At 58.3% G+C, this 48,941-nt stretch carries 41 protein-coding genes (1 of these 41 cut by a window edge); 22 read left to right on the top strand and 19 right to left on the bottom strand.

The window, feature by feature from the left end; all coding sequences use genetic code 11:
* Positions 1-1,152: the 5' portion of a DUF5801 repeats-in-toxin domain-containing protein gene (locus AC3WP4_RS03185; protein ID WP_492575654.1), read on the bottom strand. 5,265 nt of this gene lie to the left of the window's left edge; only the first 1,152 of its 6,417 coding nucleotides appear in the window; it begins with the start codon at positions 1,150-1,152; its stop codon lies beyond the left edge, outside the window.
* A 468-nt stretch (positions 1,153-1,620) separates the two neighbouring features.
* Between AC3WP4_RS03185 and AC3WP4_RS03190 the strand changes: the two genes are divergently transcribed.
* From AC3WP4_RS03190 to AC3WP4_RS03200, 3 genes are read left to right on the top strand one after another with little or no spacing between them, the layout of a single operon-like run.
* Positions 1,621-3,342, top strand: coding sequence for a type I secretion system permease/ATPase (locus tag AC3WP4_RS03190; protein ID WP_074876638.1), 1,722 nt, complete (start codon positions 1,621-1,623; stop codon positions 3,340-3,342).
* Positions 3,335-4,687 (top strand): HlyD family type I secretion periplasmic adaptor subunit, encoded by a 1,353-nt coding sequence (locus AC3WP4_RS03195; RefSeq protein WP_074876640.1) that lies wholly within the window; start codon positions 3,335-3,337, stop codon positions 4,685-4,687. Before AC3WP4_RS03190 ends, AC3WP4_RS03195 begins: the two co-directional genes overlap by 8 nt.
* A gap of 2 nt (positions 4,688-4,689) precedes the next feature.
* Positions 4,690-6,039 carry a TolC family outer membrane protein gene (locus AC3WP4_RS03200; protein WP_102615500.1) on the top strand — a complete coding sequence of 450 codons (1,350 nt, stop codon included), beginning with the start codon at positions 4,690-4,692 and terminating at the stop codon, positions 6,037-6,039.
* A gap of 421 nt (positions 6,040-6,460) precedes the next feature.
* Here the strand turns inward: AC3WP4_RS03200 and AC3WP4_RS03205 are convergent, their stop codons facing one another.
* The gene (locus tag AC3WP4_RS03205; protein ID WP_074876644.1) at positions 6,461-11,293 is read right to left on the bottom strand and encodes a M10 family metallopeptidase C-terminal domain-containing protein; all 4,833 of its coding nucleotides are present in this window, start codon (positions 11,291-11,293) and stop codon (positions 6,461-6,463) included.
* A gap of 566 nt (positions 11,294-11,859) precedes the next feature.
* Positions 11,860-12,129 carry a DUF1652 domain-containing protein gene (locus AC3WP4_RS03210; RefSeq protein WP_074876648.1) on the bottom strand — a complete coding sequence of 90 codons (270 nt, stop codon included), beginning with the start codon at positions 12,127-12,129 and terminating at the stop codon, positions 11,860-11,862.
* 405 nt (positions 12,130-12,534) lie between these two features.
* On the opposite strand from AC3WP4_RS03210, the gene AC3WP4_RS03215 reads away from it, so the two are divergent.
* The gene (locus tag AC3WP4_RS03215) at positions 12,535-12,957 is read left to right on the top strand and encodes a hypothetical protein (RefSeq protein WP_102615499.1); all 423 of its coding nucleotides are present in this window, start codon (positions 12,535-12,537) and stop codon (positions 12,955-12,957) included.
* A gap of 43 nt (positions 12,958-13,000) precedes the next feature.
* Here AC3WP4_RS03215 and AC3WP4_RS03220 read toward each other — a convergent pair whose 3' ends face one another.
* Both AC3WP4_RS03220 and AC3WP4_RS03225 read right to left on the bottom strand, forming a co-directional pair.
* Positions 13,001-14,035: an AAA family ATPase gene (locus AC3WP4_RS03220; RefSeq protein WP_256581272.1), complete on the bottom strand. Its 1,035-nt coding sequence runs from the start codon at positions 14,033-14,035 to the stop codon at positions 13,001-13,003.
* Positions 14,036-14,262: 227 nt separating this feature from the next.
* Positions 14,263-14,505 carry a hypothetical protein gene (locus AC3WP4_RS03225; protein WP_102615498.1) on the bottom strand — a complete coding sequence of 81 codons (243 nt, stop codon included), beginning with the start codon at positions 14,503-14,505 and terminating at the stop codon, positions 14,263-14,265.
* 386 nt (positions 14,506-14,891) lie between these two features.
* Between AC3WP4_RS03225 and groL the strand changes: the two genes are divergently transcribed.
* Entirely contained in the window at positions 14,892-16,508 is a 1,617-nt protein-coding gene (gene groL, locus AC3WP4_RS03230) for a chaperonin GroEL (protein ID WP_102615497.1), read from the top strand.
* Positions 16,509-16,529: 21 nt separating this feature from the next.
* Here the strand turns inward: groL and AC3WP4_RS03235 are convergent, their stop codons facing one another.
* A complete protein-coding gene (locus AC3WP4_RS03235) occupies positions 16,530-17,582 on the bottom strand; it encodes a phosphotransferase (protein WP_102615496.1) in 1,053 nt (350 codons plus the stop codon).
* A 263-nt stretch (positions 17,583-17,845) separates the two neighbouring features.
* Here AC3WP4_RS03235 and AC3WP4_RS03240 point away from each other — a divergent pair, with 263 nt between their 5' ends.
* Positions 17,846-18,733, top strand: coding sequence for a universal stress protein (locus AC3WP4_RS03240; RefSeq protein ID WP_102615495.1), 888 nt, complete (start codon positions 17,846-17,848; stop codon positions 18,731-18,733).
* Between the two features lie 269 nt (positions 18,734-19,002).
* Here the strand turns inward: AC3WP4_RS03240 and AC3WP4_RS03245 are convergent, their stop codons facing one another.
* A complete protein-coding gene (locus AC3WP4_RS03245) occupies positions 19,003-19,968 on the bottom strand; it encodes a ribose-phosphate diphosphokinase (RefSeq protein WP_102615494.1) in 966 nt (321 codons plus the stop codon).
* Between the two features lie 38 nt (positions 19,969-20,006).
* Positions 20,007-20,573, bottom strand: coding sequence for a phosphoribosyltransferase family protein (locus AC3WP4_RS03250; protein WP_102615493.1), 567 nt, complete (start codon positions 20,571-20,573; stop codon positions 20,007-20,009).
* A 133-nt stretch (positions 20,574-20,706) separates the two neighbouring features.
* On the opposite strand from AC3WP4_RS03250, the gene AC3WP4_RS03255 reads away from it, so the two are divergent.
* From AC3WP4_RS03255 to AC3WP4_RS03270, 4 genes are all read left to right on the top strand, one after another.
* The gene (locus AC3WP4_RS03255) at positions 20,707-20,874 is read left to right on the top strand and encodes a hypothetical protein (protein ID WP_158242636.1); all 168 of its coding nucleotides are present in this window, start codon (positions 20,707-20,709) and stop codon (positions 20,872-20,874) included.
* Positions 20,875-20,969: 95 nt separating this feature from the next.
* Complete coding sequence (locus AC3WP4_RS03260) at positions 20,970-21,851, top strand: universal stress protein (RefSeq protein ID WP_102615492.1); 882 nt, start codon at positions 20,970-20,972, stop codon at positions 21,849-21,851.
* A 105-nt stretch (positions 21,852-21,956) separates the two neighbouring features.
* On the top strand, positions 21,957-22,613 hold the full coding sequence (locus tag AC3WP4_RS03265; protein WP_102615491.1) for a dienelactone hydrolase family protein: 657 nt from the start codon (positions 21,957-21,959) through the stop codon (positions 22,611-22,613).
* Between the two features lie 242 nt (positions 22,614-22,855).
* Positions 22,856-23,515: a c-type cytochrome gene (locus AC3WP4_RS03270; RefSeq protein WP_102615490.1), complete on the top strand. Its 660-nt coding sequence runs from the start codon at positions 22,856-22,858 to the stop codon at positions 23,513-23,515.
* Positions 23,516-23,553: 38 nt separating this feature from the next.
* Here the strand turns inward: AC3WP4_RS03270 and AC3WP4_RS03275 are convergent, their stop codons facing one another.
* Positions 23,554-24,480, bottom strand: coding sequence for a universal stress protein (locus AC3WP4_RS03275; RefSeq protein WP_102615489.1), 927 nt, complete (start codon positions 24,478-24,480; stop codon positions 23,554-23,556).
* A gap of 164 nt (positions 24,481-24,644) precedes the next feature.
* Between AC3WP4_RS03275 and AC3WP4_RS03280 the strand changes: the two genes are divergently transcribed.
* Positions 24,645-24,773 (top strand): hypothetical protein, encoded by a 129-nt coding sequence (locus tag AC3WP4_RS03280; RefSeq protein WP_256581264.1) that lies wholly within the window; start codon positions 24,645-24,647, stop codon positions 24,771-24,773.
* Positions 24,770-26,008 (top strand): MgtC/SapB family protein, encoded by a 1,239-nt coding sequence (locus AC3WP4_RS03285; RefSeq protein ID WP_102615488.1) that lies wholly within the window; start codon positions 24,770-24,772, stop codon positions 26,006-26,008. The genes AC3WP4_RS03280 and AC3WP4_RS03285 overlap by 4 nt, the downstream gene beginning before the upstream one ends.
* A gap of 17 nt (positions 26,009-26,025) precedes the next feature.
* On the opposite strand, the gene AC3WP4_RS03290 is transcribed toward AC3WP4_RS03285, so the two are convergent.
* Positions 26,026-26,928 (bottom strand): GGDEF domain-containing protein, encoded by a 903-nt coding sequence (locus tag AC3WP4_RS03290; RefSeq protein ID WP_102615487.1) that lies wholly within the window; start codon positions 26,926-26,928, stop codon positions 26,026-26,028.
* A gap of 209 nt (positions 26,929-27,137) precedes the next feature.
* Between AC3WP4_RS03290 and AC3WP4_RS03295 the strand changes: the two genes are divergently transcribed.
* Positions 27,138-28,061, top strand: coding sequence for a universal stress protein (locus AC3WP4_RS03295; protein ID WP_102615486.1), 924 nt, complete (start codon positions 27,138-27,140; stop codon positions 28,059-28,061).
* Positions 28,062-28,176: 115 nt separating this feature from the next.
* Here AC3WP4_RS03295 and AC3WP4_RS03300 read toward each other — a convergent pair whose 3' ends face one another.
* Positions 28,177-29,160 (bottom strand): zinc-dependent alcohol dehydrogenase family protein, encoded by a 984-nt coding sequence (locus AC3WP4_RS03300; RefSeq protein WP_102615485.1) that lies wholly within the window; start codon positions 29,158-29,160, stop codon positions 28,177-28,179.
* A gap of 24 nt (positions 29,161-29,184) precedes the next feature.
* Positions 29,185-29,928, bottom strand: coding sequence for a fumarate/nitrate reduction transcriptional regulator Fnr (gene fnr / locus AC3WP4_RS03305; protein ID WP_102615484.1), 744 nt, complete (start codon positions 29,926-29,928; stop codon positions 29,185-29,187).
* A 222-nt stretch (positions 29,929-30,150) separates the two neighbouring features.
* On the opposite strand from fnr, the gene AC3WP4_RS03310 reads away from it, so the two are divergent.
* A complete protein-coding gene (locus tag AC3WP4_RS03310; RefSeq protein WP_102615483.1) occupies positions 30,151-32,526 on the top strand; it encodes a phosphoketolase family protein in 2,376 nt (791 codons plus the stop codon).
* A gap of 53 nt (positions 32,527-32,579) precedes the next feature.
* On the opposite strand, the gene AC3WP4_RS03315 is transcribed toward AC3WP4_RS03310, so the two are convergent.
* From AC3WP4_RS03315 to AC3WP4_RS03325, 3 genes are all read right to left on the bottom strand, one after another.
* Positions 32,580-33,005: a potassium channel family protein gene (locus AC3WP4_RS03315; protein WP_102615482.1), complete on the bottom strand. Its 426-nt coding sequence runs from the start codon at positions 33,003-33,005 to the stop codon at positions 32,580-32,582.
* 39 nt (positions 33,006-33,044) lie between these two features.
* The gene (gene ftsH, locus AC3WP4_RS03320) at positions 33,045-34,913 is read right to left on the bottom strand and encodes an ATP-dependent zinc metalloprotease FtsH (protein ID WP_102615481.1); all 1,869 of its coding nucleotides are present in this window, start codon (positions 34,911-34,913) and stop codon (positions 33,045-33,047) included.
* Positions 34,914-34,976: 63 nt separating this feature from the next.
* A complete protein-coding gene (locus AC3WP4_RS03325; protein WP_076031102.1) occupies positions 34,977-35,624 on the bottom strand; it encodes a BON domain-containing protein in 648 nt (215 codons plus the stop codon).
* Between the two features lie 233 nt (positions 35,625-35,857).
* Here AC3WP4_RS03325 and AC3WP4_RS03330 point away from each other — a divergent pair, with 233 nt between their 5' ends.
* From AC3WP4_RS03330 to AC3WP4_RS03340, 3 genes are all read left to right on the top strand, one after another.
* Positions 35,858-36,112: an Lpp/OprI family alanine-zipper lipoprotein gene (locus AC3WP4_RS03330; RefSeq protein WP_102615480.1), complete on the top strand. Its 255-nt coding sequence runs from the start codon at positions 35,858-35,860 to the stop codon at positions 36,110-36,112.
* A gap of 73 nt (positions 36,113-36,185) precedes the next feature.
* Positions 36,186-37,106 carry a universal stress protein gene (locus AC3WP4_RS03335; RefSeq protein ID WP_102615479.1) on the top strand — a complete coding sequence of 307 codons (921 nt, stop codon included), beginning with the start codon at positions 36,186-36,188 and terminating at the stop codon, positions 37,104-37,106.
* A gap of 99 nt (positions 37,107-37,205) precedes the next feature.
* Positions 37,206-38,594 (top strand): MBL fold metallo-hydrolase RNA specificity domain-containing protein, encoded by a 1,389-nt coding sequence (locus AC3WP4_RS03340; RefSeq protein ID WP_256581266.1) that lies wholly within the window; start codon positions 37,206-37,208, stop codon positions 38,592-38,594.
* Positions 38,595-38,712: 118 nt separating this feature from the next.
* On the opposite strand, the gene AC3WP4_RS03345 is transcribed toward AC3WP4_RS03340, so the two are convergent.
* On the bottom strand, positions 38,713-39,255 hold the full coding sequence (locus tag AC3WP4_RS03345; protein WP_102615477.1) for an Hsp20/alpha crystallin family protein: 543 nt from the start codon (positions 39,253-39,255) through the stop codon (positions 38,713-38,715).
* Between the two features lie 86 nt (positions 39,256-39,341).
* Positions 39,342-40,835, bottom strand: a complete 1,494-nt coding sequence (gene arcD / locus AC3WP4_RS03350) for an arginine-ornithine antiporter (protein WP_102615476.1) — start codon at positions 40,833-40,835, stop codon at positions 39,342-39,344.
* A 281-nt stretch (positions 40,836-41,116) separates the two neighbouring features.
* On the opposite strand from arcD, the gene AC3WP4_RS03355 reads away from it, so the two are divergent.
* Both AC3WP4_RS03355 and AC3WP4_RS03360 read left to right on the top strand, forming a co-directional pair.
* The gene (locus AC3WP4_RS03355; RefSeq protein ID WP_102615475.1) at positions 41,117-43,399 is read left to right on the top strand and encodes a heavy metal translocating P-type ATPase; all 2,283 of its coding nucleotides are present in this window, start codon (positions 41,117-41,119) and stop codon (positions 43,397-43,399) included.
* Between the two features lie 262 nt (positions 43,400-43,661).
* Positions 43,662-44,291 carry a dTMP kinase gene (locus AC3WP4_RS03360; protein ID WP_102615474.1) on the top strand — a complete coding sequence of 210 codons (630 nt, stop codon included), beginning with the start codon at positions 43,662-43,664 and terminating at the stop codon, positions 44,289-44,291.
* 208 nt (positions 44,292-44,499) lie between these two features.
* Here AC3WP4_RS03360 and AC3WP4_RS03365 read toward each other — a convergent pair whose 3' ends face one another.
* On the bottom strand, positions 44,500-44,676 hold the full coding sequence (locus AC3WP4_RS03365; protein WP_371916906.1) for a hypothetical protein: 177 nt from the start codon (positions 44,674-44,676) through the stop codon (positions 44,500-44,502).
* Between the two features lie 434 nt (positions 44,677-45,110).
* Positions 45,111-45,635 (bottom strand): transporter suffix domain-containing protein, encoded by a 525-nt coding sequence (locus tag AC3WP4_RS03370; protein ID WP_074876668.1) that lies wholly within the window; start codon positions 45,633-45,635, stop codon positions 45,111-45,113.
* A gap of 119 nt (positions 45,636-45,754) precedes the next feature.
* Between AC3WP4_RS03370 and AC3WP4_RS03375 the strand changes: the two genes are divergently transcribed.
* The 3 genes from AC3WP4_RS03375 to AC3WP4_RS03385 all read left to right on the top strand — a co-directional run.
* Positions 45,755-47,308, top strand: a complete 1,554-nt coding sequence (locus AC3WP4_RS03375; RefSeq protein ID WP_074876670.1) for an efflux transporter outer membrane subunit — start codon at positions 45,755-45,757, stop codon at positions 47,306-47,308.
* A complete protein-coding gene (locus tag AC3WP4_RS03380; RefSeq protein ID WP_074876672.1) occupies positions 47,305-48,444 on the top strand; it encodes an HlyD family secretion protein in 1,140 nt (379 codons plus the stop codon). The genes AC3WP4_RS03375 and AC3WP4_RS03380 overlap by 4 nt, the downstream gene beginning before the upstream one ends.
* A gap of 4 nt (positions 48,445-48,448) precedes the next feature.
* Positions 48,449-48,941, top strand: a 493-nt coding sequence (locus AC3WP4_RS03385) for a DUF2955 domain-containing protein (protein ID WP_371917832.1), incomplete at its 3' end; no start/stop codon positions are given.

Genomic DNA, 48,941 nt, shown 5'->3' on the forward strand with positions numbered 1-48,941 from the left:
GTTCTTGCCGGTGGCGATGATGGTGGGATCCGTGATCCGCACGACACCATCGACCGTTTCAGTTGTAGGGTTCGCTTTCGTGAACATCAGGAACAGGTTCGCACCGGAGGGCACACCGGCCAAACTGAACTCCAGGTCCTGACTGGCTCCAATGAACACCTTATTCAGCAGATTGAGCGAATCATCGGGATTCGCCGTATCTGTATGCTTGATCGGTTGGTACTCCACGGTCCAGATCTTGCCACCCGAGACCGGCGATCCGGTTTCTTCGATATAGGCCGCGAACACGATCGCTCCGGTCGAGCCACCGGCCCGGCCCAGAACGATGTTGTCGTTGTTCGCATCCGTATAGAGAAGGATGCTGGTGCCATTGAGGGTATCCAGTCCGCTGTCCAGGCCATTAAGCGGTGCGCCATTGGAGTCGACGAAGCTGATATTGGTAATGGTGGCTCCGGGGTCAGCGGTGACGGTGAATGCATTACTCCCTGTGTTGCCCACGGCACCGGTATAGCCACTCAACGCTGCCCCCGTTGCAGTACCGGCACCCAGTGCAGTCAAGCGGGCAGAGAAGATCGAGGGCAGAGACGCCACCAGAATGTCGTTGTCGTTAGCGTCTTCCGCAGGGCTTGGAGTGGCGGCGGCGTTCTGCAACCCGGCCGTTTCGTCCAGCGTCACGTTCGCGCCGGTCGCCACGACGCTCAGAGCGCTGTCTGTAAACGACGTTGTCGCCACTGCGTCGTCACTGGTACCGAACACACGATCGTCGCCCGCAGAGGCCGCGGTGAGCAGAAACGTCGCACCAGCGGAGTCGTCCGGGTTCACGTACCACGAGGTTGTGACGCTGCCGTTGACTTGGCCGTCGAGATCGCCGGCACCGCCGTCGGTCACGTACCAGGGCTCGTGTCCCTCGCCGGTGTCGGTATCGAGCACGTCGTCGGGCGTGCCCCATACGTTATCCGCGCCGGCGCCGGTGGCGTGTTCCACTTCGAGCTTCACTGTGCTGCCCGGTGCGAACCCACCAGCCGTGATGGTGGCGGTGCTGCCGGGCGCGTAGTCGCTCAGGTCGGTGGTGACGGTCGGAGCATATAGGGGGGCACCGGTGTTACCGGCCTGGTTGCTTGTTAGCGATGAGTTTTTTTTGTGATTAGCCATGATTTTCTCCAGAGCAACACGGGCCATCGAGGCCGGACCGTAGACTTTGTACTGCTATGGCTTGCAACTATGTGTAAGCGCCGGGGATTGCGCATCGGCCGATACTCCCAAGCGGGGTGGGAGTTTCAGACTACTCGGGAGGGGAAAAGCGGGATAAGGGCGCGCAGGAACGGTGCCGCATATTCCGCTTGCAAATCAGGACATGGTACGAGGGTTCAAAATCGGTGGGGTTTTATCCGCCATCGTCGCGCTGTGCAACATCTCCGCCCGTCACCCACATGGAAACCCAGACCAGCGAACCGGCACTAACCCGAGGTTGCGCGGTCAGTAATTGGCGCCTGTAGCGACGGGGATCGTCTCTGATAGCGGCACATCAGGCTACGTTTAGCGTTTTCTCCACTGCCTTAGGGCAAAAACCAGCGATGGATTGCGTCCTGGACCGACTATTTCTTTTGCGGGCGACACTTTATGGGTTTGCTTCTCGATCCGCGTCATGACATTGATGCCGCTTTATTAAGCTATCGCCGGGTGTTCTGGTCGCTGGCGCTGTTCAGTGGGGTGATCAACCTGCTGGTGCTGGTGCCGTCGCTCTACATGATGCAGGTGTACGACCGGGTTCTCACCAGCCGCAACGAAACCACCTTGTTCATGCTCACCTTGATCGCCCTGGGCCTGTTCATGTTCAGCGCCCTGATCGAGTGGGTACGCGGTGAGGTGATGATTCGCATGAGCGCGGGGCTGGACGATGCCTTGGGCGAGCGGATTTTCGATGCCGCCTTCGCCCGCAGCCTGCGCGAGCACAACGCCAACCCGGCGCAGGTACTCACCGATCTGGCGACGCTGCGGCAGTTGATCACCGGTCAGGGCCTGATCGCCTTGCTCGATGCGCCGTGGTTGCCAATCTTCCTGCTGGTGGCGTTCATCTTTCACCCCTGGTTCGGCGTGCTGACGCTGGTTCTGGCCCTGGTGCTGATCGGTCTGGCGCTGTGGGGCGAGTTGGCGACTCGCACGCGTTTGGGCGAAGCCAATCGCCTGGGCGTGCAGTCGTCGATCTATGTAAACAGCACGTTACACAATGCCGAAGTCATCCAGGCCCTGGGCATGCTCGGGCCGTTGCGTCAGCGCTGGAGTCTGTTGCAGCAACGCATTGTTGCCGCCCAGGCCCATGCCAGCGACCGCGGCGCGCGTATCACTTCGATGACCCGTTTCGTGCGCATCTCCGGACAGTCTCTGGCCCTGGGCCTGGGGGCGTTGCTGGTGCTTGAAGGCGAATTGTCGGCGGGCATGATGATTGCGATGTCGCTGCTGCTGGGGCGTGCCCTGGCGCCGGTGGAAATTGCCATTGGCTCGTGGAAGCAGTTCAACTCCGGCCGCCAGAGCTACCAGCGCCTGAGCCAGCTGCTGGCCCAGCATCCGCGCGAGCGCCTGCGCATGCCTTTGCCACCGCCCACCGGCGCAGTGCGTTTGGAGCAGTTGTATGTCGGCCCGCCCGGTGCCTCGCAACCGATCCTGCGGGGCATCAATTTCAGCCTGGCCAAAGGTGATGTGCTCGCCGTTGTCGGCCCCAGCGCCAGTGGTAAGTCAACGCTGGCCAGGGCGATGGTCGGAGTATGGCCGGCCATGGGCGGGTCGGTGCGCCTGGACGACGCCGAGATCAGTCAATGGTCCCACGATGCCCTTGGCCCGCACCTTGGATACCTGCCGCAGGACATCGAACTGTTCGATGGCAGTGTGGCCGACAACATTGCCCGCTTCGGCGAGCAGGACGCCGACAAGATCATCGCCGCCGGGCGTCACGCTGGCATTCACGAAATGATCCTCAGGTTCCCCAAGGGTTACGACACACCGCTGGGCCCCGGCGGGCTTGGCTTGTCCGGTGGACAAAAGCAACGCCTCGGCCTGGCTCGCGCGCTCTATGGGCACCCGTCGCTGATTGTGCTCGATGAACCCAATTCCAACCTCGATGAAGCCGGAGATCTGGCACTGGTGCAAGCCATCAGTGTGCTCAAGGCTGCTGGCAGCACCGTGGTGCTGATTACCCACCGGCCTAATGTGCTGGCGGTGGTCGATTCCATCCTGGTGCTCAAGGACGGCACTCAACAAGCATTCGGTCCAAGGGACCAGGTGCTCAAGGCATTGATGCCGGGGCCAAGACCGGCCGCGGTAAAGGAGACTGGCGAAGATGCATGATTTGACCCGTGAGCAGGGGCTGAGCGTGCGCAGCGCCAACACGTTGCCCAGCGCCAGTACCGACGCCGGCGGAGCGGCACGCTATGGCGTGGGTTTCCTGATCCTGACGCTGGGCGGCTTCCTGCTCTGGGCTTGCCTGGCGCCGCTCGACCAGGGTGTCGTGGGCAGCGGCACCGTGGTGGTGGCGGGCGAGCGCAAGGCTGTGCAGTCGTTGGTCGGTGGGGTGGTGGAAAAGCTGCTGGTCAGCGATGGCGATCGCGTCACCCAGGGGCAGTTGCTGGTGCAGTTCAATACAGTGCAGGCGCAGTCGCAACTGGACGTGACCCTGGGCAAGTTGCTCAACGATCGCAGCATTGAAGCGCGATTGATTGCCGAGCGCCTGGGCTCAGCCGAGATCCAATGGCCCGCTGAGCTGCTGGAGCGCGCCGACGAACCGCGGGTCAAGGCCGCCATGGCTTTGCAGAGCCAGTTGTTTCTGACTCGCCGCGCAGAACTGGGCAGCCGCTTGCAGATCATCGAACACGAAGCCGCGGCGTTGCAGCAGCAATTGCACGGCTACGAAGGCGTCAAGCGCAACTACGACGCGCAGATGCGCTTTCAACAGCAGGAGCTGGAAGGTTTGCGTGATTTGGCCCGTGAAGGCTACGTTCCGCGCAACAAACTCTTCGAGTCCGAGCGCAACGCCGCTCAATTGGCCGGGCAGATAGCCTCCGGAGTGGGCGATGTCGGCAGGACCCGCCAGGCGATCAATGAAAGCCGGCTCAAGGCCTTGCAGGCGCAGCAGGAATTTCGCCGCGATGCCGAAACCCAGCTCAGCGAAGTCTCTGCCGAGGCGGCAGGGTATGCCGATCAGATTCGTGCCTTGCAGTTTGAAGTCGACAACGGTGCGATCCGTGCGCCGGTGTCCGGACAGGTCATGGACGTGAGTATTCATACGGTCGGGGGCGTTGCGCAGGCTGGGCAAACCCTGATGCAGGTGGTGCCGCTGGATGCGCCGATGGCGATCACCGCGCGTTTCGAGCCGCTGATGGCCAACAAGTTGCGTCCGGGTCTGCCGGTGCATGTGCATTTCACCGCGCTGCAACGGGTGGATACGCCAACGGTCACCGGCACGGTGACTACGGTGTCGGCGGACCAGTTGATCGATGAGCAGACGCACCAGCCGTACTTTTCCGCCAAGGTCGAAATTCCCGCCGGCACCGTCGCTTCGCTCCAGGCCGCCGGTCTGCTGGTGCGCCCCGGCATGCTCGCCGATGTCACGGTGGTGACGGGGGAACGCACCTTGATGAACTACCTGATGAAACCTTTGCGTGAGCGCTTGCTTGCGGCCTTCAAAGAGGAATGAGCATGACCGACCGTTGTCGCTATCGCTCCCGTGTGCTGCTGGGTTTGTATATCAGCTGGGCCGTGATCAATCCCGTATCGGCCGCCGAAGGAGGCCTGAGCCTGACCGCTGCCTATGACGCCTCGCGCGCTAATGACCCAACCGTGCAATCGGCGGCGCATGCCTTTGATGCTTCGAAGCAGGAGGAGGCGATTGGCCGCGGGGGCCTCTATCCGCAAGTGTCGTTGACGTCGCGCTACGGCTACGGCGGGCGTATCGATGGCGGCGACGACAGCACCTACGTCAACAGTAATGACTACCAGGCAAACAACGTCACTCTGGCGGCGCAACAACCGCTCTATGACAAGGGGCGCTGGGCGGCGTATCAGGAAGGCAAGGCGCGAGGGCAGTTGGGTAACCAGCTATTCGACGTTGCCGGCCAGACCCTGTACGACCGGGTCGCCAAAGGCTACTTCGACGTCGCCCGGGCTGAAAACGAGATCAAGTTGATCGCCCAGCAAAAGGCCGCCATCAGTGGCTTGGTGACACAGAGCAAAAAGCTTTATCAGGGCGGGCAGGGCGCGATCACCGACATTGATGAGGCCCAGGCGCGGCTCGATCTCGTCGAAGCCCAGGAGGCTGAAGCCCAGGCCCGTCGCGTGGCTGCGTTGCGGGCATTGTCCGGTCGCGCCAGCCTGCCTATCGATGACATCCAGCCGATGCGCGAAGAACTCGCCGCCGGTAGCCCGATCCCGCCGGAGCAGGATTTGCCTTACTGGACAGCGATTGCCCGTGAAGCGAGCCCCGAGCTGGCAGCCCGCCTGGCAGCGGTGAAAGTCGCCGAGGCGCAGGCCGACAGCCAGCGCGCCGGGCATCATCCGACCTTGTCGCTGACCACCCAGTTAACCCGTCGGGAAACCCGTCAATACGAGGATCTCGATCCGCGCCAGGACACCTATTACGTGGGGGTGCAGTTGGATATTCCGTTGTATCGCGGCGGGGCGGTACGCGCCTCGGTGGCGAAGGCCGAAGCACAATTGGCCGGTGCCCAGTCTGACTACGATGTGCAGCGTCAACAGTTGGCCGAGGACATCGAAGCCGATTACCTGGGCGTGGTGGCCGGGTTCAGCAAGAGCAAGGCGATGCAGCGGGCGGTGGAGTCCAATCAGCGAGCCCTGACTTCCACGGAAAAAGGCTTTCAGGGGGGCGTGCGTTCCACGGTGGATATTCTTGATGCACAGCAGCGGGTATTCCAGGCCCGCCGAGACCTGCTCAACACCAAACTCGACATGCTGCAAAGCTATGTGAGCCTGCACACCCACACCGGCCAGATGAACCGCGGCGTCCTGGAGCAGGTGCAAAGCCTGTTCTGAAAAAGCCTCGGTTCTAACCAAAGCTCAAGATCTCAGCCTAACCCTGTGGGAGTGAGCCTGCTCTCGATAGCGGTGGGTCAGCTGGCAGCAATGCTGAATGTACCGCCGCCATCGCGAGCAGGCTGACTCCTACATTTTGATCTGCGGTTGTCCTCGATTTTTGTGGCACTGCCAATCCCCTGTAGGAGTGAGCCTGCTCGCGATAACAGTGGGTCAGCTTGCATCAGTGCTGAATGTACCGCCGCCATCGCGAGCAGGCTCACTCCCACATTTTGATCTGCGGCTGTCCTCGATATTTGTAGCGCAGCCAATCTCCTGTAGGAGTGAGCCTGCTCGCGATAGCGGTGGGTCAGCTTGCATCAGTGCTGAATGTACCGCCGCCTTCGCGAGCAAGCCCGCCCCCACAGGTTTGGGGCTTGACTCAGGCTGTAAAGTCGCTGGCGTGCAGCTCCTTGACGCCCACCAGTTCGAACTCGAACTCGGGGGTGGCATCGGCGTTGACACTGCCGTAGAGAATGCCATCGGCAAAGCGCAGTTGGCCGGTGGCGTTGGCAGGGTCGAAGGCATTGCTGCCGATGAATGTGAAGGCGTCGACAGTGGCGGTCAGCGGGTTGGCGTCCAGGCCGGTGAAGTCCAGATGATCACCCTCGGTGGTCTTGAAACCGTTGATCACATCGCGCAACGCCCCGACGCCCATGTCCGACAGCGCACCAAATGCGTAGGTATCCGCGCCTGTGCCACCGGAGAGGTTGTCGGTTCCGGCTCCGCCGATCAGCCGGTCATCGCCCGAACCGCCCACCAGCGTGTCGTTACCCGCGCCCCCGTTCAGAACGTTCGCGGCGCTGTTGCCGGACAAACTGTCGGCGTAGGCGCTTCCCGTCAGGTTTTCGAAGTATTTCAAGGTGTCGAGCCCCGAACTCACAGTGTTTTGTTGCGCTGACGTCGAGAGGTTTACGGTAACGCCAGACAGGGCGCTTTCATAAGACACCGTGTCAATGCCATCGCGCCCGTCCAGCACGTTGTTGCCGGCTCCGGCGAACAATGTGTTGTCCAGCGCGTTGCCCGTGCCATTGGCGGCACCAGTTCTATCGACATACAGATGCTCGACATTGTTGCTGAGGGTATAAGCCGTCAGGCTGCTATGTACACGGTCGATCCCCCCAGACACGGCATTGCTGCTGATCTCGACCACGCTGTCGCCGGCGTTGTCGACATAGTAGGTGTCGTTGCCATCGCCGCCGGTCATGGTATCGGCCCCTGTCGCACCATTGAGCACGTTATTGGCGGCATTGCCGGTGATGAAGTTTTCCCGCTCATTGCCGGTACCGTTGATGTCCGACACACCGGTGAGCACCAGGTTCTCGAGATTGGCGCCCAGGGCCCAACTGACCGAGGCCTGTACCGTATCGATCTGCGAGGTCGAGGTGTTGCTTTCCACCACGCGGTCGGACGCGCTATCGACTACATAGATGTCGTTGCCATCGCCACCGGTCATAGTGTCGGCGCCCAGGCGTCCATCGAGTGTGTCGTTGCCCGAAGTGCCCACCAGGGTATCTGCCTGGTCGGTACCGGAAATCATGTTCTGAGCGTTGTCGAAAATGTCCTGCACGCTGTTGTTGTCATTAGGGTTGCCCTGGAAGCCAAGGTCGCTGGCGATGTAGTCAGCCAGACGCTGGCCGACGATTTCCGCCGATTCTTCGTGCAGGTGCCAGACGTCGTCGGGATACGCCTGCGGGTCGACTTCGTGGCGCAATGGGAGGTCGGTGTAGTCCACCGCCAGCTTGACATCGCTGCGCTCGGCGGCGATGGCTTCCTGGGCGGCGCGAACATAGCCAACCCCCTCGACGATGGAGGCAATCTTCTCTTCCGAATAACCGCGGGTACGCGCAGCGCCCTGATCGTAGTGACCGGTTTCCATCATGTACACGCTGAAGTTGCCGAGCTGGGCATGCAGGTAATCAAACACCTTCAGGGTCGCGGCCTTGTAGGCCGCCGCTGCCGCTGCTTTGTCCGTGGCGCGGCCGATCTCCTGGGCGGCTTCCTCGCCCTGGCCCCAAATGATGCCCATGGTGACGTTATCGATGGATTGCAGTTCGGTGAGCTGTTCGCGCAGCAGCGTCTCGGCGCGCAACAGCGCAGGCCCGGGTTGGTTGGTGTCGGTCAGCCACCAGCACAACTTGAGTTCCTCGGCGCTGAGGGTCGACAGGCCGGTGACCGTGCTGCCGCCTACCGCGAGGTCGATGCCGTTGCCATCGGCGTCGTTGAACTGGCTGCGCACGTCATAGGTGGTGTAGCGGTCCAGGTCGTTGACCAGCATCGAGGTGCCGGACTGATTGTCGTCTTCCGTCATGCGCAGCAGGCGTGCATTGGATTGGCCGAGGACAGGCAGGTAGAGGATGTCCTGCTGAGCACGTTCGCCGAACACGAAATCACTGGCGGTCAGGGTGTTGAGGTAGTTGCCGTTGAGGGCGATTTCGAAGCGATTGCCATTGGCGTCGACTTCGGCGGATTTGATGTAGGTCTTGTCGCCGGCCGCGTTGAGGGTCATGTACAACGTGCCATTGCTGCCATCGCCGAGGCCGAGAATGCCCAGGGCCGACACATCGATCTTGTCGACGCCCACGGTGAAGTCATAAATGGTGTCGGTGGCCGTGACACCGCCAGTGCCGTAATTGCGGTAGCTGTCGAGTAAGTTGGTGTAGCGGAAGGTGTCGGCACCGTCGCCGCCGTACAGCGAATCGCGTCCGGCGCCACCGTCGACAATGTCCGCGCCAGTGCCGGCCTTGATTGTGTCGTTGCCACCGAGGCCGAGGATCAGGTCTTCGCCCACCGTGCCGTTGAGGCTTTCAGCGTTGTTGGTGCCGGTGATGGTGTTAACGGGGGCGGGGGCATCGGCCACCGCCAGGGCGAAGCTATCGCTGACCGATGCACCGGCTGGGTCCGTGGCTTTGACCAGCACGTTGTAATTGCCGGAGGCGGTGCTGGTCGGCGTACCGGTGAAGGTCAGGTTGGTGGCATTGAAGCTCAGCCAGGCGGGCAGGGCGCTACCATCGGCCAGGGTCGCGGTGTAGCTGAGGCTGTCGTTATCCGGATCGGTAAAACTGGTGGCCGGCACCGCGTAGTTGAACGGGGTGTTTTCGGTCGCGCTCTGATCCAGCAACGCCGTTGCCACCACCGGCGCATGGTTGACCGTTGGCGAAGTGGCAAAGACAAAGTTGGCGCTGGTCAGCGTGTTGAGGTAGTTGCCGTCCAGTGTCACTTCGAAGCGGTTGCCATTGGCGTCGGCGGTCAGGGACTTGATGTAAGTCTTGGTGCCGGCACTGTTGAGCACCGCGTACACGGTGTTGTTCTTGCCATCCCCCAGGCCGGTGAATCCAGTGGCCGAGAGGTCAATCTTGTCGGCGGCGATATCGAAATCGGTGATCACGTCGCTAAGATTGGCACCGCCGGTGTTGTAGTTGCGGTAACTGTCCAGGCGATTGGAGAACGCAAAGATGTCCGCGCCAGTGCCGCCGGTGAGGGAGTCCATACCGGCACCGCCGTCGAGCTTGTCGTCGCCCGCGCCACCACTGAGGCTGTCGTTGCCCGCCAGGCCGAGCAGGGTGTCGGCCGAGTCGGTACCCAACAGCGAGTCGCTGCCGCTGGTGCCGGTGATCACTCGGTTGAAGATGAAATTGCTGGCGGTCAGGGTGCTGGCCAGGTTGCCCGAGAGAATCAACTCGAAGCGATTGCCGCTGGCGTCGGCATCGTAGTCCTTGATGTAGGTGCGGTCGTTGCTGGCGCTGTAGCTGACCTGCAAGGTGCCGCCACGGCCATTGCCCAGGCCGGTGAAACCGAGGCCTGCGAGGTCGATCTTGTCCTGGGTGACGTCGAAGTCGGTGATGGTGTCATCGAAGCTTGTGGTTGCGTTGCGATAACTGTCGGACTGAGCGACGTAACGGAACGTATCGGCGCCGGCACCGCCGGTGAGTTTGTCGAGACCGGCACCGCCCACCAGAATGTCGCCACCGGCCCCACCATTGATGGTGTCGTTGCCGGCAACGCCATAGAAAATCTCGCTGGCGGCACTGCCCAGCAGGGTGTCGTTGCCAGCCGTGCCTTGCACGGTGGTCATCGGCACCGTGGCGCTGACGTAGCTGCCGTCACCATAGACCAGCGTGGCACCGTTGCTGGTGTGGCTGATGGTGTTGCCGATGATGGCGTTGCGATCCGTGCCGTCTTCATTGCGCTCCGCAACGCCGTAGGTCGACAGGTTGCTGCCGGTGATGATGTTGCCCTGGATCGTGTTATCGCTGCCGTTGAAGTACTTGCCGGACACGCCCAGGGTGTCGTTGTAGGACTGGATGATGATTTCCGGTACGGGGTTGCCCAGGGAGTTGTTGGTGAGCGTGTTGTCGATGACCTCGACGTGGTTACTGCCGTAAATGCGAATCCCGGCGCTGGCGTTGTCGTGAATATCAACGCCGCTGACGGTCACCTCGCTGGACATTTTGATCAGCACCCCTTCGGCGCCGTTGCCGTACACCTCGCCACCGGTGATGGTGATATTGCTGGGGGAGGGGATGTCTTCGCTGCCGCGCTGCACCACGATGCCATTGCCGCCATTGTTGTAGGCAATGTTGTTGGTGAGGGTGAAGTCGTGGGTACTGGTGACAACGTTGAAACCGTGGCGGTCGTTGTCGTAGGCGACGTTGTTTTCGAAGGTGCTGTCGCTGAGGAAGTCAGCCACGAAACCGTCCAGGCCATTGCCGTGGGACACGCTGTTCTTGATGACCATGTTGACGGTCTGCTCGTGCGGGTCGAAACCGTACCCGGAGCAATCCTTGATTTCGACGCTGTCGAGGGTGACGTTGGAGTCGTAGCCTTCTTCGCCGGGAATGTAGCCATTGAACCAGCCGTCGATCTTGCCCGTAGTGCTGTCACGGTTGCCATCAATGGTGAGATTGCTGACGCCGAAGTCGTGGGTTTCCTCGCCATAGGCAGAGCGGATGACCCCCGTGATCTTGGTGTCGGAGCCGTCAGCCACTTTGACCGTAGTTGCGCCCATGCCGTCGCCGTACAGGTAGACGTTGCTCTTGAGCATCAGGCAACCGTCGGAGGGTTCTTCGCCTCCCGAAACGATATAAGTTCCGGTCGGCATATACACCTGCCCACCCCCTGCGGCGGCCGCTGCATCAATTGCACTTTGTATAGCCGCGGTGTCGTCAGTGATGCCATCTCCTTTGGCGCCAAAATTTTGTACGTTAAAAATCATATGCTTATCTCCATATCAGGCCGAAACTACGATAAATGCCAATATTCCATCGGCGGCTACCGTGTTATGACCCGGTGGAGCGCAAAAGTTGTGACCACATATCGGGGAAGTGTCAAAAAACCGAACTAACTGATCAGCGGTTATGCGGTCTTTCGAAAAAACAACGTTCTATTGACGCTGGGTCAGGTAGCGCGAGATGCCGTATGTCGTCCCCGGTGAACGTCTCGCCAGTTGGCAGTCTCTACCGCATACAGCCCTTGGAAACGGGTGCCATGTACGAAGACCGGAAATCACAAGCGCTAGCCACGTGGCATAACTTGCTGGATTGCTCTGATATCCGCATGACTGCGCAGGAGCAATATGAAGAATTGCTCCGACTGGTAGAGGTGTACCTGAGACAAGGTTTCATCGACCGAGAGGAGCGAAAGCGCCTGGTGACTGAGGCGACCAAACGTTATGCCCAGGCAGTGGAAGGCGTGAGAATTGGAAGATAGGGAATAAGCGGCAAGCTGATAGCTCTCGGCCCGGGCCTGATGCCCGGCTTGCTATTGCTTTCGTGTTCGCTGCTACCTTTTCTCAAAATGATTGGCCGAGTAGCGGGGAGCAACAGGGCTGACACGATCGAGGTCGTTGCGCAGATCCGAGATAAGGGTCTCGATGGCAAAACCGTTGTTGAGCGGGGCAATCGGGATCCCGGTGACCGTCAGGATTTCCTGATTCGAGGTGCCCTGATAAAAACGAACGGTCAGCGTTGCCGGTGGATCTACCGTACAGTCGCAGCGTGTCGGCAGAAAGCTTTGCTCTACGAGATGGCGCAGTTCCAGAGTCGATAACATGGCGACATACCTTGACGGGAGTCAGCCAAATGACTTTTGTCAGACGTGGATGGGGAAGCTCCTGGAAAGTAGATGCTTGGTGGGCTCCCTAAACACATTTGGCCAGGAGCCCCTCATCAAGTGTATTCCTCAAGCTCCCGGAGGGATTAGACCGTTTTTCTCTGGCAGCCTTGAAAGGTGGCGCATTCGTCGCGGTCGTTCAGAGAGGTTTTTTTGTTTATCTCGCCAGCTGCCGCCCAGACGTGTACTCGGATCCCTTCAAACATCCAAACATCCGGCTACCACCCCTTTCACGCTGCACAGGGCACGATGAAGGGGAACCGCTCGCGCGCAAGTTGATCCAGGTCAAACGGCATCTGTCTATCGGCGCCATGATTTTGGTAAACATGGGCGAGAGGTCCGGTCATGACAACCAACAAGCTTGTCAGCAGGATTCACGCGGTACACGACTGGTGCTCGGGCAAAGGCTTGGCACTCGGGCACCTGCATCGGTCGGGCACCAGGCCCTGGAAACGCAAGGCAATCATCCTGCTGTCGATCCTGCTGGCGCTGGCGATGGCTTATCTTGCAACGTTTCAATTCGCCTCTCGCGCCATGCAGGATTTGATAAGTACGTGCACCGCGAGATTCGAGATAGAGCTTGAGAATGCCGGCATAGAGTCCCTTACAAATACCTTGCTTCGATCTTTGTGTGAATGCCTGGCACACAAGCTCCTCGACAAAAACGGTATGGTGCGCCTGGCGTTGGTCGATAGGCACAGGCTTGATCCTCTAGCCCTTGAACCTGTGACGGAGGAGGACGGTTCGGACTGTATCAATGCCCTGTGAGCGCCTGACGGTGGGCTGGCCCATGTAGTTCAGCCGTGATTTCCTAGAGGTGATAGCGCGATTGCACAAGGCGCGTGATCTGTTCCAATGCATTCTTGGGCGCCAGTGTTCTGTCTGTTTCAATAAGGTGTGTCTTATTGGCAAGCACATCGTCCCGAATCACCTTGCGGAACCAATTGGAAAAATCCCCCGCATCCATATGTTCGCGAAGGGGGAGGTCCGCAAGCTGCGATGACGAGGACAAAAACTCAGTCAGGTTCGAGGCACTTTGGCCAAGAGTAGGAAAGTGGAATGAATGCCATGCGCCGACATCCCCAGCGACGTACTTGCCGCTGTGGCGATGGTGCTTTTGATTGGGCTGAACCTGATTGAGCAGGGTCACCTCATCGCCTTCATGAAGGTTCCAGAGACAGGCATGTTCGAGGCCTGGAGAGCGTTCCGGAAACTCGGGACTCCGGCGCCGCATGCGTTTGGCGAACTGTTCGGCCAACTCCCTGGCGGTGCTGCCTAGTGGCACCAGCACGTCTACCCCCTCAAGGAGGGCTGGGCATACCTGATCGAAGTCGAGGGCAACGATGATTGCACCGATGTTTCCGAGAAAACCGGGCGGCCAATCGGCACAGTGGGGAAGCATGTAATGAGCTTCGTCCACTATCAGCCAGTACGGCCGACCTGAAGCGCTGCGAAGATGCTGGATAAAGGGCAGTAGTTCGCCGAACAGTTGCACTCGTGCTGCCGGATCCAGAGCAAGGGCGCTGACCACTACATTGAGCTGCGCCTGTAAAAGGTGGTGGACCGACTCTTCTGTCGTCGGAGGGACGGTCAGGCCACCAACCGTTACCGCATTGTCCAGGGTCAGATAGTCACCCTCGGGATCAATGATGCAAAATCCCTGGTGAGCCTCGACCATACGTTCGGTCAGCCAAGTGATGTAGCTGGATTTGCCAGAGCCCGAATTTCCAATGACCAGCATCACCGATTCTGGAGCAAGCCATACCAAGCGTGCATTGGTGGTCTGGCCCAACTGGATCCCGGTGCGCTCGACGGGAACCAGCCTGGCGTCTTTTTCCAGCAGCATGTCCACCAATTCACAGACCCCTTGATCGGGGCATCAGGATGGAATCATTAAATCCCTATGTGTTAGTAAAACGTTGAGCTTTGTCAGTATTTGAGGAAACAGCGGGGCGCTGAAGGCGGACTCGGCATCCAACCACCAGGCTTCGATAACGCTTGATGTCCTGAGCAAAGTGCAACAGAACACCACTGAAATCCGCAAACAGACCGTTTTACCAAAGCGCCCCTCATTCACGTTCTGTCATCGGTTGTTTTCGCCCTGGTATGCAACCACTCCTGCCAGGCTTCTTGGTATTTTTCATCCGCCCGTTTTTTTGCGTCAGAAAACTTATGGATGATCTGAGTCGAAACGGGCTCGCTCAACAGTGCGTAGGCTTGATCGTTCAGACGGTCGGCTTCAAAAAACAACGCCTTGCTGCGGCTGATCGATTCAAGGTTGGCTGCATGCTGCATGGCTGATTCATTGATGGCCATGGTCGTACTCCTTCTGGAAGCACAAAAAGGTGAGCTGGGTGTCCTGATCCCCCTCAACTTTCCATATTGAGACAACCGCGCCCGGTTCTATTCGTCACGTGTCCAGTTGACGCTCCAGGGCATGCTCGGCTGTGACCGAATAGCAGCTTCCTTCGACGTTCACCCCGCTGAACACACCTTGTTTTCTACATTTTCATTTGGACTCGGTTTCTTGCTGCGCGAATTGATCTTTGTCAATTCCGGGGCGTGAGCTGACAGTCGGTTATCCGGGCGGCTTGGGGCTTGGAGGCGTTGTCAATTTGTTGATAAAAGTCAACGTCGCTCGGGCCATTTCATAGAAGCTGCCAAAACACACTTGTTGTAAACCCGGCCTGGAGAGCACCCTGATGGCTCACACTAAAATCGTGTTTCGTGCTGCAGCTCGCGAGAAAATCCTGAGTGGCGCCACACAGTTGGCGGACGCCGTGCGCGTGACGTTGGGGCCGAAATCAAAATCGGTATTGATCCAGAACAAGTGGGGCAATCCGACGGTCTGCAATGATGGCGTCACGATCGCCAAACGCATTGACCTGCTCGACCCCGAGGAAAACCTGGGCGCGCAAATGCTGCGTCAGGCAGCCGAGCGCACAGGCGATGCGGTAGGGGACGGAACCAGTACGTCAACGGTGCTGGCCCATGCAATCCTGGCCGATGGCATCCGCAACGTCGTTGCCGGGGCCAGTGCGATCGACCTCAAGCGCGGCCTGGATCGTGGGCTGTTGCTGGTCGTGGAATCCCTCGCAACCCAGTCGCGCCCAGTCAGCACTCCCAAGGAAAAGGCCCAGGTCGCCACGCTGTCGGCGCATAACGATGCCGTCATCGGTCAGCTGGTGGCAGACGCCCTGGAAAAGGTCGGCGTTGAAGGCGTCGTCAGTGTCGAGGAGTCCAAGACCACCGAAACTGTGGTCGAGGTCATGGAAGGCATGCGGTTTGACCGGGGTTATGTCTCACCTTATTTCGTCACCGATGCCGAGAAGATGCAGGTCGAACTCGATGATGCCTACTTGCTGCTCTGCGACCATAAAATCGGTGCACTCAAAGACTTACTCCCATTGCTTGAGCTCGTTGCCAAAAGCGGGCAACCGCTGGTGTTGATCGCAGACGACATCGAAGGTGAGGCGTTGACCACACTGGTCGTCAACCAGATAAGAGGTGTTTTGCGAGCGGTGGCAATCAAGGCGCCAGGCTTTGGTGATCGGCGCAAGGAAATGCTTCAGGACATGGCCGTTCTGACGGGTGCAACGGTGGTTTCCAACGAACTGGGCGTCACCCTCGAACAGGTGGAACTGAACCAGTTGGGACGTGCTCATCGAGTCGTGGTGCAAAAAGACAGCACTGCGCTGATAGGGGGCGCCGGTACACACGAGGCCATCGAGGCGCGTTTGCAGCAGATCCGCGCACAAATGGACACCACCACCAGCGAATACGACCGTGAAAAGCTTCAGGAACGACTGGCCAGGCTGTCTGGAGGTGTCGCGGTGATCCGGGTCGGGGCGCCTTCCGAAGCCGAAATGAAGGCGCGCAAGGATGCACTGGATGATGCTATCTCAGCGACCCGGGCGGCAATCGCCGAGGGCATTGTCCCGGGGGGTGGTCTTGCGCTGCTCAAGGCCGTCCCGATTATCGCAGCCGAAGAGGCCCGCTATGAGGGGGATGCCAGGACCGGCTTGCAGATTCTTCGCCGAGCGCTGGAAGCCCCGGCCAGACTCATCGCTGAAAATTCGGCAGTGGATGCCGGCGTCGTGGTTGCGCGCATGCTTGCGGAACCTGGGAACATTGGCTTCGATGCGTCCGCCAATTGCTATGTCGACATGTACGAAGCCGGCATCATTGACCCGACGAAGGTGGTGCGTGTTGCCCTCGAAAATGCTGTTTCAGTCGCCAGTATCTTGTTGCTGACAGAGGCGACCATGACTGATATCCCGGAAAAGGAATCACCTGCCCAGCCACCGTTCCCTGAGTGATGGCTGTGAAAGGGGTAACGCTCACGTATACGAAGACGTCTCGATTAACGCCAGGTGACTGAGCAGCGGATTTTCGCCGTGCAGGTAATTCAGTGCCTGGTGCATCAACTGCACAGCTTTTTCTTTTTTCTCGTAACGCTTGGCCGGATCGGCATGACGTAGCGCTGCACTCGCAAGGGAGAAGCAGCGCGTGGCAGCCCGCAAAGAAAGGAAAAACGCCAAGGGTTTGCAATCTTCCTCCCAAACACAGTGGTTGATGTAACTGGACAACAGACGCGCACCTAACCTGTTCAGGCCATGGTGTTGCAGGTCCATCAGCACAAACGCCAGGTCGTAGAGCACATCGATGCAGGCAAGCCGCTCACTGAATTCGATGCCATCGAAGAGTGTCGGCTGACCATCGAGCAGGCAGATATTGGCCAGGCGCATATCACCATGGCAGCGGCGAACAAGCCCCGCGCGGCGACGAGCCTCAAGGCCCGCGCTCAACGATTGCAACTGGGTCCGGGAGCTGTGTGCAATCGCCGTGACGGTCGCGATGTCGAGGATAGATGGGTAGCGAGACATTTCCCGATGGTTTTTCTCTATTTCTTCATGCAGGTTCTTGGTGCGGCCGAAAGCCGGAGTGATTTGTGCGCTCGCATGAAAGCGAGCGATCTCAGCCCCCAACTGTTCGATTATCGGTTCGGTCAGATGTCCTTCAACGGCCATGCGGTCAAATAGCCGATCCTGAGCGAAACGACGCATCACCACGAGCCAGTCAACCGCCTGTCCGCAACCGTTGAGCGCCAGCTGGCCATTCGCCTGGCGATTGATCGAACACAGGCTCAAATACAGCGTCGGCGCTGTTCGTCGATTGAGTAGTAACTCGGCCTGACAGGCGTTTTTGCGGTTTTGCAGACTGAGAAAATCCAGCTCGGCAAACGCCACGGCGCGTTTGAGTTTGTAGGCACGGTCGGCATGCAGAAAGATCACCGAACCATGGGTCTCGATACGCTCCACTGGCTGGTTTGACGTGCCATAGCTGGACGGTCTGGAGAGAAAGGCTATGACCTCGTCTTGCAGGTTGTTCATTCTTGCCTCCACGCCGTGTGCGGGCTTTTTGGCAGTGTGAAGAAGGAGGCCCCGCTCCAATTGATATTGATCAAGTACGGTGCAATGAAAGGCTGCGCATCTTACGGCGGGCCTCACGCCGGTATTTGATATTTATCAACGTCAGGCACAGTCCAGGGGAGCAACCTGAATCAACGCTGGTGCCAGGTCCGGCGTGGACGCAACGGCTGAGTCCTTCGAGGCCAGCGGCAGACGTTGAAGCCCTCTCTGCGTGGAGTCAGATCATGAGCCAGTATCAACAGTTGTTACTCATCACCCACCTGGCCCTGCGCCATTCTCCGGCAATCGACCATGGCGCAGCGCTCGCCAAGGCCAGCGGTGCACGTTTGCATATTGCGACGTTGATTCCTGCGTTGAAACTGTTGTCGCTGCTCGAAGAAGGCGACCGGGAAAAGGCTCGGGCGCGTTACCTGCAGGACCATCGCGATTGGCTTAAGGACCAGGCCAAACGACTGCGTGGAAGAGGGATCGAGGTGACCACCGAGGTGGCTTGGACTGATGACATGGAGCAAGACATCCTGGATCACGTCAAGGAATTGCAGCCTGACCTGTTGATCAAGGAAATCCAGCATGAATCTGCGCTCAAGCGCACGTTTTTCACCCCGCTGGACTGGCACTTGCTGCGCCACTGTCCGATACCGGTTTATCTGGTGGGTGGAGCTCACCATGCCCTGGCGCGCAAGATCGTGGCGGCGGTTGATGCGGCGGCGGATGGGCCTGAGAACAGCGAATTGAATGACCGCATAATCCAACAGGCTTCCAGCCTCGCCATACAGTGTGATGCCGAGTTGCACCTGCTGTATGCCTATGACATTCCGCAAGACTACCTAGAGGAATTGGGTGGTGGTTTAAAACTGTCTGAGCTGACCAAGGGGCTGCGTAAAGAGCTGGAAAAATCGTTCCTGAAATTCGCCGGTCGGTACGGTGTGCCTGCAAACCGTCGGCATTTTACTCTGGGACATCCCGTCTCGGCGCTGAGCGAGTTCGTCAACACGCACAACGTGGATGTGATCGTGATGGGCAGAGTTCAGTACCACGGGAGGGAGAAACTGCTGGGCAGCACGACCGAACATATTCTGTATCAGGTGCCTTGCAGCGTACTGGCGGTTTAAAGACGGACCGATGACGACTATCGACAACGGCGGGTCAGCGCTGCGCAAGGAATGGCCAGGAAGGGCAGTTGGCTCCGTTAAACAGTGCGCTCTCAAGGGGGCAACCATGCATCCGGCGGTCATCAAGAAAACCCTGGCCAACTTGCCGTTAGCGCCGAATTGGCTCGATAGCGTGCAAGCTCGGCAGGCCTTTTCCTGGGAGGTGGAAGCGCAGAACATCCATCTGATGCAGGTCAGATTAGCTGATCAGGACGAGCAGCTTCACCTGCTCAGACGGTACCCCATGCTCCATTTTCAGCCAGCAACGTGGCTATCAGGCCGGTGGTGTCGAGTATGTGCAAGTGCTGCGTCACGCACTCGGGGGGCAGGCGAAAGGGAGGCACGCTGTCAGAGATCGCAATCTGTTCGAAAAGCGGCTTGTCGAACTGATGACTGCCAGCAGTGAACAGGCCATGGGTCGCCGCTGCGAACAATCGGGTGGCTCCAGCCTTTTGACAGGCAAGGCCCGCATGCTTCAGCGTTTCACCGGTGCTGATCAGGTCGTCGAAAACGATGGCTGTCTTACCCGATACTTCGCCAACCAAGAGGGTGCCCGTCAGCGTCGAGTGAGCACGGTGCTTTTCCATCAGTGCGCTGCCCACTGAGCGTCCCAGATGTCGTTCGAGGGCCCGGCGAAACTGTTCGGCGCGCTTGGCTCCACCGGAATCAGGCGACACCGCCACTACGTCGGCGTCGCCGACGAACCTGGCGAAATGCTGGGCGAATAATTCTGTGCACTGCAAGTTCCACGTTGGAATGCGAAAGGCATTGTCGAACGCTGCCGGATTATGCACCTCCAGGGCAACCAGACGATCTACGTGGCAGGCTTCAATCATGGTCGCCAGGTAGCGGGTGATCGTTGGGTCTTGAGGTTGGCTGCGACGATCTTTGCGTCCGTAACAGAGGTAGGGAGTTACGACCTGCACATGGCGAGCGCCGGCATCCTTGAGTGCTCCGCAAAAGAACAACAGGCGACACAACTTATCGTTGGCGCTCTGTCGGTCATCCCCATACAAAGAATGGAACACCACGACCTCGCGACCGTTAACCGACGCCAGCGGTCGGCATTTATGCTCGCCATCTTCATAGTCGCGCTCTTCATGCAGGGCCAGTTGGCAGCCAAGCCGCTGCGCGACGCGGGTTGCATAGTGCTCACTGCCTTGCAGGGCAAAAAGAAGCGGGCGATCGGTGAGCATGTATTGGCTCCTTTGAGGCTTATCGAACAGTTGCGCCGTCATCGGGCAGCACCATGACGCAAAACTTCAATGCAGAATTCCATTTCGTAGGGCGGGACGTTGCATTCGACGATGTCATGGGCGGCAACTTGCAGATGCACGCCGATAATGTCGGCATGGATCGGTTGCTGGCAAACATGCCGGTCAACCAATACCGCAGTGTAGACCCGACGAGCCCCCAGTTGCGCCAAATAGGCACAGGTGCGCAGGAGTGAATGACCTTCAAAAAGCACATCGTCGACAACAAGCAGGGTGGTATGGGCAAGGTCCAGCTCGCCCAGAAGTGGGTTCTCGGTCAATTCCGTGTATGCATGCAGCACCTCGAGGTCATCGGCATAGCGCTTGACCTTCAGGGGGTAAAGCGGCAGTTCTGGCTGGCCGGTCTGACGCGAAAGATGCTGCTGTAAACGCTGTGCCAGAGGCTCGCCTCGACGTTGGATGCCAATCAGTGCCGCTTGAGTGGGCGGCAACAATATCGCCGCTTGGCGCGCCATCGCCTGCAGCACGCCATCGAGTTCATCGCTGTCGTACAAGCGTAACCGCTGATTCGCAAGCTGGGTCGGCATAGCCGTCTCCTATCGAAAATCGATGGGTCAATCATGATGCAGGGACTGCGCTGCTGGCAGCGTCCGGTGTGGTGGGGGCGTCACACCATCAAGGAACCGGCATGCATCAAAGTCCTGAGCACAGCAAAAAAAAATGCTGTTCCATTTTGCCAACGTAATCGCGCTTGGCTCGGCCCTATTGATATTGATCAAGTACGGTGAAATGAAAGTTCAATCCATGAGCGGCGTTGCTCCATTGATCGGTGTTACGCAGGGATTTGATATAAATCAACGCCAGGGCGACATCAACGGAGGACTCTGAATCAACGCTGGTGCCTGATCCGGCGCAGACGTTACGGCTGGCCACAGCAATGGGGCAGCGGTGGACGTCGAGTCCCATCTGCCTGGAGTCAGATCATGAGCCAATATCAACGCTTGTTACTCATCATCAACCCGGCCCTGCGCCACTCCCCTGCGATAAACCATGCGGCCGCACTAACCAAGGCTAGCGGCGCAAGCTTGCATATTGCCGCGTTCGTAAAGCCGTTGGAGATACTGTCACTGCTTGACGAAGGCGTGCAGGAAAAAACCCGGCAGAGCTACCTCCAGGACCATCGAGACTGGCTGACGAACCAGGCAACCAATCTCCACGCTCTCGGGCTCAAAGTGACAACGGAGGTGACGTGGGCCAATGACATGAAGCAAGACATTCTTGATCACGTCACGGAAATGCAGCCCGATCTGTTGATCAAGGAAGTGCAGCACGAATCGGCTCTCAAACGCGCGTTCTTCACCCCGCTGGACTGGCATTTGTTGCGCCACTGCCCGATACCGGTCTATCTGGTGGGCGGCGGCCATGCCTTGCCGCGCAAGGTCGTGGCGGCGGTTGACGCATCGGGTACAGAGCCGGCAAACAGCGAGCTGAATGAGCGGATCATTCAGCAAGCTACCAACCTGGCGTTGCAGTGCGATGCCGAGTTGCACCTGCTATATGCCTGCGATCTTTCGGGTGTCTATCTGGCGGACATGGGTGGTCTGGCGCTTTCAGACATCACCAAAGAGTTGCGCACAACCGAGGAACAATCGTTCATGAAATTGGCAGGACGGTACGGCGTTCCCTCGGACCGTCGGCATTTTGTTCTCGGACACCCGGTTTCGGCGTTGAGCGATTTTGCCAACGAGCAGCAGGTAGATGTGATCGTGATGGGCAGAGTTCAGTACCACGGCCTGGAGAAGCTGCTGGGCAGCACGACCGAACACATACTGTACCAAGTGCCTTGCAACGTTCTGGCGGTCTAGAATGGACACCCTTGCCCGTGGCTTCAGACGAAGAAGTCATCGATTTGTTAATGCGGTCCTGGCAGCGAGCGCCTGCCACCAGTGCCTCGACTCAGGGGAACGTCGATGATTGAGTTGAAAAGTCGGCAGCTGGACTTGAGGGATGTTGAGTTATCAGCCGATTTGCGTCTGCCGACCAGCGCCAGCGCTCTGGTGGTTTTCGTGCATGGCAGCGGCAGCGGTCGTACAAGCCCGCGTAATCAGTTTGTTGCTGAGTCGCTGGCCAAGCGGGGGCTGGCGTCGCTGCTGTTCGATCTGCTCACGGAGCCAGAGCAACGCCTGGACAATCTCACCCGAGAGCTACGTTTCGATATCGCCTTGCTTGCCAGGCGACTAGTGGAGGTCATCGACTGGGTCGGTAGGGATGTGGAATTAAACCCGCTACGAATCGGTCTGTTCGGCGCAAGCACCGGTGCTGCGGCAGCGTTGTTGGCGGCGGCCGTGCGCCCAGAGGCGGTGCATGCGGTGGTCAGCCGGGGAGGGCGCACCGACCTGGCGGGTATGGCATTGTCGCAGGTGAAGGCGCCCACTCTGCTGATCGTCGGCGCCCAGGACCCGGTGGTGCTCGAATTGAATGATCAAAGCAGTCATGCCTTGCAATGTGAGCAGCAGCTGGAAATCGTGGCGGGCGCAACCCATCTTTTCGAAGAACCGGGAGCCCTTGAGGAAGTCGCCAGACTCGCTGGCGACTGGTTCGAAAAGCATCTGCATGACCCCGACTGACAACTCTTGATCGGCCTCACCCGCCAAACGGATAGGTTTCGATTTCCGGTTTGCTCACAGGGCATCAAGCCCGCACGGATATTGCGAATGTAGACCTGAATGGCGCCTTTGCCTCTGACCTTGTAAATGCTCCGCGTGTAGCTAGGCTCCAGCCAAGGGGTGTCACCAGGCAGTTTTTTCAGAGGGAATTGAAACGTAGATGAGCGACGCGTATTGATCCGCTGAACGCAGGGGCGTAGATCATGGAAGCATTTGGCACGAAGAATATTTTCAACCAATCACATCTCACTCTTGCCCTCTGCGTAGCCGCGCTTATGGGTTGTACCAGTACGAGTGAAGAGACATCGCAAACAACGTCGCCGATGTCTGGTATCGCCATGGCGGACCAGGTTTGCGCCCAATGCCATGGGCTGACGGGGGAGTCGATTTCACCAACATTTCCCAAGCTGGCCGGTCAGCAAAAAGAGTACCTGATATTGCAGCTGGCTGACTTCAAGGACCATGCTCGCAGCGATAAAGCCGGGACTCAGTACATGTGGGGTTTTACCCATCTGACAGAGACCCAGATAGCAGAACTGGCAGATTATTTTTCAAGCCAGAGCCCCATGAAGGCTGATGCCGATACACCTGATGCGCGCGGTGAATTGATCTTTCTCAAGGGTTTGCCCGAATCTGGCGTCCCACAGTGCAGTTCCTGTCACGGTGTTGACGGCCAGGGCAATGGTCGGTTTCCTCGCCTGGCCGGCCAACATGCAAACTATATGAGTCGCCGGATCAAGGTTCTTCAACAGACCGACCAGCACAGCAGTGACACCCTGATGAAGCAGGTGAATCATTCACTGTCTGATGCAGATGCCGAATCTGTCGCAAATTACATGGCGACACTCGGGGCAAAAAAATAGTGGCTTCTGCTGTTTTCCGGTGGGTGGGTGAGCTTCTTTCAGTCAGCCAGTTCTTCCGGTGAAACCACCCACGCGCTGCACGGCATTTTGTACAGCAGCTGTTCCACCGTACTGCCGATCAGTCGGCCCATGCCACGATGGCCAACACGTCCCATGACGATGACATCGATGTCATAGGCATTCGCATAGCTGGAAAGGACCTTGGCCGGATTGCCCATGATCATGTGCTGGCGTTCCGACGGGATCCCGTTGCGCTCGGCCAGCTCGCGAAAGGCATCGCCTTGTGCATCGAACAGCGTCTTGGCGGTACCTGAGGAAAAGAATGCAGAGGCGTTGTCGAAGCCGAATTCGTCGGCGCTAATGGATGAAAGGTCATGGGCGTAGATCACATCCAGCGTCGCATTACAGGTGCTTGCCAGTTTCGAGGCCTCGCGCAGAATCCGATCATTGAAATCTTTGTACTGACCAGCACGATGGAACGGATCCACTGCGGCGACGATCTTGCGCGGGAGGGCGTGCTGCACGTGACTGACGAAATGCAAAGGCACGGGGCATTCGCGCAGTAAATGAATATCAAGGGGCGTGAACATCAGGCGCGACAGCAGCGATTCGTATTCGAGTGCCTTGATCAGTGCGGTCATCGGCTGTTCTTTGAGGTGAATGAGGATTTCCTGCAAGGGTCTTTCCACCCAGACCACTTCAGTGGTGACGTGCACTCCGATTTTTCGTAAGGGACGGGCCTGCTCTTCCAGCCATTGACGATGGCGCTCGACATACCCGAGTCGCATCTGCTCCAACGCTTGTTCGTTGACCATGCCGGCGGTCGCCAGCCCTTCGAGGTAATCGAATGCCACGATATGCAGTGCCGCACCCGAAGCCTTGGCCAACGCCCCGGCCCGGTCGAACGCGGGGCTGTTTTCCATCAGGGGGGAGACGACCAGCATTAAACGTGATTGCTCAGACATGACAAATCTCCTGTAGGTAATCCGGAAACGCTTGCGCTCATTGGCGGGCAGTGAAGTCTTAGGCTCATCCTGCCGCTGACCGGGGAGGCGGGATTGATTTTTGTCAAACAGGCGGGGGATGGAAAAATGCCGTCCGACGCGCGGTTAGTCGCGCCGAGCCCATCATGAAATGGTTGACCATTATCAACCTCCCGTCCGTCATTGCGGCGCAGTCTTGGGTGCGTGCTGAACTCAAGCGCAAGAATGAGACGGGAGGGATCGTCATGGCGAACATGAGAGCGGGGCATCCATGATCGAAAACCTGGGCTTGGCGGGAGTGGCCGCTGCGCTGGGGATCGGCATGCTCATCGGTCTTGAACGCGAACGGCACAAGGGGCGAGGGGACAGCCGTGCCTGTGCCGGCTTGCGCACGTTTGCGATTACCGCGTTGTTGGGTTACGGGGCAATGTTGGTCGGAGGTGGTCTGCTGGTGGGGATCATGGCTTTCGGCCTGGCGATGCTGGTTTGCGTGACGTATTGGCGAAGCTTGAGTAACGATCCGGGTGTGACCAGCGAAGTGGCGTTGCTCACAGTGTTGGTATTGGGCGCGTTATGTAGCACCGCGCCTGAGCTGGCCATCATCATGGGTGTGGTGATAGCTGCGCTGTTGATGTACCGGCAGAAGTTGCACCACTTTGCCCGCAGCCAACTGACCGAAGCGGAAATGCGCGACGGGCTGGTGCTACTGATTGCGGCACTGGTGGTACTGCCATTGACACCGGACCGTTTTATCGGCCCGTATGCCGCCATCAACCTCCGCACCATTTGCACCCTGACCGTATTGCTGATGGCGGTGGGTGCGATGGGCCATATCGCGGTACGTACCTTGGGCAGTCGTTACGGCTATGCGATCAGCGCCATCGCTTCCGGGTTTGCTTCCAGTACCGTAACGATCGCCGCCATGGGGCATCTCGTCACCAAAGAACCAGAGCACATCAAAACCCTGAGCGCCGCAGCGATACTGTCCAATCTGGCCACCGTCACCCAGGTTGGCCTGATCCTGGGGGCGGTCGATACCGGCCTGTTGCGTCATATGTGGGGGCCGCTGTTATGCGGTGCCGCTGCCACGGCGCTGTATGGCCTGGGCTTGATGTTTTTCACACCTGCGACCGGCGCGAACCAGCCGATCAAGGTGGGTGGTGCGTTCAATCTCAAGCTGGCCCTGATCGTCACGCTGACCATGACCGGCATCACTTTTCTGTCGTCAGTGATGCTCAGCCACTTTGGCGAGGCAGGGGTGATGTTGACCGCGACCCTTAGCGGATTTGCCGACGCGCATTCCTCGACGGCGTCCATTGCCTCCCTGGCCAAGGCCGGGCTGTTGCCTTTCGATGCTATTGCCGGCCCCGCGCTGACAGCTGTCAGTAGTAACTCGCTGAGCAAATGCCTGGTGGCCTGGGTCAGCGGCGGACGACGATTCGCCGCGTATGTGATCCCCGGCCAGGTGTTGCTGACACTGGCGATGTGGGTGGGCACCTTGTTGCACTGAGGTCGTGTATTGAGTTCTTACTCAGCATGTGGCGGCAGGAGGCTGAAACGGCAGGTATTGCCACCGGCTTGTTTTGCCTGGTACATCGCGCTGTCAGCCTGCCCGAGCAAGTCCTCGGCACTGACGCCTTCAGAGGGAAACAGGCTGATACCGACGCTCATGCGCATTTCGATACTCTGTGCCTCGATCATGAAGGGCTGATTGATCGCGGCGATAAGTTTATTGGCCAATGCCTCAAGCTGGTCGACTTGATCCGTGCCCGTGATCAGAATCGCGAACTCGTCCCCGCTTAAACGAGAGACAACGTCGGATCTGCGCACGGTCTGGCCCAAGCGTTCGGCCACCGCTACCAGCAGCTTGTCTCCACAGGCGTGCCCCAGCGTGTCGTTGACCGACTTGAAGCGATCCAGATCGATAAACATCAACGCCAACGACTGTTGATGTCTCGTGGCGTGGTCCATCGCCTGATCGAGCAGATTCAGAAACAACCTGCGGTTAGGCAACCCGGTCAGGGGGTCATGGAACGCCAGCTGCCGCATGCTGGCGCGTTCGTCATCCATCAACTTGAAGTTGTGCAAGATGGCGATGAAGTGCGTCACCACACCTTGATGATCGAGCACGGGGGTGATGACCTGATTGACCGTACAACTACCCCCATCCTTGCGTCGCTCGACCATTTCTCCCTGCCAGGTCAGGCCCGCCAGGAGCGTCAACCATAGGTCCCGATAGAAGGTAGTACTTTGTCTTCCCGAGGAGAGCAGGTGCGGGGTTTTCCCCACCAGTTCCAGTTTTGTATAGCCACTCAAGAGGCAGAACGCTTTATTGATCCAGACGATGCACCCCGTCCGCTCAGTGATCATTACCGGGTTTGTCGCAGCATCCAATGCTCTTACCAACAACTGCTGGTCATATTCGATCATTGCCCCTCCGACATTGCTATTGACACGTTAAGCCTTGATTCAGGCTAGGGCCATGGAGGAGGAAATCCGTTGATCAAGATCAACTTTAGCTGCCGTAATCAGCGTCGAACGGGACGCCGTTTCTGATAAAGATCAAGTCGCCTCCGGCAGGAACGTTCAATCTGGATACCTGTTCACTTCATCCAGATGGCCGCGTGCCAAGGTGCCCCATGTCGCAGACTCAACGTTTACTGCTAATAGCCCCCCCAGCCATGACCCGCACGCCCGCGTTCGACCGCGCCGCCGCGTTGGCACTCGCGATGCAATTGCCGTTGCACATCGTGGCGTTCGATTATTTGCAGGCCCTGGCGGTGGCTGGCCTGTTCGCCCCTGAACAAATCAACCTGGCCCGGGACGGCTATTTGCAAACCCATCGGCAGTGGCTCGCGGAGCAAGCCGGGCTGATGAGCAAACACGGGGTCGAGGTCACTAGCGAGGTGGTGTGGGTACAGCATCCTTATGAGGAGATTCTGCACTTCGTCAACGAGATGCCGCTGGCGCTGATCATCAAGGATGCCCAGGAAGAATCGGCATTGAAACGGGTGTTTTTTACGCCGCTGGACTGGCAGTTGTTGCGCGATTGTCCGGTGCCGGTGCATCTGGTGACCAATGCCCTCAACCCGCGCCCCCACAACGTACTGGCCATCGTCGATGTGTTGCGCGGCGAAGACCAGGACCTTGTCTTCAACGATCAGATTATCGACGCTGCGATCAAGCTCGCTGAACAGTGTGACGCCCGGCTGGAGCTGCTACATGTTTTTGACTGGACGGCCGTGTATGCCCAGGACATGGGATTTGGTGCGCTACCGCTGGCCGTCGGGATTTATGAAACGTTGGGCGTGGCTCAGGCCGAGGCATTTGCGGCCTTGGCAGAGCGTCACGGTGTGCCACCGGAATGTCGGCACTTCATCGAAGGCGCACCGGTGTCGAGTATTTGTCAATTTTCGGCAGACCACCGCACCGATGTCATCGTGATGGGAACGGTGCAGCACAAGGGGTTGAACAAGCTGCTGGGGACCACGGCCGAACAACTCCTGCATCGGGCGCCGTGCAGTGTACTGGCGATAAAACCAGGCAAGACTCTGCAATCCTGAAAACTTGGGTAGCCCCGCGATGAACCGTTGGCCGGAACATCGCGGGAGAGGGGGAACGAGCGCGTCTTGAAACCACCGGCGCGTCGCCAGAGCGTCGGCATTTTTTCACCTGCCGTCAGGGAGTGAGCACGATCGCGCCATTGAACCGACCGGTCCTCAAGTGCGTCAGTGCCTGATTGGCGTCGTCCAGCGCAAAACGGGTGATGTCGCAGTGCACAGGCGTGTGCTGCAACTCCTCAAAAAACTGCGTGCCGTCTTCGCGGGTCAGATTGGCCACCGAACGGACACTGCGCTCGCCCCACAGCAGGCGATACGGAAAAGCGGGGATATCGCTCATGTGAATGCCAGCGCAAATCACGCAGCCGCCCTTTACGGTGACGGCCAGCGCCGCCGGCACCAGCGCGCCTACAGGGGCGAAGATGAGGCTGGCATCGAGCAGGTGCGGAGGTGGCTGGTCCGATGGCCCCGTCCATTCGGCGCCCAGTGATCGGGCATAGGCCTGGCCTTCGCTGTCATCCGGCCGGGTGAAGGCATACACCTGCTGTCCCCGACCGCGCGCGACCTGAATGGCCAGGTGTGCCGCCGCGCCGAAACCATAGAGGCCCAGGTGGCGTGCGCCTTTGGCCATTTGCAATGCTCGAAAACCAATTAGCCCGGCACACAGCAGTGGGGCTGCTTGAAGGTCCGAGAGCGCCTCAGGTATGGAAAAACAGAAACGCCTGTCGGCCACGGTGTACTCGGCGTACCCGCCATCCAGATGACAGCCGGTGAATCGGGCCTGATCGCAAAGGTTCTCCCGGCCCGAGCGGCAGAACGCGCAGTGACCGCAGGTCCAGCCAAGCCATGGAACACCCACCCGCTGGCCTATCCAGTTGGGCGCAACGTCGGCACCTACGGCTGTGACTTCACCGACGATTTCATGGCCCGGCACTCGCGGCAGTACCGCTTGTGGCAATTCGCCGTCCACCAGGTGCAGATCGGTGCGGCACACGCCGCAGGCCAAGACTTTAATGAGTAGTTGGTTTGGACCGGCTGTCGGGATTGGGCGCTCTTCCCGTTGCAGCGGCTGGCCGGGTGCATGCAAAACCATGGCGCGCATGTCGATGCTCCAGACGTGCGGATGTTAGCGGAGGGGACGATGACAGCCCACGACTAGCTGCTTGAGCCCTTCCATGTTCAGGATCTTGACGTCTCGCCCCGTTATTTCCACCAGCCCCTGATCTCGCAGATGCGCAATGCCCCGACAGATGGTTTCCAATCGCAGCCCCAGGTAGGAGCCGATTTCTTCGCGGCGCATTTTCAGCACGAAGTCCCTGGATGAATAACCACGCATATTCAAACGTTGTGACAGGTTCAGCAGAAAGGCGGCCAGGCGCTCATCCGAGTTCATGTTGCCCAACATCATCAGCATGTCGTGATCGCGGACGATTTCCCGGCTCAGGAGCCTGTTAAGGTTGTGCTGCAGTGACGGCAGGCTCTGGGCGAGTTTTTCCAGTTGCGCAAAGTGGATGGGGCAGACTTCACTATCCTCAAGGGCAAACGCGTTGCAGGCATGTTCATCGGTACTGATGGCGTCCAGCCCGAGTATCTCGCCAGGTATTTGAAATCCGGTGACTTGTTCACGACCGTCGACGGACACCATGCAGGTCTTGAATGAGCCGATACGGACCGCGTAAAGCGAGCGCAGGGGATCTCCAGTCCGGTACAACGCTGCACCCTTTTTGACCTTGAAGCGTTGCACGATCAGCGTATCCAGACGCTCGACCTCCGGGCCACTCAAGCCTATCGGCAGGCACAATTCCAATACGCTGCAGTTGGAACACGCCGCCTTGAGGTAATGGACTTGAAGAGGATGGGCTTCAGGCATGGGAGAAAACACCTTCTGGGAATGCAGTAAGCATAGGTGGCGGGCCTTTCGACGCGCATCTCATTGGGGGAGGGGACCGAGAAAATCGACGAATGGGGGAATCCCGTGCCATTCAGCTTGAGCGATGACTTGGAGAATTGATGTAAATCAAGTCTCAAGCGTTTCAGACTTTCAGAATCGATGAATATCCAATGGTGCACCGACACTCTGGCGGAGACCCTCATGAGCGATTTTCTGAGTCCTGAGCAACTGCAACGGCTGGATGCCTATTGGCGGGCCTCCAATTATCTCGCCGTCGGGCAGATTTACCTCAAGGACAACCCGCTGCTGAAGCAACCGCTGACCCTGGCGCACATCAAACCGCGCTTGCTGGGCCATTGGGGCACGACCCCTGGGCTGAACCTGATCTACACCCACCTCAATCGGCTGATCAACCAGTACGACCTGAACATGCTCTTTGTGGCCGGCCCCGGTCATGGTGGGCCAGCGGTTGTGGCACAGACTTATCTGGAAGGGACGTATACGGAGTTTTATCCCTCGGTGGAACGCAACACCAACGGTCTGGTTCGCCTGTTTCGGCAGTTTTCATGGCCTTACGGAATCTCCAGCCATGTCTCGGCGCAGATTCCGGGATCGATCCATGAAGGCGGCGAACTGGGCTATAGCCTGGCCCATGCCTATGGCGCCGCGTTTGATAATCCCGACCTGATCGTCGCCTGCGTGATCGGTGACGGTGAGGCCGAAACGGGGACGCTGGCCGCCAGTTGGCATTCCAACAAATTCCTCAACCCTGCGCGTGACGGGGCGGTATTGCCGATCCTGCACCTCAACGGCTACAAAATCGCCAACCCCACGGTGCTTTCCAGAATCAGTGAGGAAGAACTGTCAGCCCTGATGTATGGCTATGGCTACGACCCGTATTTTGTCGAAGGCGATGACCCGGTACAGGTGCATCAGGCGATGGCACAAACGCTGGACACGATGGTGCTGAAAATTCGTGAAATCCAGCTTGAGGCGCGTCGGCCCGGGCCATCCGGGCCACCAGAGCGCCCGCTTTGGCCGATGCTGATATTGCGCACACCCAAAGGCTGGACCGGCCCGACATTCGTCGATGGCCGTCGCGTCGAAGGCACTTGGCGCGCGCATCAAGTGCCGCTGGCCGATTTCCAGCAGCCGATTCATCTGCGGCAATTGGAGGAATGGCTCGAAAGCTATCGACCCGACGAACTGTTCGATGCCAATGGCGCCTTGCTCCCCGAGATCGCCGCGTTGGCCCCCACCGGGCATCGGCGCATGAGCGCCAATCCCCACGCTAACGGGGGCTTGTTATTGCAGCCGCTGAGCCTGCCGCGATTTGCCGACTATGCCGTCAAACTCGACATTCCCGGCAGCCTGCGCGCCGAGGCCACACGGGTACTGGGCACGTTTTTGCGCGACGTGATGAAAAACAGTCTGGGTGCGAGCAACTTCCGTCTGTTCGGCCCGGATGAAACCGCTTCAAACCGACTGGATGCTGTCTATGAGGTCAGCGCCAAGGCATGGATGGAGCCGCTTGAACCCGATGATCTCAACCTGGCAGCCGATGGTCGGGTGATGGAAATCCTCAGCGAACAGGTGTGCGAGGGTTGGCTCGAAGGCTATTTGCTGACGGGTCGCCATGGTGTGTTGTCCTGTTACGAAGCGTTCATCCATATCGTCGATTCGATGGTCAATCAGCATGCCAAGTGGCTGAAAACCGCCGCCGAGGTGCCGTGGCGAAAACCCGTTGCTTCGCTCAATTATTTGCTGACGTCCCATGTCTGGCGCCAGGACCATAACGGTTTCTCCCACCAGGACCCGGGGTTCATCGATCTGCTGGCGAATAAAAAGTCGGATGTCGTGCGGATCTACCTGCCGCCCGATGCCAATTGCTTGCTATCTGTCGCCGATCACTGCTTACGCAGCAGCAACTACATCAATGTCATCGTCGCCGGCAAACAACCGGAATGGCAGTGGCTGGATATCGATGCCGCCATCGGTCATTGCCAGACGGGCATCGGTCGATGGGATTGGGCGTGCCGGGATGATCAAGACCCGGACGTGGTCATGGCCTGCGCCGGTGACGTCCCGACCCTGGAAACCCTGGCCGCCGTCACCCTGTTGCGCGAGTACGTGCCGGATCTGCGGGTGAGGGTGGTCAATGTCGTGGACTTGATGGTGCTACAGCCGTCGTACCAGCATCCTCATGGCTTGTCGGACAGTGCCTTCGATGAATTGTTTACTGTCGACAAACCGGTGATCTTCGCCTTCCATGGCTACCCTGCGCTGATCCACCGACTGTTGTACAAACGCAACAATCACGAAAATTTCCACGTTCGTGGCTTCAAGGAGGAGGGCGCGACCACGACACCGTTCGACATGGCGGTGATCAACAACCTGGATCGCTATCAATTGGCGCTGGACGTCATCGAGCGCGTGCCCCGGCTGCACGATCAATTGCAAACCGCGCGGTCGCGCTACTGGTCGATCATGGAGAAACACAAGCTTTACCTGATTGAGCACGGGCAGGACATGCCCGAAGTCCTGAACTGGCAATGGACGCCAGTGGCGGGTCGCTGAAGTCCGATAGGGCCGCGCGGCATCAAATACCCACCTGATGGAAGTGCGTACACCTATTTTCTCTTCCAGTACTTCTGCATTTCGAGAAATAGAAATGATGCTGTCCAGGTAATGAGTACCAGACCGGTCAATGCCTGCAGGCCGGTCAGGTACTTGAGATTACCCACGGGTGAAATATCGCCGAAACCGATTGTCGTGTAGGTCGTGAAGGAGAAGTACACGCAGTCCAGCAGCGAGCCGTCGAAGTTGCCGGTCAGGCCGCCCCATTCGCCGGAGCGCACCATCAGGTAATAGACCAGCGCGAAGCACCAGACCTCTAACGCGTGGGCCAGCAGGGCGCCGAATACCCCGACGACAATCCTGAAACGGCTCCAAAGCTTGAGCCGCGGCAACCAATCGTTCAGGCGCAACAGGCATTCGTAGTGGATCACCACAACAATGATGACCACCAGTGTATTGATCAACGTGACTGCCAGCATGGCGAACCTCCGGCGGTAGCGGATGCGTAGCGGTCCGCACTAAGGGATGTCATCAAGACAGGTTCTCAGGGGGGCGTCACGGTCAGCTGGGTGGATGGCGGGGACGGGTTTGATCGGCATGAGCGGTGGAAACTCTTCGGGCGTCAGGGTTTCTTTTTCCAGCAACAAGTGTGCACCGGCGTCCAGATCACCCCGACGACTGTCAAGCAGGGCTTTTGCCCGCCCATAGGCTTCATCGAGCAGGGCACGAATACCCAGGTCAACTTCCCTGGCCGTTTGTTCCGAATAGTCTTTCTCACCAACGCTCTGCATACGTTCGCCCAGATAGGTGGTGTTTTGCCGTTCCAGAACCGACTGTCCGAGTTCGGTACTCATGCCAAACCGGGTGATCAATTGTCTGGCGATATCAGTGGCACGAGCCAGATCATCGGCAGCCCCGGTAGAAATCTGGCCATAAGCAAGGTATTCGGCGGCGCGTCCGGCCATCAGGATGACGATCCGGTCCTTGAGCATTTGGCAACTGATGAGGAAGTGATCTTCGGTCGGGCGCTGCAGCGTATAGCCCAGCGAGCCAATGGCGCGCGGCACAATTGAAACTTTGTGGACGGGGTCCATGGCGGGCAGACTACTGGCAGCCAAGGCATGCCCCATTTCGTGATACGCCACCACCTGGCGCTCGTCGGGGTGTAGCACGCTGCTCTTGCGTTCAACCCCCGCGACGATACGTTCCACTGCCGCCGTGAAGTCATTAAGGCTGACCGCTTCGGCGCCACGACGAGTGGCCACGATGGCCGCTTCGTTGACCAGGTTTGCCAGATCAGCGCCCGTGAAGCCCGTGGTGATGTCGGCAATACGCTCGCCATCCAGACCCGGCTCCACAGTGATTTTTTGCAGATGGACCTTGAGGATCGCTTGCCGGCCTTTACGGTCCGGGCGATCAATCAGCACCTGGCGGTCGATCCGGCCGGCTCGCAACAGTGCCGGGTCAAGGATCTCTGGTCGATTGGTCGCGGCCAGTAGTACAACGCCTTCACGGGGATCGAACCCGTCCAGCTCTGCCAGTAACTGGTTGAGGGTTTGCTCCTTTTCGTCATTGCCGCCAAATGCGCCAACACCTCGCATTTTGCCCAGCGCATCAAGTTCGTCGATGAAGATGATGCAGGGCGCCGCCTGCCGTGCTTGCTCGAACAAGTCGTGTACACGGGCGGCACCCACGCCCACGAACATCTCGACAAATTCCGACCCCGAGATCGAGAAAAACGGCACACCGGCTTCACCCGCGATGGCTTTCGCCACCAGGGTTTTGCCGGTTCCCGGCGGACCGACCAACAACGTGCCCTTGGGAATGTGCGCCCCCAAGCGTGCATATTTGGCTTTGTCCTTAAGAAAAGAGACGATTTCTACCAACTCGGCCTTGGCTTCATCGATACCCGCGACATCGGCGAAGGTCACCCCGGTATCACGCTGCACGAACACCTTGGCTCGGGACTTGCCGATGTTCATCAATCCGCCTATGCCTTGTTTTTCCGCCATGCCGCGAAACAGAAAATGCCAGATCACCATGATCAGGAAAAACGGCAGCAGCCAGCCCAGCAGTCCATTCAAAAAAGTGTTTTCGTTGACCCCGGTAAAGCCGACACCCGATTGTGCGAGATCCGTCGCCAGCACCGGATCGACCCGCACAGTGGAGAACAAGTCGTGCCCGTCAATGGGTTCCTGCAGTTTGCCGCTGATCTGATCCTTCTCGACTCGTAAATCGCTGACCTTTTGCTCGTTCAGCAGTTGCAGAAACTGGCTGTATGGAATGCTTTGTACGACACGACTATCAATAAACAGAAATTGACCGAGGGTGAGCACGATAAACGCGATCGCGAAGTAGGACAGGTTCCATTGCTGATTTTTTTTCATGAAATTCACTCAGAAAGGAGGCCTGGGTCCAACAGGCAGATCGCAGGTGCCAGGGGGATTGGCTCAAACAAGGCGCAAATGATCGTCCACCTCCCTTACCCCCGGCACCGACCAGGCGGCCCGTTCCGCGATGCGGCGCTCGCGCCACAAATGAACGTTGCCTTCCAGTCGCACAACATCCCCATCGACCTTGACGTGAATGTCCTGGGCGTCGACTTCTGCGTTGCGCTTGAGGGCTTCTTCAATGCGATGCTGGATATCGACCACGTCTACCCGAGGGACGAGGGTGAGTCGATTGTCCACACCGACCACGCCGGACAATTTGTGCACGGCGCGCTCGGCGGCTTCTTTCTGGTACTGCCAGTCCACTTCGCCTTCAAGGGTGACCCTCCCGTTTTGCACGATGACCTTAATGTCACCGTCGGGTACGTCGACGCTCCACTTGAGGATATTCAAGGCGCGGGTCGCGATGGTGTCGTCCGCTGTGCCGGCGCCTTTCTCCAGCCTGACCTGGATTTCTTCGGCAACAGCGCGTACCCCTTTGATGCCTTTTACCGCGCGCTCTGCACTGACTTTCTGGGCATAGCTGTTGACGTGACCGGAGAGGGTGACAACGCCATTGTCCACGGCAACGCCAATGCTGGCAGCGTCGATTTCAGGCGTGAACTCAAGCTCCTCCAAAATAGTTTTACGCAGACTCAAATCAGTCATGGCGGTGTCCTCTGTTTGATGCGGTATTGATGGGGCGCAAATGCCCGGTAGTTTTTTTTACGCCTGAACGACGCCAGGACATTGAGTTAAATCAACAAGGCTTCAGTGAGTTCCTCACTAATCGCCAGCAGGCCATTAGTTGACAAAAATCAGAGTGTGCAACTGATGGAGTCAGATACTTGGGGCAACGATCCGAAGCTTTTCCAGTTGCGATAAACCAAGAGGAAAAAGTCATGAATAAGCGCTTGCCCTTTGTATTGCTGAGCGTTCTGGTAGCAGTGACTGCCGGTTGCAGTAATAAGCGCACTCAGGAATTCGACGCCCGATTGGAGTCTGCGGAAAACAATGCCGCAACGGCCAGACTCCGGGCCGATGAGGCCTACATGAAGGCGGAGCAGGCGCAGGCAACGGCTAGCCAGGCGCTACGCACGGCCGATGAAGACAAGGTGCGTGCCAGTCGGATGACCGACAAGGCGACTCGCAAGTAATGAACTATTGCACGAACTCCCGACAGGAAGTCGGGTTTGCACTCGGGCAGATAAGCCAAGGAAGAGGTCTGTGATGTTTAAACTTAAACGTATCCTATTGATTGCCCCCACCGAAATGACCCGCACTCCAGCGTTTGACCGGGCGCACGCGCTGGCCTGTGCCACCGGAGCCATATTGCACATCGTCGCGTTCGACTATGTGCAGGCGCTGGCGGTGGCCGGGCTGTTTGATCACGATGCGATGGCCCAGGCACGGGAGGGCTACTTACAGGTGCATCGACATTGGCTGGAGCAGCAAGCCCGGTTCCAACGATGTATCGGGTTGCCGGTAACCACCGAGGTTGTCTGGGCCAGGTCCACCCCGGCGAATATCCTTGAGTATGTCAATGACTTCCATGCGGATCTGGTGATCAAGGACACCCAGCATGTACCTGCACTCGATCGCGCATTCCATCGTCCTCTGGACTGGCTGTTGCTGCGCAACTGTCCCACACCCTTGCATCTGGTTACGGAAGCTGAAAATCCCAAGCCGTTGAAAATTCTCGCGACCATCGATCTGTCCCATCTGGAGGAACTGACCCAAGGGCTCAATGACCGGATTCTCGACCTGGCTTCAACGTTGGCGGCCTCCTGTGACGCCGCCTTGCACGTGTTGAATGTCAACAACTGGTCAGTGATGGGCGACGCGACGCGGAGTGTGCCGACATCGAGTCTGGATGACAGTTTGAGAGACGCGGTCAACGATGCCCAGGAGGAGGCTTTTGAGGTGCTTGTCGAACGCTATGGCATTGAAAAAAAATGCCAACATCTACTGACCGGCATTCCCCACAAAGTGATCGGATCTTTCGCCCAACAGAATGCATTCGACATGGTGGTGCTGGGTACGGTCTATCACCACGGAATCGACAGGTTGATCGGCAGTACTGCCGAGAGCGTGCTGAACAGGGCCCCGTGCAGCTTGACGATCGTAAAGCCATTGCCTTGGCTTGACTAAAACGACGATTCGGTCGCACCCCCGGTTGATAAAAATCAACTGTTCTTGCGCCAAAAGGAGCAATCAATAGAGCTCCCATGAATGTTCAAGGAAACGACCATGCGAATGACATTTCTTGGTGCAGCAGGCACGGTCACCGGCAGCAAATACCTGTTGGAACATCGCGACCAACATGTACTGATCGATTGCGGCCTGTTCCAGGGCTATAAACAGCTGCGATTGCATAACTGGGACCCGTTCCAGCTCCCGGTTGGCAACCTCGGCGCCATCGTCCTTACCCATGCCCATCTGGATCACAGCGGCTACCTGCCCGTATTGGTGCGTAGCGGTTATCGCGGTCCGGTTTATGCCACACCCGCCACCTGTGAGCTGGTGCGGATCCTGCTACTGGACAGCGGCCGCCTGCAGGAAGAGGCCGCCGAGTTCGCCAATCGGCATGGTTTCTCCCGGCACAACCCGGCGTTGCCGCTTTATACCGAGCAAGATGCCGAGCGGGCACTGAAACTGTTGCGACCAGTGGAGTTGCATCACAGGGTCAAAATTGCCCCGGGCATGACCATCCAGCTTCGTTGCGCGGGGCATATATTGGGCGCGGCTACGGTGGAGGTGATCGCCGATGGCATCACGCTGGTCTGTTCAGGGGATCTGGGACGGCCAGATGATCCATTGATGCTCGCTCCAGAAACTGTCGAGCAGGCTGACTACCTGCTCGTGGAATCGACTTATGGTGATCGCAAACATCCGGTCGAGTCGCCGGAGGCGCAATTGGCCGAAGTCATCACCCGCACCACGCTGCGTCATGGCATCACCTTGGTTCCGTCGTTCGCAGTAGGGCGCGCCCAACTGTTGATGTACCACCTGTATCGGCTGAAACAACGACACGCGATTCCCGATTTGCCGATCTATCTCAACAGTCCGATGGCGACCGACGTCACGAGTTTGTACCAGCGTTTTCGCAGTGAGCACCGTTTGTCCCCCGAAGAATGCGAAGGCATGTGTCACGTCGCGCAGTTCGTGCGCACCACCGCTGACTCGATCAAACTGGATCAGCAACGCACCCCGGCGGTAATTATCGCTGCCAGCGGCATGGCCACGGGGGGGCGTGTGATTCACCACCTCAAGGCACTGGCCCCCAACCCGATCAATACGTTACTCGTACCTGGATTCCAGGCCGGCGGTACTCGTGGCGCGCAAATTGTCGCGGGCGCGCCTTCGGTGCGCATTCACGGCAAGGATGTGCCGATCAGGGCTGAAGTGGTGCCGATGGAAACACTGTCCGCGCACGCCGACGCCGATGAAATCATGCAATGGCTGCGCGGATTCAAGCGGCCGCCGAAACACACTTACGTGGTGCATGGCGAGCCGAATGCTTCGGATGTACTGCGTCGACGCATTAGCCTGGAATTGGGCTGGTCGGTGTCGGTGCCGGAGTACCGCGACAGTGTTGAGCTCGACGCCATCAGTGCGCCTGTAACCGCATCGCGCTGACTAAAGATGTCCTCGCCGGTTTGAAGCCTGCCCCCTTTGGCAGGAGGAATGTTTATTACCGCTCATTGACAGCACTTCTGCCCAACCGGTTTCCCGGCTGGGCAGGGCGGCGCCAGACTCAATCGCCTTTAATTGAAACGACTTGATCCGCTTTCATGGCTTCGGGCTTTTTCGGCAGCGAGATGCTCAGCACGCCTTTGCTGAAACTCGCATCGATTTTGTCGGTATCGACCCCCTTGGGTAGGCTGAACACCCGCTCGAAGGAACCGTAGTGACGTTCGCTAAGATAATAGCCCTTCCGTTTTTCTTCCTTGTCCTCTTTCTTTTCCCCTTTGATGATCAGGCTGCCGTTGGACAACTTGATCTCGATGTTCTTCTGATCCATACCGGGTAACTCGGCGGTGATTTCGAAGCTTTTATCCTTCTCAGTAATGTCTACGGCTGGCATGCCACGTCCAATCGGTTCACGACGCCAGAACGGTTCAACATCGAACAGCCCACGACCAAAGGGGGAAAGACCCGAACCACGATTGAAGTCATCGAACAGGTGATCGACCTGCTGCCGGAGTTTTTCCAGCGGCCGCCAAAGATCGTTTGCCATCGGGTGTTGACTGGTTTTGTCGTCGGTAGCCACCGGCATTTTTTTTACAGAATTGCTCATTTCACTACTCCTCTTGGGTAAAGGGCAGGCTGCAAACATCCCTTAAACCAGTCCACCCTGGAAAGAACAGAACTCGAAGACTGGCTTTATATGGCCAGCGTCCCGGACCACAGCATCCAGCCGGCATAGGCTGCCGCCGTCCAGATAATGATCAGCAGTCCCGTCTCGGGGCCGCTGAGCGGTTGCCCCTGACGAGCCTTCATGGTGGCCAGATAGATCAACGAACCGGGGGCGTACAGCAAAGCGCTGAGCAACATGTATTTAGGCCCGGCGGCATACAGCAGCCACAGGCAATACAGTGTGGCGACCGAGGCGATGGCCATGTCGCGTAGTTGCAGAGCGCGGTGGCCGGCATAGGTCTGGCCCTGCCAGGTCAGTTTCAGCGCATACAGACCACTGAACAGGTACGGCAGCAGAATCATTGAGGTGGCCAGGGAAATCAGCGCGAGGTAACTGGCGCTCGAATACAACGTCAGTAACAGGAACAGTTGAATGCAGCCGTTGGTGATCCACAGCGCATTGGCCGGCACACCCTGGGTGTTTTCCACGGCAAGCGCGCCTGGCATGACCTTTTCCTTGGCCGGTGTGAACACCGATTCCGCCGCCAGCAGCGTCCAGGCGAGCAGGGCGCCACCCACCGAAATGATCAAGCCAATGCTGATCAGCACCGCGCCCCACGGCCCGGCGGCAGCCTGAAGCACGCCGGCCATCGAAGGGTTTTTCAGGGCGGCAAGTTCAGGTTGTCTGAGAATGCCCAACGAGAGCAACGACACTGCAATCAACAGCAACAGGGTGATGACAAAGCCGATGACCGTGGCGCGGCCGACATTGGCCCGCTCCGCTGCGCGGGCAGAGAACACATTGGCGCCCTCGATCCCGATGAACACCCAGACAGTCACCAACATGGTGCTTTTGACTTGATCGAGGGTGCTGCCCAGCGCGGGCGAGCCCCAGAAGTCGACGCTGAAGGTTTCACGCTGAAAAGTTGCAATCACCAGACCGATAAACAGCAACAACGGCACGATCTTGGCCACCGTCGTCAACGCGTTGGCGCGCGCCGCCGTGTGCATGCCCCGGAGAATCATCCAGTGCAATGACCATAGCACCACGGACGCCCCGGCAATCGCCGCTTTGTTGTTGCCTTCACCGAACAGCGGGAAGAAATAACTCAGGGCGGCGAACAAAATCACCAGATAGCTGACGTTGCCGATCCAGGCGCTGATCCAATAGCCCCACGCTGAATTGAAGCTGAGGTATTCGCCACCCAAGGCGCGGGCGTAGGCGAACACACCGTTATCCAGCGCCGGTTGGCGGTTGGACAAGGTCTGATAAACCAGCGCCAGCGACAACATGCCGACGCCGGTGATCAGCCAACCAATCAGGATCGCCCCGGCCCCCGCACTGGCCGCCATGTTCTGTGGCAGGCTGAAAATACCGCTGCCAATCATCGAGCCGACCACCAGGGCAATCAGCAGGCTCAGGGACAGGCGCTTGGGTTCCACCTTTCGCAAACTGGCCGCAAGGGGGTGGTTGGCAGTCGGCGGGACGACCGGCTGGGCGCCTTGCAGGTGGGTAGCCATGGGAGTCTCCACGAAACGAGAGTGTCTGCACTCATCGCATGCGATGGTGCGAATGCTGACTCTAATTTCTGCGTGAACGTCCAACGTCTGTTTGATATAGATCAGAAAGTGGGAAATCAGCCGATTTATCCGGGCACAGCCATGCCCCTCTATTGTCTCCAACGCGTCAATTGCTACGCCCGGCGGACACGAAGGACATTCGAGTCCTAAGCTCTACCTCGATGAGCGGCAGTTGTTTTTACAGCGATGCATGCAAATCGCTTTTTGAGGAGCTCACTTCGATGCTCAGCAAGTGGCTGGACCCCGTTCTATTGCTGCTCACCGCATTGACGCTGCTGGCCGGCGGTATCGCGTATGTTGCGCAGAAACCTGATTGGGCATCGATGTACTGGGCAGCAGGCAGTCTGGTGATGTCCGCGGTATTGCTCATCGAGATTGCCAGGCGTCTGGCTCGACGCGAGGCTGGCGTGGACCTGATTGCGCTGATGTCGATCACCGCCGCCCTGGTCTTTGAGCAGACGCTCGTGGCGGCGGTCATTGCCTTGATGCTGGCGTCCGGCCGGACCCTGGAGTTTTTCACCAAGCAGCATGCCGAACGTGAGCTACGTGCGCTCATCGACCGTGCGCCACGTTTTGCCTGGTTACAGGAGGAGGGCGGTTTACGCAAGATTCCGGTTGAGCAGGTCCAGTTAAATCAAACATTGCTGGTGCGGTTGGGGGAGGTGATACCGGTCGATGGGCGCCTGCTGAGTCCTGCGGCGATTCTGGACGAATCAGCGCTCAGTGGTGAGTCGTTGCCCGTCACCCGTCGAGAAGGTGAGCAAGTGCACAGCGGCGTTTCGAATGTCGGTGCGCCCATCCTGCTAATTGCCACGCGAACGGCCGCGCAGAGTACCTATGCCGGCATAGTGCGGCTGGCCGAGGAGGCACGCCGTTCGCGCGCACCTTTCGTGCGTCTGGCCGACCGTTATGCACTGTTCTTCATCCCACTGACGTTGCTGATTGCCGGATTGGCCTGGCAATTGAGTGGTGATCCTTTGCGAGCGCTGGCGGTGCTGGTGGTGGCGACACCTTGTCCTTTGATTCTGGCAGTACCGATTGCCATCATGTCGGGGATTTCCAGGGCTGCGCGGCGCGGGATCCTGATCAAGGACGGCGCGACCCTGGAAGCGTTGGCTGGGGTCAAGCAGGTGTTCCTCGACAAGACCGGCACGCTGACCAGCGGCCATGCCCGTCTGCAGTCGATAGAGGTCAATGGACTGGCCGATCCGCAGCGCCTGCTTGGCCTGGCCGCTTCGCTGGCGCAGGCCTCGACGCATCCTATCTCCCAGGCAATTGTTGAAGCTGCGCTTCAGCGCCAATTGCCTCTCAGCGCCCCCCAGGGAGTAGAAGAAAGCCCAGGTTCTGGGCTTTGTGGGCTCGTCGACGGCGTGCAGGTGCGTTTCGGCACGTTGCCTTTTGCTCACAAAGACGCCCCTGAAACTGACTGGGTCGCCGCCATGCTGCGGCACATGGACTACCTGGCGTGCAGTGGAAGCTTCATCGACGTGGATGGGAAACTCGCGGGCCTGCTGGTTTTCTCGGACAAGGTTCGGCGCGAGACTCCACAAACTCTGCGTCGACTGCGCAATAGGGGCATCGAAAAGATCGTCATGCTCACCGGAGATCGCCTGGAAACCGCCGAAATGATTGCCCTATCTGCTGGGATTGACGAACTGCGTGCCGGGTTGACCCCTGAGGATAAAGTGCGTGCTGTACAGCAAGGTTGCCTGCGCACTAGCACATTGATGGTCGGTGATGGCATCAACGACGCCCCCGCGCTGGCGGCGGCCAATGTCGGCGTGGCCATGGGAGCCAGCGGTGCCACTGCCTCTGCACAAGCCGCGGGTGTTGTGCTGTTGGTGGATCGTCTGGATCGTCTGGTCGAAGCGCTGGACATTGCCCGACGCACCCGCTACATCGCCCGCCAGGGTGTGCTGATCGGCATGGGAATGTCGTTGCTGGCCATGGCCGTGGCAGCCCTCGGTTACTTGCCGCCGCTGATTGGCGCCGTGGTGCAGGAGGGTATCGACGTGGTGATTATCCTTAATGCCTTGCGGGCACTGGGGCCGTTGTGGGGGCTGAGGAAACGAAAGCTTGCCGCAGAACATATCGATCGCCTGCAAGACGAACACCAGCAACTGTCCACCGTACTGAGCGATCTGCATCAACTGGCCAATGACTTTGCCCAGCGCCCACTTGCGCAAGCACAGACCGACTTGGTGGAACTGGTCAACCAGCTGCAAACATCACTGGCGCGGCATGAACACGAAGATGAAAACACACTGTATCCGCTGCTGACGCGAAGCATGCCCGGCGAGGACCCGATGTCGGCTATGAGCCACGCTCACCGGGAGATTTTTCGCCTTATCCATTTACTGACGCGCATGAGTAGCGACTTCAGTTCCGACCCCGCAACGGCACCTGCTGATGAGATTCAGCATCAGCTGATTCGTCTGGATACCCTCGTGCGACTGCACTTTGATCAGGAGGAGGAACTGTTTCGTTATCTGGATTGGCGCTAAGGCATTCAAGTTCTGCAAAAGGGAATGAAATGAGTAAGGCCCAGGATCAGCCCATGACCTGCGGCCCGGTTCAAATAGGGATGACCGATGTTCACAAGCGGCTGTAACCCTGGATTTGAGACCCGTTAGCCAGAAAGCAGGTTAGAGTGTTCGTCAGTGTCTGTTCATCAGGACCCTCCACTCGATTCGCATAGTTGCACCAAGCGACGCCAGCGAACGAACAGGGGCAAAAAAAAACCGTATATCAATCGTCATGTGAAGAATGAATCGTCCGCTGTTTGTTTCTCTAGATGGACCCAAGGGCGCCGGCAAAACCACACTGCTGGAGGCCGTTACGAAAGCCCTGAGGGCCGATAACAAAAAGGTGATCCGGCTTTGCGAGAAAAAAAGTGATCCTTACAGGGGGGAAACAATGGCCCTCGTTAACAAACTCGTCAGAGATCCCACCCGGGATTTGGAGTTGGAGGTTTGTGCGCGTTTTGCTGATAGCCGTACCTGGATTTCCCAGCACGTGCTGGCTAAACAGCCACCCGGCAGCATCATCTTGATCGATCGCTGGTACCCGTCTGATGCCGCGTTTCGCCGGATAGTCCCGTTTGCAGAGATTCTACAGTTGAACATTGATCGAAACGTCCGAGTGCCTGACCTGCATGTCGGGGTTGTCACCGCCCCTGAAATTTCATGGGCGAGGGCAGCGGCACGTCGGCGCGGGCTGAGCAGTACGGTGATCCATAAGCTGGAAGAACATGTCGCTTGTACCAAGGCGTTCGAGCGAGCGATTGCAGATCACGGCTGGGTTCTTTGCCGTAATGAAGGAACAATCGAAGACGCAACGATGCAGGTGGTTTCTGAGATCTATAGAGTCCAGCGCAGCTCGCTGCACAGGGCGTGATGCGGTTGAGATAGCCGTTGAAATAGCATCATTGGCAGGATTGAAGGAAAGGAGCTTTGGTAGAAGTTCCATCCTGACACATTATTTAACATAATATACATTACACGTAACGATATGTTTCGAGATTAACCCAGCTGCGCGCAGATTTTGCAGCGTTCAAATCACCTCTGCCACTCAACGTCTCAATCAGCTGCGTGTGTTCGGGAAATTACTCTGTATGTTGCTGGCCGACCAACTCCATATCTGCAAAATCAAACCCTGGCGTAACCGCTTCACCAACCAGACCGTATCCCGCCAATCCATTTGTAAGCTGCGGAGCTTTTCCAGACGCCCCCCGGGACATGTAAACAGCAGACATTGTTCGGCGCGATTCATCATTGCCCATCACACCGTTTTTAATGTGCCGTCCGGAAAATCAGCCTGCACTGAATTGCATCTCCCACTTGGTATTAAATGCACGATGTCTGATTGGTTCAAATGACCATCGGCGAACTCTTCATCAGCAAGTAATAAACAGATGTCATCAGGCAGCGCCGACCGCCAGCGGTCCCAACCATCGCGCGGCGTTGAGCTTGAAAGGTTCTGCGTTAGAAACCGTTTTTATGTGGGAGCCTCAACGCTGTGATTACAGCCTGTAGCGCTGGGAATGTGTTCATCAAAGGTGTTGGTAAATCATGTGAAATAAGGTGCATTTAATGCTCTAACGCTATCGTGTCTATTGACTCGATTAATAATAACTATGCTAAATAGCTCTTTAGTCGAGCTACCCATTAGGAGCTTGAACAGGCGAGTACTCATTACCTCGCCCCCTATTGTTATTCACGCCGCACTGGTGTTTGCGACACGAGCCGTGCGGATAAACAAGGCGCGCACTTTCTCCCAGAAATTACCCCCTAATACGAAAAAGCTGGCGATCAGCATGAGATCACCCAGCGCTTGAGCTTGCCAGAGGTTGGGCCTGAGCCCTGGCCAAATGCTGTCGATGTAGGGTTCAAGAAAAGAAGAAATCAGCGGCACGAAGAACATAACGATGCCAACTCTGTGACGCCATGGGCCCACTTCGACTTCTGCGCTAGGTGCAAGTGAGGACACATATCCGAACAGGCTTCGTTTTAGCTGTTGGAATCCGGCTTTGCCCATCACCGCTATAACGATGATCAACAGGACTTTGTTGCTGATGAACAGCACGCCGGTCAGTGCAGCGATCTTTGATCCCGGCACGTCGGCAGCCGCGGCGAGAGGCACCAATAACCAGGAGCCCAGCATCAAGCAGATAATTGCTATCCCCAACTTAAAGCGCCAGCTGGCTGAATGCGATTCAGCGACACCTTCGGTGTTACTCATAATTTCCGTACCTTTTTTGACTGATCACAGTAGATTTGATGGCGCTTAAAAAGCGTAGCAGCCATGTGACCATTTGGACGACTATGCTCCAGTGAACTTTGTTGGTCGGGAAATGTGGAATGCATCCAGGTACAACCCTGCTGAATTGGCCAGGCCGGCTCGCGCTGCTTGGCGTACTCGGCCTCAGTGGCTGCGTACGACTCGGGCCGGACTTCCAGCCGCCCGGCGAAGAATGGGTCAAACATTGGAGCACCCCTGCCCTCCAGCAATCCAGCCAGCGGAGCCTGAACCCGGACTTTCGTCAGTGGTGGCATGTCTTTGCCGATCCTGTCCTGGATCATTTGATTACCGAGTCGGATGCACGCAACTCCAGCCTAAAAATCGCCGGTCTGCGCGTCATGGAAGCCCGCGCCCAACTCGGCATTGCTCAAAGCGGGCTTTACCCGCAACTGCAGCAAGCCAGTGTCGACAGTCTTTACTTCAACCGCAGGCAATCCGGCGGGACCAACCCGCAAGACAGTCATTTCTGGCAACACAGCGCGGGGTTCGATGTGGGTTGGGAGCTGGATTTCTGGGGCCGCTTCAGTCGCGCCATTGAGTCATCCGATGCCAGCTACTTTGCCGCCCAGGCCAACTATGAAGACGTACTGGTACTGCTGCGCGCACAAGTGGCCGATACCTATTTCTCGCTGCGCACCACCGAAGCCCGTTTGCGTGTCGCCCAGGAAAACGCCAAGCAGCAAAAACGCAACTTCGAGATTACCGAGAAGCTCTTCAACAGTGGCCAAACTGCCGAACTCGACTTGCAACAAGCCAGAACCCAGTACCTGGGCACGTTGAGCACCATCCCCAATTTCGAAGACCAGTTGCAACGAACCCGCAACGCGTTGGCGGTGCTGGTTGGTCAGCCGCCTGGCGCACTGCCGCAACTGGCCCAGAGCATGGGATTGATCCCGCTGGTCGATCGTGCTGTGTTGCAGGATGTGCCGGCTAACTTGCTCCTGCGTCGGCCCGACGTACGCGCTGCCGAGCTTAATGTCGCCGCCCAGTCTGCGCTGATCGGTGTGGCCGAAAGTGATTTCTATCCGTCGCTGACCTTGCTGGGGAGCATTGTCTGGTCAACCGACACGCTCAGTGGCACGCCCCGAAATCTGGATCTGATCGGCGGCCCAAGCCTGCGCTGGAATCTGTTCGATCACGGCCAGATCAGCAACAACGTTCGCGTCCAGGATGCGCGGTTGCAGCAGCTGATCGAAGCCTACCGCGACAAGGTTCGCCAGGCAGCACGCGAGGCGGACGATGCGGCCTATGGACTGATCAAATCCCTGGAGCGCGAAAGCATCCTGCGTGAGGCCGAAGTGGCGGCCAAACGCTCGCTGGTGCTGGCTAGCGCGCAGTATCGCGAAGGTTATTCGGACTTCCAGCGGGTGCTGGATGCGCAGCGAGCCTTGCTCGAACAACAGGACAATTATCTGGTCGCCCGCAGCAATGCCGTGAGTAATGTCATTGCCTTGTACAAAGCCGTGGGCGGTGGCTGGTACAGCGCCCAGCCGAAAGTTGATCCAGCCACCCGCCAGCAAATGGAAAAACGCACCGACTGGGGCGATCTGCTGAAAGAGCCCGCCGCTGCACAGCCTGCCATTCCAATGTCTTACAAGGTAAAAGACCAATGAGTGAAGCCGCCAAGCCAACGCCCGAGACACCTGTCACCCAGGCGCCAGCGCCGGCTGCCGACCCGGCGAAAAAAGGCATCAAGTGGGTGCTGTTATTGATCCTCCTGAGTCTGACCTGGTACCTGTTGGCGGATCGTTTCACACCCTATACACAACAAGCCCGGGTGGGCGCCTTTGTGATTCCGGTCGCCTCGGAAGTGGCAGGCCGCGTGATCCGAGTGAACGTGCGCAACAACCAGGACGTCAAGGCCGGTGAAGTTCTATTCGAGGTGGACCCTCAGCCGTACCAGATTGCCGTCGACCGTGCACGTGCCGACCTTGAATCCACCCGTCGGCAGATCGGTGCGAGCACCGCCGGCATTGCCTCGGCGCAAGCCAACTTGCGGGCAGCCCAGGCCAATGAACTCAAGGCGCGCCAGGACAATCAGCGTCTAGAGGGTTTGTATCGTGAAGACCCTGGCACCATTTCCGTACGACTGCTCGAGGTGTCTCGCGCCAACCGCGAACAGGCTGTGAGTCAGGTCGCTGCGGCCCGCGCCGAAGTGCAGCGTGCGCGGGAGCAGGAAGGTGGCAGCGAGGAGGACAACGCCTTGCTGCGCAGTGCCGCCACGGCGTTGTCCAAAGCCGAACTGGATCTGTCCAACACGCAGATTCGCGCTCGCTCGGCCGGATTGATTACGGACCTGCGCACAGATGCAGGGCAATTCGCTGCGGCCGGTAGTCCGGTCATGACCCTGATCGCTCTTCATGATGTGTGGGTCAGTGCGGACATGACCGAGAACAACCTCGGTCTGGTGAAGCTCGATACGCCGGTTTCGATTGTTCTGGATGCTCTGCCGGGCGAGATATTCAAGGGGCGCGTGCGCAGCGTCGGTTACGGCGTCAGCGTGGGACAGACACCCGCACCGGGCACCTTGCCCAGCGTGCAGAACAGCCGCGACTGGTTACGTCCGGCCCAACGTTTTCCAGTCATTATCGAGTTCTCGCCAGACTCATTGAACACGTTGCGTGACAGTCGGGGGATCCGTGCCGGTGGGCAGGCTGAAGTCATGGCCTTCCCCACCGAGGGCAATCCGTTGAACCCTCTAGGGCACGTATTTGTGGGGTTCATGAGCTGGCTGAGCTATGCCTATTAAAGGTATGTCTACCCGGCGCACGCCGCGAGATCAACGCGCACTGCGCCTGGCTACCGGTACGGCGTTGTGCCTCACTGCCAGTTTCGGCCTGGGCTTGCCGATTCCTTTTTTGGCGCCGGTGCTTTGCCTGTTGTTACTGGCCTCGATCAATCGCCCGCTGCCGTTCAAGGCCGGACTGGTTCTCGCACTGGCCGCGCTGTTGACCACCGGCATCGGCCTGCTTTTGATCCCGCTCCTGCGTTATTACCCTGTTAGCGGCGTGCTATTGATCAGCGTCGGTCTGTTCCTGGCCTTCCGTTTTGGCCTGCGCGGCGGCAACACCTTGATCATGACCTTCCTGGTGATTGGCCTGACCATGATTTCCTCGGCCGGTATCGCCGAATTCGAACTGGCGGCGATGGTCATCGGCGCACTGGTCAAGGGCTTGCTGCTCGCCGTTGTCGTCGTGGGGTTCAGTCATGGGTTATTCCCCGATCCACCCAACGCCCCTTCTCCGC

The sequence above is a fragment of the Pseudomonas sp. FW305-20 genome (assembly GCF_058788075.1).

Bases quoted from the DNA above. Each gene is read 5' to 3' on its own strand.
- fnr (WP_102615484.1), bottom strand. From the start codon at position 29,928: ATGCCTGAAGCCCATCCTCTTCAAGTCCATTACCTCAAGGCGGCGTGT.
- AC3WP4_RS03245 (WP_102615494.1), bottom strand. From the start codon at position 19,968: ATGCTCACCGATCGCCCGCTTCTTTTTGCCCTGCAAGGCAGTGAGCAC.
- AC3WP4_RS03290 (WP_102615487.1), bottom strand. From the start codon at position 26,928: ATGATCGAATATGACCAGCAGTTGTTGGTAAGAGCATTGGATGCTGCG.
- AC3WP4_RS03275 (WP_102615489.1), bottom strand. From the start codon at position 24,480: ATGTCTGAGCAATCACGTTTAATGCTGGTCGTCTCCCCCCTGATGGAA.
- AC3WP4_RS03280 (WP_256581264.1), top strand. From the start codon at position 24,645: ATGAAATGGTTGACCATTATCAACCTCCCGTCCGTCATTGCGGCGCAG.
- AC3WP4_RS03360 (WP_102615474.1), top strand. From the start codon at position 43,662: ATGAATCGTCCGCTGTTTGTTTCTCTAGATGGACCCAAGGGCGCCGGC.
- AC3WP4_RS03240 (WP_102615495.1), top strand. From the start codon at position 17,846: ATGAGCCAGTATCAACAGTTGTTACTCATCACCCACCTGGCCCTGCGC.
- AC3WP4_RS03210 (WP_074876648.1), bottom strand. From the start codon at position 12,129: ATGTTATCGACTCTGGAACTGCGCCATCTCGTAGAGCAAAGCTTTCTG.
- AC3WP4_RS03370 (WP_074876668.1), bottom strand. From the start codon at position 45,635: ATGAGTAACACCGAAGGTGTCGCTGAATCGCATTCAGCCAGCTGGCGC.
- AC3WP4_RS03340 (WP_256581266.1), top strand. From the start codon at position 37,206: ATGCGAATGACATTTCTTGGTGCAGCAGGCACGGTCACCGGCAGCAAA.
- AC3WP4_RS03250 (WP_102615493.1), bottom strand. From the start codon at position 20,573: ATGCCGACCCAGCTTGCGAATCAGCGGTTACGCTTGTACGACAGCGAT.
- AC3WP4_RS03205 (WP_074876644.1), bottom strand. From the start codon at position 11,293: ATGATTTTTAACGTACAAAATTTTGGCGCCAAAGGAGATGGCATCACT.
- AC3WP4_RS03375 (WP_074876670.1), top strand. From the start codon at position 45,755: ATGCATCCAGGTACAACCCTGCTGAATTGGCCAGGCCGGCTCGCGCTG.
- ftsH (WP_102615481.1), bottom strand. From the start codon at position 34,913: ATGAAAAAAAATCAGCAATGGAACCTGTCCTACTTCGCGATCGCGTTT.
- AC3WP4_RS03260 (WP_102615492.1), top strand. From the start codon at position 20,970: ATGAGCCAATATCAACGCTTGTTACTCATCATCAACCCGGCCCTGCGC.
- AC3WP4_RS03335 (WP_102615479.1), top strand. From the start codon at position 36,186: ATGTTTAAACTTAAACGTATCCTATTGATTGCCCCCACCGAAATGACC.
- AC3WP4_RS03365 (WP_371916906.1), bottom strand. From the start codon at position 44,676: ATGGGCAATGATGAATCGCGCCGAACAATGTCTGCTGTTTACATGTCC.
- AC3WP4_RS03270 (WP_102615490.1), top strand. From the start codon at position 22,856: ATGGAAGCATTTGGCACGAAGAATATTTTCAACCAATCACATCTCACT.
- AC3WP4_RS03355 (WP_102615475.1), top strand. From the start codon at position 41,117: ATGCTCAGCAAGTGGCTGGACCCCGTTCTATTGCTGCTCACCGCATTG.
- AC3WP4_RS03330 (WP_102615480.1), top strand. From the start codon at position 35,858: ATGAATAAGCGCTTGCCCTTTGTATTGCTGAGCGTTCTGGTAGCAGTG.
- AC3WP4_RS03380 (WP_074876672.1), top strand. From the start codon at position 47,305: ATGAGTGAAGCCGCCAAGCCAACGCCCGAGACACCTGTCACCCAGGCG.
- AC3WP4_RS03200 (WP_102615500.1), top strand. From the start codon at position 4,690: ATGACCGACCGTTGTCGCTATCGCTCCCGTGTGCTGCTGGGTTTGTAT.
- AC3WP4_RS03300 (WP_102615485.1), bottom strand. From the start codon at position 29,160: ATGCGCGCCATGGTTTTGCATGCACCCGGCCAGCCGCTGCAACGGGAA.
- arcD (WP_102615476.1), bottom strand. From the start codon at position 40,835: ATGGCTACCCACCTGCAAGGCGCCCAGCCGGTCGTCCCGCCGACTGCC.
- AC3WP4_RS03190 (WP_074876638.1), top strand. From the start codon at position 1,621: ATGGGTTTGCTTCTCGATCCGCGTCATGACATTGATGCCGCTTTATTA.
- AC3WP4_RS03255 (WP_158242636.1), top strand. From the start codon at position 20,707: ATGCTGTTCCATTTTGCCAACGTAATCGCGCTTGGCTCGGCCCTATTG.
- AC3WP4_RS03315 (WP_102615482.1), bottom strand. From the start codon at position 33,005: ATGCTGGCAGTCACGTTGATCAATACACTGGTGGTCATCATTGTTGTG.
- AC3WP4_RS03215 (WP_102615499.1), top strand. From the start codon at position 12,535: ATGACAACCAACAAGCTTGTCAGCAGGATTCACGCGGTACACGACTGG.
- AC3WP4_RS03235 (WP_102615496.1), bottom strand. From the start codon at position 17,582: ATGAACAACCTGCAAGACGAGGTCATAGCCTTTCTCTCCAGACCGTCC.
- AC3WP4_RS03325 (WP_076031102.1), bottom strand. From the start codon at position 35,624: ATGACTGATTTGAGTCTGCGTAAAACTATTTTGGAGGAGCTTGAGTTC.
- groL (WP_102615497.1), top strand. From the start codon at position 14,892: ATGGCTCACACTAAAATCGTGTTTCGTGCTGCAGCTCGCGAGAAAATC.
- AC3WP4_RS03195 (WP_074876640.1), top strand. From the start codon at position 3,335: ATGCATGATTTGACCCGTGAGCAGGGGCTGAGCGTGCGCAGCGCCAAC.
- AC3WP4_RS03310 (WP_102615483.1), top strand. From the start codon at position 30,151: ATGAGCGATTTTCTGAGTCCTGAGCAACTGCAACGGCTGGATGCCTAT.
- AC3WP4_RS03285 (WP_102615488.1), top strand. From the start codon at position 24,770: ATGATCGAAAACCTGGGCTTGGCGGGAGTGGCCGCTGCGCTGGGGATC.
- AC3WP4_RS03225 (WP_102615498.1), bottom strand. From the start codon at position 14,505: ATGGCCATCAATGAATCAGCCATGCAGCATGCAGCCAACCTTGAATCG.
- AC3WP4_RS03345 (WP_102615477.1), bottom strand. From the start codon at position 39,255: ATGAGCAATTCTGTAAAAAAAATGCCGGTGGCTACCGACGACAAAACC.
- AC3WP4_RS03265 (WP_102615491.1), top strand. From the start codon at position 21,957: ATGATTGAGTTGAAAAGTCGGCAGCTGGACTTGAGGGATGTTGAGTTA.
- AC3WP4_RS03295 (WP_102615486.1), top strand. From the start codon at position 27,138: ATGTCGCAGACTCAACGTTTACTGCTAATAGCCCCCCCAGCCATGACC.
- AC3WP4_RS03220 (WP_256581272.1), bottom strand. From the start codon at position 14,035: ATGCTGCTGGAAAAAGACGCCAGGCTGGTTCCCGTCGAGCGCACCGGG.